General features: G+C 35.9%; 25 protein-coding genes and 1 pseudogene (1 of these 26 running past the window's edge). 9 read left to right on the plus strand and 17 right to left on the minus strand.

The annotated features are described in order from the left end of the window. The 3 genes and pseudogenes from JOC34_RS12410 to JOC34_RS12420 all read right to left on the minus strand — a co-directional run. Positions 1–872 (minus strand): annotated as a pseudogene (locus JOC34_RS12410) (CDP-glycerol glycerophosphotransferase family protein); its annotated part reaches 340 nt to the left of the window's first position; the annotation flags it as partial. Positions 873–979: 107 nt separating this feature from the next. Beyond that, positions 980–3103: a bifunctional glycosyltransferase/CDP-glycerol:glycerophosphate glycerophosphotransferase gene (locus JOC34_RS12415; RefSeq protein WP_205137086.1), complete on the minus strand. Its 2124-nt coding sequence runs from the start codon at positions 3101–3103 to the stop codon at positions 980–982. A 429-nt stretch (positions 3104–3532) separates the two neighbouring features. Then, the gene (locus tag JOC34_RS12420; protein WP_205137087.1) at positions 3533–6772 is read right to left on the minus strand and encodes an N-acetylglucosaminidase; all 3240 of its coding nucleotides are present in this window, start codon (positions 6770–6772) and stop codon (positions 3533–3535) included. A gap of 315 nt (positions 6773–7087) precedes the next feature. Between JOC34_RS12420 and tagD the strand changes: the two genes are divergently transcribed. The 3 genes from tagD to JOC34_RS12435 all read left to right on the plus strand — a co-directional run bounded on the left by tagD (position 7088) and on the right by JOC34_RS12435 (position 9905). Continuing rightward, entirely contained in the window at positions 7088–7483 is a 396-nt protein-coding gene (gene tagD, locus JOC34_RS12425; protein WP_205137088.1) for a glycerol-3-phosphate cytidylyltransferase, read from the plus strand. After that, complete coding sequence (locus JOC34_RS12430; protein WP_205137089.1) at positions 7476–8660, plus strand: CDP-glycerol glycerophosphotransferase family protein; 1185 nt, start codon at positions 7476–7478, stop codon at positions 8658–8660. Before tagD ends, JOC34_RS12430 begins: the two co-directional genes overlap by 8 nt. 120 nt (positions 8661–8780) lie before the next feature. Further along, the gene (locus tag JOC34_RS12435) at positions 8781–9905 is read left to right on the plus strand and encodes an acyltransferase (RefSeq protein WP_205137090.1); all 1125 of its coding nucleotides are present in this window, start codon (positions 8781–8783) and stop codon (positions 9903–9905) included. Positions 9906–10518: 613 nt separating this feature from the next. Here JOC34_RS12435 and tagH read toward each other — a convergent pair. From tagH to JOC34_RS12475, 8 genes are all read right to left on the minus strand, one after another. Next, on the minus strand, positions 10519–12135 hold the full coding sequence (gene tagH, locus JOC34_RS12440; RefSeq protein WP_205137091.1) for a teichoic acids export ABC transporter ATP-binding subunit TagH: 1617 nt from the start codon (positions 12133–12135) through the stop codon (positions 10519–10521). An 815-nt stretch (positions 12136–12950) separates the two neighbouring features. Further along, positions 12951–14105 (minus strand): non-hydrolyzing UDP-N-acetylglucosamine 2-epimerase, encoded by a 1155-nt coding sequence (wecB, locus tag JOC34_RS12445; protein WP_205137128.1) that lies wholly within the window; start codon positions 14103–14105, stop codon positions 12951–12953. Positions 14106–14304: 199 nt separating this feature from the next. Continuing rightward, positions 14305–16329, minus strand: coding sequence for a DUF6270 domain-containing protein (locus tag JOC34_RS12450; RefSeq protein ID WP_205137092.1), 2025 nt, complete (start codon positions 16327–16329; stop codon positions 14305–14307). Between the two features lie 13 nt (positions 16330–16342). Then, positions 16343–18718: a CDP-glycerol glycerophosphotransferase family protein gene (locus tag JOC34_RS12455; protein ID WP_205137093.1), complete on the minus strand. Its 2376-nt coding sequence runs from the start codon at positions 18716–18718 to the stop codon at positions 16343–16345. Between the two features lie 370 nt (positions 18719–19088). Then, positions 19089–20240, minus strand: coding sequence for an acyltransferase (locus tag JOC34_RS12460; protein WP_205137094.1), 1152 nt, complete (start codon positions 20238–20240; stop codon positions 19089–19091). Between the two features lie 248 nt (positions 20241–20488). Then, positions 20489–21391, minus strand: a complete 903-nt coding sequence (locus tag JOC34_RS12465; protein WP_205137095.1) for a glycine betaine ABC transporter substrate-binding protein — start codon at positions 21389–21391, stop codon at positions 20489–20491. Positions 21392–21751: 360 nt separating this feature from the next. Next, positions 21752–22342 (minus strand): CalY family protein, encoded by a 591-nt coding sequence (locus JOC34_RS12470; RefSeq protein WP_205137096.1) that lies wholly within the window; start codon positions 22340–22342, stop codon positions 21752–21754. 103 nt (positions 22343–22445) lie between these two features. Then, positions 22446–25229 carry an FIMAH domain-containing protein gene (locus JOC34_RS12475; RefSeq protein ID WP_205137097.1) on the minus strand — a complete coding sequence of 928 codons (2784 nt, stop codon included), beginning with the start codon at positions 25227–25229 and terminating at the stop codon, positions 22446–22448. Between the two features lie 429 nt (positions 25230–25658). Between JOC34_RS12475 and JOC34_RS12480 the strand changes: the two genes are divergently transcribed. The 5 genes from JOC34_RS12480 (at position 25659) to argH (ending at position 32239) form a co-directional block, all read left to right on the plus strand. Continuing rightward, entirely contained in the window at positions 25659–26822 is a 1164-nt protein-coding gene (locus tag JOC34_RS12480; protein WP_205137098.1) for an ROK family transcriptional regulator, read from the plus strand. A gap of 16 nt (positions 26823–26838) precedes the next feature. After that, positions 26839–27927: an extracellular solute-binding protein gene (locus JOC34_RS12485; RefSeq protein WP_239544343.1), complete on the plus strand. Its 1089-nt coding sequence runs from the start codon at positions 26839–26841 to the stop codon at positions 27925–27927. Positions 27928–28011: 84 nt separating this feature from the next. After that, positions 28012–29109: an ABC transporter ATP-binding protein gene (locus JOC34_RS12490; protein ID WP_205137100.1), complete on the plus strand. Its 1098-nt coding sequence runs from the start codon at positions 28012–28014 to the stop codon at positions 29107–29109. A 7-nt stretch (positions 29110–29116) separates the two neighbouring features. Continuing rightward, positions 29117–30802, plus strand: coding sequence for an ABC transporter permease (locus JOC34_RS12495; RefSeq protein ID WP_205137101.1), 1686 nt, complete (start codon positions 29117–29119; stop codon positions 30800–30802). A 39-nt stretch (positions 30803–30841) separates the two neighbouring features. Then, entirely contained in the window at positions 30842–32239 is a 1398-nt protein-coding gene (argH, locus tag JOC34_RS12500) for an argininosuccinate lyase (protein ID WP_205137102.1), read from the plus strand. 115 nt (positions 32240–32354) lie between these two features. Here the strand turns inward: argH and JOC34_RS12505 are convergent, their stop codons facing one another. From JOC34_RS12505 to JOC34_RS12530, 6 genes are all read right to left on the minus strand, one after another. Next, a complete protein-coding gene (locus JOC34_RS12505) occupies positions 32355–32945 on the minus strand; it encodes a CalY family protein (protein ID WP_205137103.1) in 591 nt (196 codons plus the stop codon). A 34-nt stretch (positions 32946–32979) separates the two neighbouring features. Beyond that, positions 32980–33546 (minus strand): signal peptidase I SipW, encoded by a 567-nt coding sequence (sipW, locus tag JOC34_RS12510; protein WP_205137104.1) that lies wholly within the window; start codon positions 33544–33546, stop codon positions 32980–32982. Positions 33547–33593: 47 nt separating this feature from the next. Beyond that, positions 33594–34106: a SipW-dependent-type signal peptide-containing protein gene (locus JOC34_RS12515; RefSeq protein ID WP_205137105.1), complete on the minus strand. Its 513-nt coding sequence runs from the start codon at positions 34104–34106 to the stop codon at positions 33594–33596. Between the two features lie 76 nt (positions 34107–34182). After that, entirely contained in the window at positions 34183–38115 is a 3933-nt protein-coding gene (locus JOC34_RS12520; protein WP_205137106.1) for a S8 family serine peptidase, read from the minus strand. A 291-nt stretch (positions 38116–38406) separates the two neighbouring features. Further along, positions 38407–39039, minus strand: a complete 633-nt coding sequence (locus JOC34_RS12525) for a Yip1 family protein (RefSeq protein ID WP_205137107.1) — start codon at positions 39037–39039, stop codon at positions 38407–38409. A gap of 25 nt (positions 39040–39064) precedes the next feature. After that, entirely contained in the window at positions 39065–40153 is a 1089-nt protein-coding gene (locus JOC34_RS12530; protein ID WP_205137108.1) for a glycosyltransferase family 4 protein, read from the minus strand. A gap of 658 nt (positions 40154–40811) precedes the next feature. Here JOC34_RS12530 and JOC34_RS12535 point away from each other — a divergent pair. Then, a complete protein-coding gene (locus tag JOC34_RS12535; RefSeq protein ID WP_205137109.1) occupies positions 40812–41219 on the plus strand; it encodes a hypothetical protein in 408 nt (135 codons plus the stop codon). Positions 41220–41360: the final 141 nt, after the last annotated feature.

The raw sequence follows: 41360 nt of genomic DNA on the forward strand, positions 1-41360 counted from the left end.
TCACCAATGTCATTATATGAAGACACATCATATACAAAGTTCTTATAAACACTTAAATCAAATTGCTCTGCCACTAAATAATGCATCCGAAGCAAAATAACAAAATCATCGCCAAATTCGACTTTTAGCTGATTCAGATCTAATTCCAAGCTAAACCTGTAATTTCCCGTACTATAATAATCATCATCACGCCATGTTGGAGCATATAAAATAATTTTTTTATCCGGAAGTATATTTAACTTATTCTTTATTCCCTTTGACTTCAATTCATTATTGTCTGTGTATAGTATGTCATTTCTAGGGTAACCACTTTCAATAATTGTCTGTTTAAAGTCAAATGCTCTTTTAAATATTTCTGTAGAATATGCGTTAGGAGATACTAAGTAATCCCATTTACTAGCTTCATAAATGAAATTCTCCTTATATGAATTCGTATTTGTACCCGGCATATGAACCTCATTTATATCCACCCCTAGTTTCTTTAATGGAGTTCCATGCCATGTCTGAATATAGATTGTATGTTTTGGTTTTGGTATCCATAAAGGCAATCTGCTATTAACCACCCAATACCTTGCCGTCCCCATTTGATATATCCATTTTAAACTAAAGCGAATTAGATAATTATATCCATTTTTTTGGAAATTACTGAGATATTTCCGATCAACACTCCAATATAATTTGTAATCTGGATACTCTTTTTTTATATATTCATATATGCTTTTTGGACTATCACTATATTGCTTTCCTAAAAAGCTTTCGAAAATTATTGTTTTTTTATGGGTGGGTAATTTACCTGCTGCGTAAAAAAGCAGCTTCAACATTTCCTTTACATATTGACTTCTTTTAATTTTCATAAGAAGTGTCTTAATTTTCACTCTAGATTCACCTCATACTATACATCTTTTGAATTCGTTCAACTTCTAATAAATAGATAGAAAAACATGGATCACCTAAGATCCATGTTTTATATTTCACGATATCAATTCATCTTAAAAACAGCTTTGACCGTTTTCTCGGCTGCATGCCCGTCATCCCATTGACAAAACTTATTATAAAATTTTTCATAAGTTTCCTTATAGTTATTTTGAATACCATCAATATTTGCAACAGCATCAGCTACTTCATCTGTCGTCATTAATAATGGACCTGGGACTTCTTTCTCCATATCAAAATAAAAACCTCTTAATTGATCCCGATATTTCTCCAGATCATAAGTGTAAAATAATATTGGTCTCTTCAAATGCGCATAGTCAAAAAACACGGAAGAGTAATCTGTAATTAAAATATCAGATGCTAAATAAAGTTCTGCAATATCATCATATCTACTATAGTCATACACAAACCCCTCATATTCAGATACGTCCAGCTGATTCGCTATATGATAATGTGTTCTTAATAAAATAATATACTCATCACCTAGGTTTTTTTGCATTTTATCTAATTCTAAATTCAATGTAAACTTATAGTTTCCTCTTGAATAAAATTCGTCATCACGCCAGGTTGGTGCGTATAAGATTGTCTTCTTATCAAGTGGTATCCCTAATTTATCTTTAATATGCCGAATATCCTGTTCGGTATTTTTTTGATATAAAATATCATTGCGCGGATAACCAAATTCAAGCATTTCCTTATCAAATTTAAAAGCACTTCTGAAAATATCGGAAGAGTACTGATTTGGCGAACTCAAATAGTCCCATCTGCGTGACTGTATATAAAAGTTCTCTTTATATTTAGGGTCAGCCGAATAAATATCCTTCTGATCAAAGACTAACGTTTTTAATGGTGTTCCGTGCCAAGTTTGTAAGTATATGTTACCTTCTCTTTTATCTAAAGATTTAGGTAATCTGATATTGCTCACCCAATATTTCGACCTAGCTAAATAATAGTAATAACGTAAGCTAAATCTTTTGACTTGTATTGGGTCCCCCGGGATTTCCTTCTTTTCTCTTACACTCCACACGCATTTATAATCCATCTTATTATTCAATATATACTCGTAAATATATTTAGGACTATCAGAATAAGACTTGCCTAGAAAGCTTTCAAAGAAAATCAGGTTTTCCTTCATTTGCGTTTTCATAAAGAGTCTTCTATACATTAGAATATAAAATTTTCTCTTAGTTTTTATACCATTACGTATATCACGTAATAGATGGTGCCTTGAACTTACCTTTTTATATCCATCAAGTTTTCCATCAACTAATTTATTTACTTCACTTTTTAGTATCCGACCATATTTGTTCACTATACTAGGGTCAACGCGCTTCATTGCACTAGATAATTGATTAAAAATATTTTCTACGCCGTCATCCTTTTTAAAATAGGTTACTATGTTTTTTCTGTAGAAATTCAAGAATCGTTTATCCAAAAAGTCATTGGACAACTCATCAAGACTTTCATCCTTCAATTCATTATATATTTCTAAAAAACTTTCAATTTTAATCTTTTCATCATATTGAATTAATGATGGATTTGAAACAGGATCATTTCTCCTTCTTCTGAAATATACAGCTTCTTTAAGGAATGGCACCTGTTCTGTGTGCATTAACGCTGGAATCATAAATGCCAAATCAGAATATACCTCTACACTTTCGGAAAAAGATAAGTTTTTATCAGATATAAACGCTTTGCTAAACAAGAAATTTAATGAAGACATATTCTTTATTAATTTGTATCTGTTATTTTTAAAGATTTTAACTTTAAATAACCCATCTAATACAATTGCAAGGCCGCTACTAAAATTCGTTGTCTTCATCTTTCCCCGTATCATATTATTATCCTTAATATGTTTAACTAGAATTTCCAAAGTTTTCTCAGGAAGATAGTCATCACTGTCAAGAAAATATATAAAATCTCCAGTAGATTTTTCAATACCGAGATTACGGGCCGCGCCAACGCCTCTTCTTTTTGATTGGTTATATAACTTAACATTGTTATTTTGTTCAGATATTTTATTCAGTAATTGCGTACATTCCTCGTTACTATCATCATTTATTAACAGTATTTCAATATCTTTATAGGTTTGTTTCATTAAAGACTTCATACAATCTTCAATATATTCTTCTGTATTATACACTGGTATAATAACTGATATCTTTCCCATAATTGCACTCCTTAAAAAAACATGTAAAAAATAATCCAACTCATTATATCATATATTATTAAAAGCTTCATTATAAACTTGAAAGTAACATTTTATCGCTCTGAAATAGTACATTAATTATAGAACATCCTTGTATACTTATTATTGTCATATTTTGATTAACTTATTCTCTATTACTATTATATTCACTCTTCCTTTATCATCGTCACCTCTCTATTGCAAGTATTCAGCAGTTGAACGGGATAATGCTAATTATTCCGTTCGGTCGTTGCCAGCAACCAACAGAATTTTGCTGATCGGTAGGCTCTTGAACTTGTATTTAGGAGGAATTGGAAAACCTCCCAACAAGCGATTTGCAGCATTTTTTTATAAGAAAAACCTTACACCCATTGTTTTTATGGGTGTAAGGTGCATTTTTTTACTAGTAATCTATTTATATTCTGGAATGTCAAGAACCATATTATAACTATCTAATAGGTTATACAATTCATACATTCTTGTTGTTTGCTTGCTTGCCCACCCAATATCTGTAGCATATTGATGGGTAGCATAGCCATTACTTGCCGCAGAAGATGGATTCCAACGCATTTTATACAGAGTATCTTGCCCTACTCCAAGATAATTTTTACCTACAAATTCAGCTCCGCCTTTAATTGCCAATTCTGGTGTAAACCATCCAGCATCATAGGCATACTTTGAGCCACATTCCAATGGACAACTATCATTGGCTCCTATTCCATACATATTGTATACTGTTTTTCCGTTATATTTCACTCCAGTTGCTAGTTTCGAAGAACCGTTTCCTGTTTCTAGCAAAGCATGTGAAATGAGATATATTTCATTGACACCATACTTATTAGCACCGTCAGCAAAAGATTGAGCTCTGCCTGCTAAAATTCCTTTGCCTTTAAGTATTTTTTCATTAATTTCTACTACATTAATATTGGCGCTCTCCGACAATTTCAAGAATTGTAATGAGTTCTTAAGATTGCTTGTGAAATTTGAAGGATTTATATAATACTTCAAATCATTTGTATCAGGGATTACCCAACCAGATGTATCTCTCACATAATACCATGTGTATCCATCCGATCCTTTACTATTTGCTTTTAAGGTTAGTACTGTTCCATTATTAACCTTTCCTCCAGTTAAATAATTCGTACCAGGGCCTCTCCTTAGATTCCAATTATCTCCATTTACCGTACCTTTTCCATTTTTAATACTCAAAGCATCTTCTCTTATCCAAAGTTCATATCTTTTATCTGTTTGAGGATTAACAGCCATTTGAATATCAGCCATCCTATTTAAAGTTAAATTATAATTTGTATATGTGTTTATAACTTCTTTTAATGGCGACTTAGAAAGATATGATCCATGTATCCACACAGTCTTTCCATTTAATACTCCGCGATACCAAGTGTTGTTTCCTACCTTTTCAGTTAAGTGTATTTTAAAAGTATTACTTTTGTATTGTGAAAGATTATATACTAAATTTTCACTTCCGCCCCAAGCTGTATCATAGGCTTTACCTGTTCCTTTTACATAATACGTTTTAACTTTCTTATCTACACCCACATGAGGATGAGTGGACAAATCCTGGGATTTAACCCAACCTACTACATTCTTCGTACTACTTGGTTCCGTGCTAATTAAATAATATAGTTGACTACCTACATTTGCTTGTTTTTTAATATAATATACTGCATTTAAATATTTAGTAGAATTCATTGACGAGGATTCATCACCAATGTTCTTATAAATTTTTGCCCCGCTACGAATATGACCCAATCTACTCGTTTTACTCTCTTTTACGGTGTTTAGATAACTTGAATGAATCCACACCGTTTTTCCATTCAACGTACCACGATACCAGGTGTTATTTCCTACTTTTTCAGTCAAATGTACATTAAAGACTTGGTTCTTGTATTTCGAAAGGTTATAAACTAGATTTTTATTGCCGCCCCAAGCAGTATTATAGGCATTTCCAGAGCCTTTTACAGTGAAAATCTTTGCTTTTTTATCGACTCCTACATGGGAATGAGACGATAAATCTTGTGATTTTACCCATCCTACTACACCTTTCGTGCTACTTGGTTCAGTACTAATCAGGTAATAACTTTGATTATTTACTTTCGTTTGCTTTTTAATATAATAAACTGCGTTTGTGTACTTACTCCCTGCAGTTAGGACGGTAGATTCATTACCGATATCTTTATAAATCTTAACTTTTGAATTTCGAATATGACCTAGTTTACTCGTTTTACTCTCTTTTACGATGTTTAGATAACTTGAATGAATCCATACCGTTTTCCCATTCAAGGTGCCACGATACCAGGTATTATTTCCTACTTTCTCAGTTAAATGTACATTAAAGACTTGGTTCTTATATTTCGAAAGGTTATAAACCAGATTTTTATTGCCGCCCCAAGCAGTATTATAGGCATTTCCAGAGCCTTTCACAGTGAAAATCTTTGTTTTTTTATCGACTCCTACGTGAGAATGGGACGATAAATCTTGTGATTTCACCCAACCTACTACACCTTTGGTACTACTTGGTTCGGTACTAATCAGGTAATAACTTTGATTATTTACTTTCGCTTGCTTTTTAATATAATAGACTGCATTTATGAACTTATCTCCAGCCTTTTTTGAAGCGGATAAATCATTAATATTTTGATAAATGTCCACATTAGTGCTGCGAATATGACCTAGTTTGCTAGTTTTACTTTCTTGCGCTACAGCAACAGTTGATCGCATGAATAATCTTGCATCAGACTTCACACTATTAGAATTTGTTTCATCTTCTTCTGTTTGCGCATCATCTTGAAACTCTTTCTTAACTTCATCATCTTTAATTTCATTAGATGTTTCTGGTTCATCTACAATGTCATTTGTTTGTGTATCTGACTCCATATTTTCATCATCTGAAGCCGCGGATTTTTGTTGTTCATCATCTTTAATTTCATTAGACTTCTCTGGTTCATCTACACTATCACTGTCATCTGTTTGTGTATCTGACTCCGCATTTTCACCATCTTGTTGGTTCTCTGAATCATCATCTTCTTTTAAGTTACTTGCTTGAATCCATACTGTTTCGTCATTCAATATTCCACGATACCACGTATCGCCCCCAACCTTTTGGGTAATATCAATATTAAACTCCACGTTTTCAAGTTCTGCAAGGTCATATACTATATCTTCTTTGCCGCCCCAAGCATTATTATATGCTTCGCCAGAACCATTAATAAAAAGCGTTTTTTCCTCCTCATCTACTATTACAAAAGACTGTATCTCCAAATCTTGCGACTTTATCCAACCAACTTGACCTTTTTCATCACTTTCTTCATTACTGATCAAATAATAGAGTTGATCGTCTATCTTGGCTTGTTTCGCTATGTAATAGACCTTATCCATATAGTTACTTTCAACTTTTTCTGAAAGAGATAAATCATTGAGGTCTTCGTATACCTTCACGTTTGCATCAGTTATGTGCCCCAATAAGCTCTCTTCACTTTCTTCAATTGAAATTTCCTCTTGATCTTCATCCATCTCTTCCAATTGCGGGTTTAATGTATCAGTTTTTGCTTTTTCATCTTCTGCCAAAGCAACATACGGACTAATTAAACTAAAAGTCAATAAAACGATTAAGAAAATAGCTGTTTTTCTCATTGATAACCTCCGAGTTTATTTGTTTAATACCACATCTTTTAATCTAGTAACTCCTTTCACAATAATATAAATCCAATCATAGGATAGGTAATTCTTATATCGGCTAAGACTAATAAAAATTTAGCTCAATTTATGTTTTTATATAATAAATTTGATAGCCTCTGGGGAAAAATACCTGTATTAATAAATATCCATTTATAGTATACTATAGATAAAAGTATTTTGTATCAAATTGATAACTCGTTGTTACATTCCTGTAACTAATGTATAGTATTATATATAATATAATCGTAATAAAACTCGGAGGTATTATTAATGAAAAAAGTAATCACTTATGGAACATTTGATTTGCTCCATACGGGACATATAAATATTTTACGCCGCGCTAGGGAATATGGTGACTATTTGATTGTTGCTATCTCTTCTGATGAATTTAACGCCATTAAAGGTAAAAAAGCATATTACACTTTTGAACAACGTAAAGCAATTCTGGAGGCCATTCGCTATGTCGACGAAGTTATACCGGAAGACAACTGGGAGCAAAAAGTGCAGGATGTACAGAAGCATGATGTTGACGTTTTTTTAATGGGAGATGACTGGGAAGGTGAATTTGACTTTTTAAAGGAATATTGTGAAGTTGTGTATTTACCACGAACAGTAGGAATTTCAACAACGAAAATTAAAAAAGACTTGAATATGAACAATGGCTAGAGAACTTGCAATTACGTTGTATTTATTTGTTATTCGTATTCTCTTTAATATATTTAAATTATTTCCCCAAAAGAAGAAAACAGTTTTTGTTGCTTCTTTTGGGGTTAATGTTTTATACACCTTAAAGGAATTGGAAAAACAATCAGATGAAAAAGTTGTTATTCTCAAAACTTCCAGTTGTAAAATGACCTTTAAAGGTGCTCCCAATAGAAAACAACTACATTTTAAACCGGTAACCCCCATAAATTGGGGTAAATCCATTTATCATTTAGCAACTTCCAGCACTATATTTGTTGATAATTATTACGGTTTTTTAGCCGTGACTGATTTCAGACCCAATACAAAGTGTATTCAATTATGGCATGCGGCCGGCGCAATCAAACAATTTGGGCTTAAGGACCTCTCTATAGAGAATCGACCAGCAAAAGCTTACAAACGGTTTAAAATGGTATACCAGCGATTTGACTATGTTATTGTAGGTTCGGAGAATATGGCTGATATCTTCCGTGAAGGATTTGGTATATCCAAGAAGCAAATTTTACGAACTGGAATACCAAGAACAGACTTCTTCTTTGATTCATTAGCAAAAGAAGAAGTTGGAGAAACTCTTAGACTGCAGTTTCCGATGATCAAAGAAAAGAAAGTCATACTCTACGCTCCAACCTATCGCGATAATGAAATGAATGTATCGGAACTGAAAATGGATATTGATAAGATGTACAAAGCATTAAAAGATGATTATGTATTGTTTTTACGTCTACATCCAGCGGTATCAGTTACCATAGACAACCATTATCCTGATTTTGTTTTCAACGTTTCTACTAATTATAATATCAATCACTTACTAGTCATCACGGATATACTTATCTCGGATTATTCATCCATTCCGTTTGAGTTTGCTATATTAAATAAACCAATGATATTTTTTGCTTATGATATTGATGAATATGCGGAAACAAGGGGATTCTGGGATAACTACGATAAGCTTGTTCCTGGCCCTATCGTTGAGAACACAAATGATCTAATAACCATCTTAAAAACGAATGATTTTGATATGAAAAAAATAAATGATTTTTCGAATGAATGGAACCAATATTCAGATGGAAAGTCTAGTGAAAATTTAATTAAGTCTATCTATACAAATTTTGAAGAAGAACGAATTGTAGAACATAATTAAAAGCCTGTAATTATTTATGAAGGCTAAATTTATTTTTCAGATTCTACGTCCCCCCTTAAAGTCACTTTAGCTAACTATTATGATAATCAATATAAATAATAGAAAGAGGATTTGTTGAAAATGGATATCCAACAGAGTGAAGTAAAACCTCAAAAGAAATACTTTTATGAAATAAGTTTTATTCGCGCTATAGCCTGTATGTGTATCGTAATGGTGCATGTTACAGCTGGGTTTTACCATGAAAATGATCAAACCTTTTCATGGCTAACTCAATTTTTTAACCAAATTTCTCGTTATGGCACTCCTGCCTTTGCAATAATTAGTGGGTTTTTGCTGTATAATCAGGTCGTTAAAAGGGGATTTAAGTTTAATTATTTCTTTAAGTCAAGAATTAATAAAGTGATCATCCCTTTTTTAGTATGGAGTGTAATATATTTATTATTAAAGTGGAGTTATAATAAATTCGAGTTCCCAAACTTTACTTCTGCTGACGAAGTAAAAGATTTTATTTATTTCTTTTTTACTGGTAAAAGTAATTATCATCTTTACTTTATTGCAATTGTAGTTCAATTTTATCTTCTCTTTCCAGTACTACAATTCTTTAAATCTAAAAAAAATTTAATTCTTTTTACATTAGTAGCATTTTTCATTAACTATTTTTTCGTTACTAATACTATTAATATCGGACATGGGTTTTTCAATAAGTTTATAAATGAAAGAGTATTCTTCTTCCATTGGGCATACTACTTTTTTCTAGGCGGCTTACTCGTTTACTATTGGGAACGAATTATGGTTTGGGTTAAGAATAACACCATTTTCAGCATAACATTAGGCATCGTAGTCATTATTAGTGGTATATTTGAGTACCTTTTTGCTGAGGGGATAGAGTCAAATAGACCAATGAATATGATAAGTCTACCCTTACTATTTATCGCATTCGCAAGCGTATATACTGCGTTAACCTTTTGGCCCAAAACAAGAGATTTTATAGTGAATATAGGAAATTATTCAATGGGAATATACTTGGTTCATCCATTTATTTTATTCTTTTTGCGTAATCATGATTTATTTAAAGTCTTTTATGATAGAACTAGATACTTGCCCTTAGTATACTTGATCACCTTTTTCACATCCATATTAGTAGTTAAAGTAATTCTGAAACTTCCTTTTGGAAATTACATAGTAACTGTCGTAAAATCAAACAAGAAAAAAACTATTAATAAATCACAGGAAATAAGTGCTTAGTATAAAAAAACAACAAATTATGCACAAAACCAATAAATGTTTAAAATGATTACATCCATCTAATTGAACCCATTGCGCCATAATTTTAATCCATATGAAACAGAACTGATCCATTCTCCTATATATTAAAGAAGCACATGCGTGCAATTTTATTATATAGGAGGTTTTTTATGAACTTTTTACTTGAGGGCTACAATACCTTTTTCTGGTTCTCCAATCGATCTTATTATCCGCGATTGCATTAAGAAATAATGATTTATTATTTCTTAAATATTTGATAAAATCAAATTTAATCATTATCAGCATTCCTTTCAAAGTCCTAATTTGATTAGACGCCAATACAGTAGAGTAATTTTGGTAACTAGCAAGCCTTTTGGTGTACAGGGTTCCGTACTTTTACACTGCATTACTATGTATTTTTATTTTGCCATATACACTATCCTCTTTTTAGCTTAAGTGATCATATAACTTCCATGTTATTTTCTATGAAGATTATCGCACAAATAAACCAGATTGAAAATGTGCGAACTATTTAGATTAAGTCAATATATAGAAGATAAGATAAAAGAACGCTCAACTACATAATGCCATGTAGTTGAGCTTTTTTAACACCTCAATTTTTAATGATAGTTAATTTGTTTATCATTTCACCATCCAAGGAAAAAATAAAATCATATGCCGAGCCATGATATAAGGTTTTGTCTGCTTGTTCTATTTGAGGATCACCAAGGTCATCAAATAACTGGTTTGAGGAACCATTCAAGGTAATTGTAAATCCAACCACTCGATCATTAAAATACTTATATTTTGTGGATTCAAATGATTCTACCTCGTCCTCAGTTTTACCTATCATAGGAAACACTTTTTCTAAAGTTGGGTAAGACTCAACCAATTTATCAAACCCATTCTCTAATTCCGGGTCATTTATCTCTCCTGAGACAACGTCCATCACTTGGCTGCTAATCCAGCCTTCTTGATGTGTGTTTTTACCGATAATCTTTAGCCAATCAACGTCTTCAAATGCCTTTCTCTCTGACTCCTCAACAACAAATGCTTGCCCAAAACTAGCAACACTTGACGCTTCACTATCTAAATCTGGTTCAGTTCGTATATATGCACTGTCAACTGTGACGTAACGGATATCCTCTTCTCTTTCTTCTAGCTTGTCCTCTTCTGTTACTGTTTTATTATCACTTATATGAGGGTCAACTTCATCAGAAGCTGATTTCTCTGATTTATCGGCTTCGATATTGAATAGTAATCGCGGATTATCTACAAATATTGCTCCACCTAAAAATAATAATGCAATAATTAGAGACGTTAAAGACCACTTTAATATTCTCATATACTTACGTCGCTTGTTTAGATAAATGCGTGAAGGGTTACTTGATGCTATTTCATCACTTTCCTCTTCGTTCACCTGTAAATTTTCTTTCTCCCTTAATTTACTTCTTTTTTCCAACACTAGCTGCTTGAAGTTCTTTTGTTCTTCTTTCGATAATGCGTTAAATTCCTTTAAAAACTTTTGATACTGCGGAAGAATGTCATCTGTAGTTCCATAGGCCTTTATTTCTCCCGCTTCAAGCCACATTACTTTTTGACAAAACTTCTTCACCTGTCCAATGGAGTGACTAATAAAGAAGATTGTTTTCCCCTTTTTTTTAAACTCATTCATCTTATCCATACATTTGTCTGCAAACGTTTGATCTCCAACAGATAATGCTTCATCAATAACCAAAACATCCGGATCAACATTTACCGAAATGGCAAAACCTAAACGCGACTTCATTCCACTTGAATAATTCTTGACTGGTTGATCAATAAAGTTGTCTATATCCGCAAACTCGATAATATCTGGCATTAATGCATTAATCTCTTTTTTATTAAATCCAAGCATTAAGCATTTTAATTCAATATTATCCCTGCCTGATAGTTGGTTATTTAGTCCCGAAGCTATAGCGATTAGTGCAGCTTCCCCTTTGATTTTAATTTCCCCAGAGGTTGATGGAACAATACCAGTAATAAGATTTGATAATGTTGACTTCCCTGCACCATTAACACCAATTACTCCTATTACATCTCCTTCATCTGCAGTAAAATTAATATGTTGTAAGGCATAGAAGTCCTCTCCATAATGATCAGGGACAAATAAATCCTTAAGTTTTTCAGAAGTGTTACCATACATTTTATATTTTTTTGTTACATTTTTGAAAATAACTGAATGATTCATTGTTTCTCTCCAAGTTTATAGAAGTCATATTTCATCTCATTACTTTGATAGACATTTTACAGTATAACTATACCAAAATTAGTATGCTTAATCGACAAATTATCATGATAATCTTTATTCCAAATAGACACACTATACATTTTTTATGAATCGTTAACATTCATATTAGCTCACTTTTTTTATAATTGATTCCATGTGGTCGCTGTCCAAAATGCATCTATTGATCGAGCTTACATGATGATCTTTCTATCCATTTTTGCTATACTCTTTAAGTAAGTTTTAATCAAATCTACCTTTTACATCATACAACACTCGGTAACAATCTTCTTAAAATATTTTTTTAAAGGAACTTTCATGACATCTAAAAACCTGGAAACTATGTAGAAAACCAGTATCCCTATCTTAAAAAGACAGAGATAGTGTAGAGAGACATGGTATAACTGACTAACAAAAAATCATCAATTATACTAATGTTTAATAATTTAATTAACAATCCTACTAAACAAGCTCTTCTAATTGGATTTAAGTCGAAATTGCTATAACGAAAATAAGCTAGGGTATTCATCTTAGTAAAAGTGGATAGACATCCAGTAAAATCAGGTGATATTTTAATTTAACCTCACTCAAAATAAGGTTAATTAGAGATTAGCCCGCTTCAAGTAATTGAAAGTCTAGTAAACAACAGAATACAACATATAAATATAGGAACCAAATAATCCAGATTTAAACATAGTTGGATTATTTGGTGTCAATTTTAAATCAATACTGCTCTGTGCTTTGTTGATATAGATAAAAGGAATTTAGATATAAACTCTTTAACGAGGTATATATTCAGACGGTTTCTCATTTATTATTCCGTAGCGATATAAGATCGCTTCAGAAATTCTGCGTGAAGCACACCCATCTCCATAAGGGTTTACTGCTTTAGCCATTTTTTCATATACATTATTATCAGTTAAAAGCTCCTTTGCAGTTTGATAGATCATTTCTTCTTCTGTACCAATTAATTTTAGCGTACCAGAATCAACCCCCTCTGGGCGTTCTGTTGTATCTCTTAATACTAATACTGGTACTCCCAAGGAGGGTGCTTCTTCTTGAACCCCCCCCGAATCTGTTAAAATTAAATGCGACTTGTTTGCGAAATTATGAAAATCGATTACATCTAGAGGTTCTATAAGGTGAACTCTTGAATTATCTCCTAATATTTCATTAGCAAGCTCCCTAACAACTGGGTTCATATGGACAGGATAAACTACCTGAATATCTGAATGATCATTAATCAATCTTTTAATAGCCCGAAAAATATTCTTCATCGGCTCTCCGAGGTTTTCACGCCTATGGGCGGTTAAAAGAATTAATTTGTCCTTACCGATCTTCTCAAGAATCTCATGTTTATAGTTTTCTTCAACAGTTGTTTTCAAAGCATCAATTGCAGTGTTTCCCGTTATGAAAATAGTTTCTTCTTCCTTATCCTCAGCAAGCAAATTTTGTGCCGCCTTTTTCGTTGGAGATAAATGTAAATCAGCAAGCACACCTGTTAATTGACGATTCATCTCTTCAGGGTATGGGGAATATTTATCCCACGTACGCAAGCCGGCTTCTATATGCCCAACCGTTATTTGGTTATAAAATGCTGCCAATCCCGCTACAAACGTAGTGGAAGTATCACCATGCACCAAAACAATATCGGGTTTTGTTTCTTTCATGATTCTATCTAGACCTACTAGACCTTTTGTTGTGATATCGATCAAAGTTTGGCGATCTTTCATCATATTTAAGTCATAATCCGGTTCAATGGCAAAAATGTCTAACACTTGATCAAGCATCTCCCTATGCTGACCAGTAACTGTCACAATAGATTCGAAGTGTTCCGGTTGCTTTTCTAATTCCAACACTAACGGGGCCATCTTAATCGCTTCTGGTCTTGTTCCGAAGATCGTCATTACTTTAAGTTTACTTTTTACTGTCATATTTTTTTCAATTGAATTCAATTTGTAATCTCCTTTTTATAATTTCTTAAAAATATATTTATAGAAATTGAAATGCTATCCATACCCAGATTACATAAACAGCCGTACTCTAGAGACAATCGTTTATTCTCATACTTAAAAACTTCAATTAACGTTAAATTGATTCAAGGATGGAGTTCGTTATTTTCATTACAATATTTTAATCCATTAATCTTTTTGATATAAGATCCTTGTATACTAAATCATCGAGTTTGGATAAGTACTCTTTATAATACCCGGTTTGGTAATGATTTGGCGAAAAACCTAAAGGGAAATTTTCATCACTGAAGTATTTATTTTTCGGCAATTGAATTACTCTTGTTTTTGGTAATAACCTTAAAAATTCCGACTCTAAAATAGAAAATATTACATTATACTTTTTGATTTCTTCCAAACGTTTACCCTTAAACTCTATTAAATTTTCCTCTTTATCATAATATTTTTCAGACATCCTGGCCTTAGTTAGGATAATTTTATTTTCCGGAATATATTTTATTACTGATTCTGTGAATTTTTTGATTGCCGGTCTCCACATCTCCATAAAAACTTTAAAATCATTGTGATTAATAATTTCAACTTCGCCTTTATATTTATTTAAAAATAATTTACTGTTAGATAACCTTGGAGTTACTGTAAGTATTGTACCGTTATTAAACCTCATTAAATCTAGTACCGCATCAGCATAAAAATCAATTATTAAGTACTCAGGATTAAGATTTTGCAACTTCCTAAAAAAGTTCTTCTCACTATCGTCCTTAACTACATTTGCCTCGGATTTATTTAAATCACTCAAACTTTCATCTGGGAGTTCTATTGAAGGGGTAAATAAACCAATTGTTGACTTATGAAAGCTTGTTAAAACAACATCATACTTTTCCTTATAATCCGGATTGAAATAATGATTTGAATAAAAAGGCAATCGACTATAACATGAACCGTGTACTGCTATTTTCATTTGGTTAATAGGTCTTTTTTTATTAAAGCGAAATGATAGTGTCCCCTTTTGAGTTTCATAAAAACACATATCGAATTTATCATTTATACTGTATGTATTTGGTTCTACAATACTATCAACATTCAGGTTATTTTTATATACAATTCCTTGATCATCTTTTACATCAAAATAAAAGTCATATATAACATCATCTTGCATATACAGTTCATTTAACTTTTCCTTTGAAATACCTGCACTTATGATGGCATCATACATATTCAAGGAATTCACTCCACCTTTTTCTGTATGTTGAATATCTAAATAAATAAATCCACTCATATAATTTGAATCGAATTTATCCAGTCTCGGAACCATATAAACATTATTCACCGCTATATTTAATGGTAAATCCCGTACTTCTATTTTAATCATTACTTTTCCATCAAAAGTTAATTGTTTTACACCATTAGAAATCTCATTAGTCTTTTTCATTATACAAAGACCATCACTTGGATCCATATCAAATTGAATTTTTTCATAGCCTACAGTAAAAGTCTTACTAATTTGCTTATTCGCCGTTATCGGTAATTTAATATCATGAAATTCTCCTTTAATAGTCATTATTGATTTGAATTTATCAAAATTAAGATATTTTATTAAGTCATTTGATTCAACTAGGAACTGTACACTATAATCATTTTTGGTAACTAATTTAAGTTCTATTGCATTTTGGTTTAAATCCACATCATTAAAAAGAGGTTGTAAATATAACCTGACATCTAAGGTTCGAATGCTCTCTGATACTTCAAAACCTAATAATGCTTTATTATCATTAACTTTTATATTTTCTAGACTCAAATTAATATGGGGTTTAATTCTAATTGATAAATTACCCTTTTGGTTTTTATAAGGTTGAAAATAGAGTACCTTATCTGAACTTATATATTTATCGAACCTAACTTTCGGCCAATTTTCCAAAGACAAATATACTTCATTACCTTCATTGTTAACTAAGTATACATCAAACAAACTGTTTACCTTATTTAGTTTAAAAATCGGCTGTAGATCAATTTCCGAATAAAATTGGTTGCCTTCATGTTCTAAGTTAAATGTATACTCACTTAAAAATTGTACACCAATATGAGTCTTTCTTTGCTTAAAAACAATATTTAATTCTTCATCAAAATAGCCACCAATTATCATTTTACAATTAAGGATATCAAATCTCGCTATAGTCACATCTATCTTCAATTATTGCACTCCTTTATAAAATTTTATCTTTTATCATGTAATTTACAATTCTCTCGGTGTTTTTATTATCATTAAATTGATTAATATCCAAATATTTCTTTGCGTATTCACTCTCTAATAAGTATTCATTACTTATTGCATTTTTCACGTAATTAATTAATTGATCTGTATCGTAAGCTACTGGACCTGGTGCATTATTTTTATTTACTGGAGGAGTAGCGCCATAATTATCTATTAAATATTCCTTATCTTCCCAATAGAAAATTGGATAAGCACCTCTATAGATTGAATCATAAATTGCTGAAGAAAAGTCGGTAATAAAAATCCTTGCTACTTTAAGAGCTTCAGAAGGATTTAAACCAAGTAGATGTCTATATTCAGGTAGACTCTCATATACATACTGGGAAAATTTATTGTGCGAAACAATCAATAATTTATCTAATAAGCCGGCGCCTTCGAACTCTTTTATCACTTTGATTATAGATCTATAGTAGGACGTCTTTTCTATATCACCACTATAAATTAAGCCTTCTTCCCAATATCTGTATGTTGGCATATATACTATTTTATCACTTTTCAAGTCCAAGTTAGCATAATCAAATGTAGCTAATCCAGAGTATATAAGATCGAGATCATCATAACCCATTTTATAAAATTCCTGTGCTTCTAATCTTGAACTAACTACATTTTTAAAGATATTATAGGCAGCATACTCCTTATAGAAAATTTTCCCAAGTGGATTTTCTACAGGTTTAGCAAACATTATACCATGTTGTAAAAATATTAATGGCACTTCTTTAAGTTTATCTGTGATCAAATTATTATAGATCCGGTCATTTATAACATGATTAGATAAATCGCTACTAATATAATAATCGGCATTAAAAATATTTAAGTAATGGCGATATGAGAACCTTGGTATGATGTCTTTTCCATGCTTCAGCTTCATGTTCTTGTACATATCACAATTCTTATCTAAAATAAAATAGTTTTTCGAAGTAGAATAGTTTTTTTCCTTTACCTTTTCAAAAACACGAAATCCAGATTCATCAGCCTTTGATGCCTGTTTCTCAAAGTATAGATTTACATTATAGTTTTTATTTTTATAAAACTTATTCGAAACAAATTTAGCAATTTTAGCTTTTAATTTATTTAACTTTGAATACATCTTTGAATAAGGAACAATTGTATACATAACATTATTGTGAATGCTTGATCTTAAAACATGGATTTTCTTTTTATTTTTTTTAGTCGAATATACCTTTGAAGGCTCTTTTCCATTGTTCATAGGGATATTGTGTAAAATAAATTTCTCATTACCTACAAATAATGGGTAGTGCACTTTTGATTCAAGATCCATTTTTTTTACATTGATTTTAAAATATCCAAACTGTTTTATGAATTTAACTCTACTGAATGGTCTTTTGAATTTCGTAACCCTGTGATAAAAGTCTGAATTATATAAATAATCGTATTCACCATAAGAATTATAAGCATGATGAACAAACCTTCCAAATAAGTAGATGTTTTTTCCGAATGATATTGAACGAAGATAACTTTTATATTGAGTCACTTTTTGGGGAGTGCTTTTGGTTAAATATACTCCATACATTTTTAAATAAATATAATATCTCGTTCTATTAACAATAATAACCCCTAATAAATTGTCATCTTTGAAATGCAAAAATTCAGCTTTTGAAAATAATTGTATTGTTTCACCTTTTTTTAATTTAGATAAGTCAACTATTTTATTTCTTTTATTATATTCTACTAATATTTTTAAATCCTTCTCATTAATTAAATCAAATAAGATCCCTTTTGAATTTGCCACGATATCAAAAATTACCTTATTAAATATCAGTTTCATATTTTTCTTATCATATTTTATTATTAAATAATATTTACCATATTTACATATTGCCAATAATCCATTATTTAACTTATCTGATTTATACTTAATATTGAAATTACTTTTTCGTGAACTTACCAAACCATCATATGTAAACATACTATTCTCAACATATAAATTTAATGTTTGAATATCTACTTGCTCTATATTTATTAATTGTGTTCTTTTATTAACTTCGATTTCAAAGACACTTTTTGTTGTATCTGGCTTATCTGTCAAGAGATAATTTAATAGACAATCTTTTATATATACAAATATTGACATGTCTTTTCCCGTATATTTTAATAAAACTTGATCTTCTAGCTTAATACTATCAAGCATTTCTTCCTTATTATTCGTTTGTTTTTTTAAAAGTACAGTATATGTTTTATTTAGATCTTTTATATAAAAAGTTATTTCATCTTTTGTTAAATCTACAACCTCTATTCCAGTATTATATATCATTAGATTTTTTGTCTCAATTTCTGTAACCAAATTCATTCATTTCACCCCAAGATTTCGATACGTAGTAAATTTGAACTATCTTTTTATAAATAACTTTATTAATTATAGCAGAACTTCGACATTATTTGTACTAGATTTTACTTTTGCATCTAAATCTGTCCTCAGCTTTTCTACAATTTCTATAATTGTACGCCTCCTATTTTTTAGAAACGTTCGATGACGGTGCGCCGTTTAATATTGCTTTCCAGAATTTCGATCCTCAGACTGGCGCAGTATATCTACAAAGATCTATTGTAACTTTTATTTTATAAATCTTTTGGCCTTTACCCTCATTGACTAAACAATCATTTTGATATGATAGATAGAAGGAGCGACTTATACTTTAACATACACTACTCCTATTTTATTAATTATACTCAACCTTCTCTTTATAGATTCGTTTCTCCCTACTATAGAGGTTTGCTATACTTGTTTTACTCCACTGTAAACCAGCATATAAGAGGTACGCTAAGATAAATACCATTGGTGTAAATATGATATTCCATACCAATGTTTCTTGTACATTCGATATTCCTAATCGCTCAAGGATGATTGGAAATGATTTTAACAGAAATACATGTGCCACATATATCCCCACCGCATTTGCGCCAATTTTAGACATCATTGATTTTTTTCCTATTTGACTATATTTTATGACCATCATGAATAGGATAATGGTTAATGGAACCGTAGATAAATAGTAATTTTCAGCATCACCATGAAATACCTTTAATGTAAGATAGCCTTCAGCAATTTGCGATAAGGAAAAAACAGACAATAGTCCAATGTAAAGGAAAATCGGAATTTTATTTGCTGCGGCTTTCACTTCCTCCACATAGTTCCCAAATATTCCACCAAGTGCAGTATAAAACAAGCCAAAGAATAGCGCATCACGCGTATTTATACTTACCTCATGAAACGCTGAATAAGATTGTCCAAACAATCCATAGATATTCAACCCTAGACTTATAACGAGTAAAATTGGCAGTAGCTTTGTTTTGGTAAAGATAAATAGAATGATCATTGACCAAATCAAAGCTAATAGAAACCATAAATGATACTGTGGTGATCCTGCTCCGTAGTAAAAGATATCCCATATATGAAAGCTTGCCACGTATTCTGTAAACATGGCTGTCAGTGCTTTGACTGTCTTTTCTGTTTCAATAAAATTTACTCCTAGTTGAAACAGAAAGTAAAAGATAAACCAGGCAAAATAAAGTTTAGTCAATTTTATGCTGTACTTTTTAAAATAAGCTAACTGTTGCTTCGTAATTTGCTCATTTGAATGACCTTCTATTTTAGACTTAGCTTCGATGCTATTGATTTTTTGAACAAATAAATAGCCGGATGCAACAAAAAAGAACGGCACTGCAAATCGTGCAAATGTATTAATAATAAAGTTGATATCATCACCATCTATCGATCCAACCTCAACACCGCTTACTGTTTTCGAATGAATTGCTACAACAGCAAATATCGCAAAGCATTTTACAAAGTCAATACTATAATTACGTTCCATTGCTTTACCACTTCCCTTGGTTGCCTGGCTAATCAATCATCCACGTTCATTTATCCTATTTAAATATCTTTATGCTCTTGTTGATATTTATTCGGTAAGAATATCATATTTAGTGGGTGGAGGAATGATTCAATTTTTTCCAGAGGAAGGGTTAAGGATACTGGACATCATAAATAAACACCCCAAAAGTTAGATTTAAACGCTAACCTTTGGGGTGCAGTACATTTAGGGCATCCCTTGTCATCCTTTTATTTAGTTGGCAAGTCTTCGATACTATCAATATCCATATATTCTGGTACAACAAAACCTTGTTGGGCACCTTCTAAATTAGGACCCAAATCATCGATCTCGTCTTTATATTGCTCATAGTAGGAAGCTGCACCCACTGGGAGCCAGGCGATTAACATTCCATCTACTTCGCCTTCGGAAAGTGATTCAAATGCGATCCCCATATCGAGTGGGGTCAATTCGACATTGTAGCCCAATTCCTCAAGAACAAGTGCAACAACATTTGTTGATGAAAGTTCTGTATCCCAGTTAACATAGGCCAGTTCGATTGTCTCATTATCGACTGGTTCAATCCCTTCCGTCCATGATTCAATTTTATCTGGATTATCTTCGATCCATTCTTCAGCTGCTTCGCGCGGTTCCACGTCCTCATCTTGTCCGAATTTCGCCATAACCTCATTCATGTCTTCTACTTCCCAGTGGAAGTTGTCTAAAAGCTGATAGGCTGACGGCTGCTCGTCCTTCAGACCTTGCCGAACCATCGTATGTATATTTTCAGATGCACCCAGCGTTTCTTTTGGATCCTCCAAGAATTTCAAATCGTATTCGCTAAACATCCAGTGTGGTTGCCAAAGTGTAACAACGATCGGTTCTTCATTTTCAATCGCATTTTGCAATTCCGTAACCATTGCTGGTTCTGAACTTGGGGTTAGTTCTAGATCCAAATTGTATTCGTCAACTGTGTCTTGTGCGATATTCATTGTTCCAGATCCCGGCTCAATCCCAACGATTTCTGTGATTTTAGCTGCATCATTATTTTCTTTTTTCGCATTTTCATCGTCGGATTCTCCTTGACATCCCACTAAAACCAATAGAATACTTATACCTATAAACGTTATCCATTTCTTCGGTAATGACGTCATTGTGTTTGAAACATCCTTTCTATAATAGAAGATTTACATACACTGCTTTGCTTTGTACTAAATTGCGTGCCGAACTTTGTCGGTCAATAGTTAGTATGGTAATGCAGAACAAATGAAAGCGCAACGCTCATTATAGCCGTTTTCAGCCAATTTAATGGGTTTATGCTAATCAAAGGGTCTCAAGGACATGAATCATCAGAATTCCGCCCGTGTTTGAATATTCAAGTAATATGTTTGTGCGATTTGCATATTCTTTAAAAGAAGGTGCGGTCATAATTAATAACCTGTATATAAGATCAAAGAAGCTACCGCGAGAGATCGTTTCAAATGACCTCCCAGGGTAGCTTCTTATTATTTTATTTACTTATCATTCCCAGCCGCTTGTACCGCTGTAAATGTCCATTCCAATTCTAGTGAATCACCTTGGAATTGGTTTTGATCTTCATCATTGTCAAGGAAGTTAAATTTCACAACCAGGTCATCTGCAGCTTCTCCTGCCGGTAAACCTTTTTCGCCCATCATTGGATAGAACACATGTTCATTCACCGCTTCTGGAGTCATTTCTTTCAACTCTTTCAGCGTGGTCTCGTAAATCACTTCATCCATCTTGTCCGCATTATATAAAAATTCTACCTGAATATGCTTTCCGAAATCATCCGTGTTATCACCATTGGCATCCGTGACATTGTAATTCGTATCCAAGGTTACCTTCTCAATATCCAGCGATCCACCGTTTCCTAATTCAAAGTCGCGTGTGACGGAATCACCTGGTTGCAACTCACCCACATCAATAATGGTTGTGGGATTAACGGAAAGATCCAGCGTTCCCGCAGCAAATGTATTGTTCGTTGTTTCACTGGAACTGAAATAAGCGTACGTTCCTCCACCGATTAATGCTAAGCCTAGTGCCGCTGACATGACGCCCATGCCGATTTGTTTTTTAATACCCATTTTACTCCCCCTTATATATTATTGAAGCCATTGAATCGCGTATTCATTCCAATTAGGAAGGAATCCTCTCCCTGTAACAATCTAGAACAGGGAGAGATTAAATTTACTGCCACTTCTCGATTACAGAATCAGCATTTTTATTTAGCGCATTATACGCCTTTTTTGACACAAGTTTGTTCTCATGCAATTGATCTATTAATTGTTTAAAGCTTGTCATATGTTTAACAACCTTATCTGCTTGCGCTTTATCCTCGTAATGGCTTACAGCAGTTAAATGGGTTGTTAGTAAATGAACATCTGTTTCGCTTTCAAATTCCCCTTCATCCGCTAAACTTTCCACTAGGTTCTTCATTCCAGATGCACTAATGTCCTCGGCATCATCCACTCCATAACTTAATAAGTTTGTGAAGATACGATATCCACCTGGTACCTGATTTGCCATTTGACGGTAGAATACTAAGTTCGTATAAAGATAAGTTCCTTCTCCATAATCAGCCATGAGAATACCACCATCAAACGGGTCTTCATTAGGATCTGCCATACTTACAAAGGTCTCATATCGATCATCCCAGTTCATAGGGAAGTAGAGTCCTCTCTCTTGCACCCAATTATCCCAATCATTATCTGTAATCTTGTTAGGAAAATTAAATAATTTATGATCTGGTTGCGTCATGGTAACATCAGCCGCTTCATCCGTTACACGCCATTCTATCGATGGCATTCCGAGCTCTAATGAATAAGGTGGGGTTTCGTTTGCATCCCATTTGTCACCTGGTTTATGGTATTGGACAACTACATGTCCCCCATTTTCGGCATATTCTAGCAAGCGATCATTATTTTCAATAAGGTCTTCACGTGATAGATTTGCTCTAATGCCCGTTACGATTGTATCGTATTGGTTTAAATCACCAGTGTTTAAATCTTCTTCCGTTAACTTTGTCACATCAAATCCTAAGCCCAATAAATAATCAGCCACATCATCAAAACCACTTTCAATATAGCCTACCTTTAGGGTATCTGGTTTCAACAATTCAAAAGCTACTCCATCCATTGTAGATGGATATTGGAAAAAAGAATCTTTGATATGGTCATAGCTTATTTCCTGAACGGTTGTATCAAACTCTTTGTTATCTGATTCAGCAATCGCATCAATTGAAAAATCGCCTTCCTCCATTTCATCAGGAGGAATGATTTTAAATTCAGCCGTTTGTTCCTCTAAACGCTGTTCGAAGCTCACATCCACTTTTTCTGGAACACTTGTCCATCCTTCAGGAAGATTGAGCGAAACAGATGCTTCTTTTTCACCTTTATCGTAATTTTTCACTTTTACTTTAACAGGATATTCGCTTTCGATATCAGCTGTATTCACTACAATATCTTTTGGTTCCGTTGTTATACCTAACTCTGGTAATACAGCAATTGTTTCATCTAGTTCTAATAGGTTCGTTGTCTTTGTTCCTTCTTCCTTAAATGTGATGCTGGATTGAATCAACGCGTCATCATATGGATGATAGTATTTTGCATCCTTTGGAACATGTACATGAAAAGTTATTTCTTTTGATTCATTTGGTTCCAACTTTTCGATATTAGATTCATCATCAGTATCAACATCCCAGTCTTCTGAAGTAAATAAGGAAGCATCAATTTGATTGATCGTTTGCGTTCCATTGTTGGTGATCGTCATCATGATTTCAGCATTTTCACCTTGCGTTACTACTTCGGATTCAAGTATTGTTTCTACATCCAGTCCGGATGCAACAAGGCTAACTTCCTGTAGTTGCTCTTTCTTTAACTCCAGTTTATGAAGTATCTCGTTTTTAACAGCGTCATCGATATCCATTTCTTTCATTTTGTCACTTAATTGTTGTACATCACTTAAAGCTTGTTGAGAATTGGGTAATATCGCTTCCCGATTTGGATATAGATCAACAATTTCATCTAGATTTTGTTGTAAAGCCTCTAAATCAGCACTGATATCATCTTCAGATACAATGGCTGACCATTCATTGAAGTCATATGGTATATTCGCAAAAATACCATCGTCCCCATCAGCATCATCAATCGTTTTTTTCAATTCCAAATTTGCTTGTCTCGGTTCAACAGGTACATCATTTCCCATGCCCTGACTCTTATGCAGATACCTTGATTCTTCTCCAAGTTGCGGATAGGACATTTCATAAATAGGATCATAATCACCTATTTCAATAGAGGTTGTTGCCGTTTCCGCTGATTCAGCTGGTAAATAGAGTTTTTTAACCTGCCATACGGATAATCCTTCTTCCTCTATTTGTTCGGGAAAAACTGTTGGATCTGCTGCATCTTCAAAAGCCCGTTCACTTAAAATACTCATTGCTCTGTGATGCCCATGTTGATCTTCTACATCTCTAAATGAAGGCATAACGACATCCGGTTGATAACCTCTTATAAAACGAATAAGCCGTTCATATGTTAAATCTTCTCCCCATTTTTCTAATGTTTCCTCAGGGGATTTTGAAAAACCAAAATCATAAATGGGATCTGAAGTAGTCTCACTTAAATGGTATGCTTTTACCCCATTGATTTTAGCAGCTTCAACCATCTCATTAGATCGAATAATACCAAGTGCGTCGCCAAGTTCATTTCCTATTTCGTTTTGTCCACCCTCACCGCGATTTGCAATCAGACTAGAAGTTTTAACTCCTAATCCCCTAGATAAATAAGCTAACAAATCACTGCGTTCGTCATCCGGGTGTGCGCCAGTATTTAAAAAAGTTACTGTGGTACTTAGTGGATTTACTGCGTTCCACAACGCTACATCCGGATCCTCTTTTTCCTTTGCTAATCCTTGAAATGGAAGTAATGTGACAATCAATAGAAAAGATAAAAATAAAGAAAGATGCTTTTTCACCTTGTAACCCCTTTCATTTTTTTATTTCGTTAATAAGTTTTGATCTCTACTCCTTTCTGTTGACTCATTGGTTAGTTAACGTTACTAACTAACTGTAGGCAAGTCTACGATATTACGATAAACTTTATCATTATGACAAAACAATGTAAATAGTACAAAAATACTATTTATTTTGATTAAAATGGAAAAATATATTTTGGGCGATGACGGATAAAGTGAAATTCAATCAGTAGGAACCTTTTTACTACCCGCCGGTATACAAATAATATCGAATCACTTATTACAATCTTTTTAAAATTAAGCCTTTACAAAGACCTCATCTTCATTTATAATAATTTCAACAATCTAATTAGTAAGTAAAGTTTACTAACTACTAGAAGTACAAACACCATGTGTTTAATTAGAATTTAATTTTAAGGGGCCTGTTTAATGCAGAAAGGAAATGCAGCTTACATAAAAACAATGAACAAAAGACTTATTTTAGAGTGTATAAAGGCTGGGGATGCGATATCCCGGGCTGACATATCTAAACGACTTTCGTTAAGCAAACCAACTGTATCAACGCTTGTTAGCCAGTTGCTGGAAGACAATTTAATTTATGAGTCCGGTAGTGGCCAGGCAGCCAGTGTTGGAGGAAGAAAGCCTGTTAATTTAATGTTTAATCCAAAACAATCATACATTATAGGAATAGATATTGGCGGTACCAATGTCAGCCTGGGGATTGCTGATCTGAATGGTGATGTATGTGCTTTCCGTGAATTTCCCACGCAACAGCATCTAGAACATAATCTATTTAAGGAAATTAAGCGCTGTGTAGAATCTATGAAAGATCAACTAGGGATCGATGATTCAATAATACTAGGTGTCGGGGCAGGCGTACCAGGTGTGACAAATGTAGCCGAAGGAATTGTGAGAGAAGCACCTGCTTTGAAATGGAAACGTTTTCCCATAACGGAAAGGTTAAAAGAAATTTTTGACTTGCCCATCCATGTAGATAATGATGTAAACATTAATGTACTGGGAGAACATTGGAAAGGAATTGGGAAGGATAGATCCAATTTAATTTATATTGCAATTGGCACTGGCATCGGCAGCGGTATTATGATAAATGGAAATTTATATCGTGGGAGCAATTATAGTGCAGGTGAAATTGGTTATTTAGTTACCGATCGCGTACATGCGAAGGAATTCTATCCAGTTTATGACGGCTATGGGTTCCTAGAAAGCATTTCAAGTGGATCTTCAATAAGTAACCAGTTATCAAAGAAAATGAATAAAACAGTTACTGCTAAAGAAGCTTTTGATCTATACAACAAAAAAAATAAAGACGCAATCGAAACAATTGATCTTGCGCTTGAGAATCTAGCAATTGGACTTGCAAACTATGTATCTTTATTTGACCCAGAATTAATTATTTTAGGAGGTGGTGTCAGCGGGTCATTTTCTATTATACGTAAGCAGATCGTAGACATCATGAAGCGCTATACGCCTGGAGAATGTGCAGTAGTGCAAACGACGTTTGGCAAAGAAGCAGGAGTCATAGGGGCAGTAGCATTATTTCTAAAAGAGCATGACACGTTATTTAATATTTAAACGGGGGGTAATTTTATTGAAAAAGAATTGGTTCATTTTATCAACGTTAGCATTTATTTTAATTCTTGCTGGTTGTATGGCAGGGGGATCTGATAAAGAAGACGATAAGAGCAGTGCTTCTGGAGAAGATAAAGATTTAGAAGAAAAAGTTGTCGTTTATTCCCCACATGGGACAGATATTTTAGGCGATTTTCAGGAACAATTTGAAGAAGAATATGGGGTTAAGATGGAATTTCTTGATATGGGCTCCCAAGAAATATTAGACAGGGTTCGTTCCGAGGAAAACAATACACAGGCAGATATTTGGTGGGGAGCACCACAAGTTAACTTTAATCAAGCAAAAGAAGACGGTTTGTTAGCCGAATATAAACCATCTTATGCAGATTCACTAGATGAACTGTATCACGATAGCGATTGGATGTGGTCAGGAACATCCATGACACCTCAAGTTATTTTGTACAATACAAAAGAAATATCTGAAGAAGAGGCTCCAAAGGATTGGGATGACCTTTTAGATCCGAAATGGAAAGATGAAATTATTATTAGATATCCATTGGCATCTGGTGGAATGCGTACCATCTTCTCAGGGATAATTTACAACGCTTATAAAGATGCAGAAGATCCTGAAGAAGGATATGAATGGTTGCGTAAATTTGATGCCAATACAAAGGAATATTCCGGTAATCCAGAGATTATGTATAATCAAGTCGCAAAAGGTGTTGGTAACTTATCTGTATGGAATATGCCGGATACAGTTGAACTAGCAGAAGAAAAGGGATACCCATTCGGTTATACCATTCCTGAAAGTGGTACTCCCGTTCTTACTGAAGGTATTGCAGTTATAAAAGATGCACCACATCCAAAAGCAGCAGAAGCATTTTATGAATTCGTTAATACACCAGAGGCTACAAAACTATTGGCGGAAAGATACTATCGCATCCCTACCCGTGATGATATTGAGGACCTTCCAGATTGGATTACGGAAACAGAAATAAAGCCGATGGATATGGATTGGGATTTAGTTGAAGAAAAAGAAGATGAATGGATGGACTATTGGGATAATCAAATTAAAAGTACGGATAAAGATAAAAGCGATGAAGAATAGAACCTAAAAAAGGAATATTATATGCTTGATCGTCATGCTTATGGCGATCAGCTTCCTTTTATAAGAAAGTGGGGTTGTTGTTTTATGTCAACAGTAAACTTATCTAACATTACGAAAGCATTTGGTAGTGTAACAGCAGTCAAGGATTTAGATATACTCATTAAAGAAGGCGAATTTTTTACATTTTTAGGTCCAAGTGGGTGCGGAAAAACAACAACGCTCAGAATGATTGCTGGTTTTTACTTCCCTACCAAAGGAAAAGTTAAATTCAATGACCGGGATATGACTTCCGTGTCTCCTGAAAAAAGAAATACCGGTATGGTTTTCCAAAACTATGCCTTGTTTCCCCATATGACAGTTTTTGAAAACGTTGCCTTTGGGCTTAAGGTGAGAAAAGTTAACAAAGCAGGAATAAAAGAAAAAGTTGGAGAAGTACTAAAAAAAGTACGTTTAGATCAGTATATTGATCGTCAGGTTAGCCAATTAAGTGGTGGTCAACAACAACGTGTAGCTCTAGCCCGCGCACTCGTTATTGAACCAGATATTCTATTATTAGACGAGCCATTAAGTAATTTAGATGCGAAGCTACGGGACGAGATGCGTGCAGAAATCCTACGATTGCAGCGTGAATATGGCATCACCACAATATATGTTACCCATGATCAGGTAGAGGCATTGACAATGAGTGATCGGATCGCTGTGTTTAATGCTGGACAATGTCAACAAATTGGGACACCAACGGAAATTTACAATAAGCCTGTAAATGACTTTGTAGCTAAGTTTATTGGGGAAACGAATCTTTTACCGGTAACCTTTAAGGAGCATATAAATAGCCAATCATTATTTCATGCACCGGATATAGAACAATCCATATTCGTTAATCATACCGAATTAAATATAGCAGATTACAATGAAGACGATCAGCTTTATATGTCGGTCCGTCCAGAAACAGTGAGAATCGACGAAGCTAAAATAAGTGGGAATAACGTATTTACTGGCGAAGTGTCACTTGTACAATTTACTGGAGAGGCTGTTCACACCTTTGTAAAAATAAATGATCAACTAACAATAAAAACAACTGATTTGAATCACGGGCCAAGTACATATTTAAAAGAAGGAACTGAGGTTAATGTCCAACTGCCCGAGGATCAAATAAGAGTAATCCCAGAGGTAAAGGGGTGACGAATACATGTTAAATGCAGAAAAACGAAAAACGATATTGTTGTTGATCCCCATTGTCTTGGTTTTAGCCGGATACGTATTATATCCTACAATAGCAACACTATTTGAAAGTTTTAAGAAGAATGGGATATTCACTTTAGATAATTACCATGATTTCTTTGGTTCAAAAGCACCTGCAAATTTTGAGGCATTATGGAACTCTGTCTATATTTCGGTTTTATCTGTTTTCTTTAGTGCTTTAATTGGTATCCCATTAGCCTATATTTTTAATCGTTATGATTTCCCAGGGCGGCAATTCTTTTCAAACATTGCTATTATGCCGATTGTTCTTCCCTCTCTTGTAGGTGTTATGGCATTTATGTTTCTATACGGGGAAGCTGGATTAGTTCCCAATGCTATCAAAGATTTATTTAACCTTTCAAAGGTTCCTTTTAGTGTAGGCGGAATCTCAGGTATCTTGGTTGTCCATGCTTATACGATGTATCCTTACTTTTATATGACTACATCGTCTGCATTAAATAATATCGATCCTTCACTAGAAGAGGCAGCGTATAACTTAGGATCTAATAAATTTAAAGTGTTTTGGAAAGTAACATTTCCATTGTTAACACCAGGATTGGTAGCTGCCGCCTTGTTAGTATTCATGGTTTCCATGGCTTCTTTTAGTGCTCCATTTTTATTAGCTGGGGGATATAGGGTATTAAGTTTACAAATATATTTTTCTAAAATCAATGGTGATTTAGAAATGGCAGCAACACAATCCGTTATTTTATCCGCCGTTTCGATTTCCTTCTTACTCTTTATGCGTTGGTATCAAAGTAGAAAAGATTATCGTATGGCAAGTAAAGGTATAGGTGCCCACCGAAGTGAAGTGAACAATCCAGTTTTAAAATGGTTTATGGTAACGATCGGTATTGTGGCGATGATTATCTTATTATTACCACATGTCACATTGCTTATGTTGTCGCTTGTACCAGAAGGATCTTGGACATGGCAGACATATCCACAGGCATTTAGCTTTGAAAACTTTAGGTTGTTATTTGATAACCCTAATATTTGGGAACCGGTTAAAAACAGCTTAATTATGACATGTATCGCATGTATTGGTGTGTTTTTCTTCGGCATCATTACTTCGTATGCACTTGTCAAACGTAGCTTTATAGGAAAAAATCTATTGGATATTCTAGTCATGATTCCTTGGGCTTTACCTGCCACAGTTGTCGGTATGAATCTCATATTAGCGTTTAATAAACCAACACCATTTTCATTCGGTCAGGTTCTCGTTGGGACGTTCTGGATTTTACCACTTGCTTACTTTATACGGTTTATTCCATTGGTAGTTCGTTCAACTACCGCTGTATTAGAGCAAATGGATGATTCACTTGAAGAAGCTGCACAAAATCTAGGAGCAAAGTGGTTTTATACGTTTAGACGCGTGGTAATCCCGATCATCATGCCAGGCGTTTTAAGTGGTACATTACTTGCTTTTGTTCAGGCAATTGGAGAATTTCCGACCTCCGTTCTATTATACACACTGAGTAATAGACCGATATCTATTGAGATTATGAACCAGTTGCGCATGTTTAATATGGGGCAAGCCGCCGCATACGGCATGATACAAGTCGGATTAATATCAATTGTTATGTTTATCGCTTACAGATTCTTTGGTGTTAAAACAGAGAATACATTATAGAGGTTCAAGACAATTAATAAACTACTGGGGTGCTATTATATGCGTACATTAAAAGAACAATTCGAGAAAGAAGATGGGGTTACATTTCCAGGTAAAACATTTATAGATGAACTGTTAAAACCTATATTCTATGACCAAAAGGAACATTTATTTGACGCGATGTTTATGATCCATAAAGCGCACACTACTATGTTAGGAGAACAAGGAATTCTAACGGAAGAAGAAACGAGTCAAATACTAGCTGGTGTAGATTATGTGGAAAAACTTGATCGGAAAGACATTGAGTATTCGGCCGCATATGAGGATTTGTTTTTCCTTATAGAATCTCAAATTGGTGATAAAATTGGCGATGATTTGGCTGGAAAAATGCACATCGCTAAAAGTAGAAATGATATGGGAGAGGCAATGTATCGAATTGTCTTGAGAGGGTATTTAAATGACGCAATTAAAAATGCTGAGCAACTGGCCGAAGCTATCCTTTATCAAGCTGAAAATCATGTGCATTCGATCATGCCCGCCCATACCCATACACAACCTGCACAACCAACGACATTCGGGCATTATTTAGTCGCCATCTATGACAATTTACAACGAGATATTCATCGATTAAAGCAGTCTTACCATACCGTCAATCAATCACCCATGGGTGCCGCAGCAATAACAACAACAGGCTTTCCTATTAATCGGGAACGCATGGTAGAATTACTTGGTTTTGATGGATTGATAGAAAACGCTTATGATGCCATCGGGGCTGGAGATTATTTAATAGAATCTGCACAATCCCTCATTAGCTTAATGACAAACATAGGACGTTGGCTTCAGGAGTTTTTGCGAATGACTTCAAAGGAAGTAGGATTAATTAAAGTCTCTGATGCTTACGTTCAAATAAGCAGTATTATGCCCCAAAAAAGGAACCCTGTATCTATCGAGCATTCCCGTGCAATTGCCAGTAGTGCATCAGCCGAAGGGATGGCCGTCATTCACATGATTCATAACACCCCTTATGGGGATATCAATGATACTGAAGACGATTTACAACCCCATTTGTATGCAGGATACAGAAAGGGCATTCGTGTATTGCGGTTAATGCGCGCAGTAATTTTGACAATGAGTTTCAATAAAGAGCGCGCCTACCAGCAAGCAAGAGAAAACATGATTACCATTACTGAACTTGCCGATGTATTAGCACGTGACTACAACATATCATTCAGAAAAGCACATCAAAAAGCAAGTGTTGTCGCCACGAAGGCTGATCAAGAAAACAAGCAACTCTATGAAATAAGTTTACATGAAATAAATGATTGGTTAGGTGATGTAGATTTAACTGCCAAGGACTGGCAGGAAATTATAGATCCCACCTATTTTGTGGAAAGAAGAAGTATTACTGGAGGCCCTAACCCTGAAGTAGTAAAGAAAATGATTCAAAAGAGAAAATGATATGGATGCCTGTGGCTGATAAGCAATTCACAGGCATTCCTTCTGATTAAATAAAAAAGCTATCTCGGAAAGTCACTTCTAATGACCTTACGAGATAGCTCTATTTTATTTTTATTTACTTATCATTCCCTGCCGCTTGTACCGCCGTAAATGTCCATTCCAATTCTAGTGAATCACCTTGGAATTGGTTTTGATCTTCATCATTGTCAAGGAAGTTAAATTTCACAACCAGGTCATCTGCAGCTTCTCCTGCTGGCAAACCTTTTTCACCCATCATTGGATAAAACACATGCTCATTCACCGCTTCTGGAGTCATTTCTTTCAACTCTTTCAGCGTGGTCTCGTAAATCACTTCATCCATCTTGTCTGCATTATATAAAAATTCTACCTGAATATGCTCTCCGAAATCATCCGTGTTATCACCATTGGCATCCGTGACATTGTAATTCGTGTCCAGGGTTACTTTTTCAATATCCAAGGATCCACCGTTCCCTAGCTCGAAATCGCGTGTGATGGAATCACCTGGTTGCAACTCACCCACATCAATAATGGTTGTGGGATTAACGGAAAGATCCAGCGTTCCCGCAGCAAATGTATTGTTCGTTGTTTCACTGGAACTGAAATAAGCGTACGTTCCTCCACCAATTAGTGCTAACCCCAGTGCCGCTGACATGACGCCCATACCGATTTGTTTTTTAATACCCATTTTTAAATTCCTCCTTTAGATTTTAAATGCTTATTTATTTTGTATCCGTATTCACTTCTTTTTTCACAGGATCAATTTTCCGGAGTGCGCGCCAGATCGTAACCCCAGCATAAATAATCAGGAAAACACCTGGGATAACAAGGAGTAATGCAGCACCTTCGCTTGAATTGGCAAAGTTCATCACATAGCCAACATAGGGAATTGTAAACCCTGTATAGGTTCCGATAATATTTGCTGCGTTTACCGGGTCCCGATCTGCTGCGTCATTGGCATCTCCCTTGGTTATATACTGATTTCCTGAATCATTCACTTCGGTGATTCTATGTGTAATCAGGATATCTTCCTCCGTTTGGAATGTAATGACATCGCCTTTTTTAAAGCCGGTTGGATTCTCGACAGCTTTAATCGAGATAATCGAGCCGGTGTGGATGTCTGGCTCCATTGATCCGGACAATACAGTTTTTAATTGATAACCGAATAGACTCGCTTCCCCACCTGAAGCCTTCGTTGAGATGACAAGGAATAAGGTCAGTATCAGCACAATAAATAATACGGTTGTGATGAGATTACTCAATACTTTTAACACATGCTTTCCATTCATCTGTGTCTACCTCCTGTCCATACAAGGCGCTTCCTTCAAGTTGTTTATCATTCTTCTTCTTCTTCTGCGTCATGATCTGCTTCCTCATCGTCACCATCAGACTCTTTCTCCGCTTTCTCTGCTTCTGTCTCTTCCTTTGAATCAGATGTTTCTGATTTTGTCTTTGCTTCCTTCTTGTTTTCGCTGTCTTCTACTGCCTCATCGTCTCCTTGTGATTCAGAAGCTGCTTCGTCCTTTTGTTCCGCTTCTTCTTCTTCTGCTTGATCTTGTTGTTCTTTATCACTGTCCGTGTCACTGTTCTCCGATTTTCCATTGTCTGAATCCTTATCATCTGCTTGATCATCTTGTTCTTCATCGTCTTCCGATTCTGCGTCTTCATCATCAAATGATGCAGCCATTGAAATACTGCCATCTGCCGTGGTTGTGTCTGTAAAATACGCGGTTGTCGGTGTCGCCGCCTGGGAGACAATGAAAAATAGCAGGTAACAGGTGGTGAATATTCGAAACAAGATATGTCTTTTGTTGTTATGGTGCTTTTTTGTTTGGTAGCAACGTCTCAAGTTACCGCTCCTTCCAGTCTTCGTTTGTATGTTTCCTCGGAACAGCACCATGCTGTTTCCGGGAATTTTCAAAGCTTTATTGCCATTCTTCAATCAAATAATCTGCGTATTCATGCAGTGTTTTTGCGGCTTTTTCCGAGATTATTTCTTTATCCTGTTGCACGTCTAGCAACTGTTTAAAGCTGTTCATATGTTTAGCGGCCTTATCGTTTTTCCCGCTGTCCGCATAATGACTGATAGTTGTCAATTGCATGTCCAACATATGCGCTGCCTCTTCATTGGTGACTTCACCATCTTCCGCGTACTGTTTGACCAGCTTTTGCATTTGGCCAATACTTGCCTCCTGCTCGATGGTTACCTTCTCCGTTGTTTCGTGTCCGCCTAGGTCAACCACTTTGAATTCAAATTCATTTTTCCCGAGTTCTAATTCGAGTTCAATGTCGTTGACCGTTTCATTAAATCCGTTCATGCCATACGGCTCAGTTTGTTCGTGTTTATACACCTCGCTATCATCGACATACAGCTTAATTTCGTCAAAATTATCGGTGATGGCTGCATCCACTTTGATCGTATCCGCGTCCGTTTTCTCATCCACTTTTACTTTCAGTGTTGCTTTTTCTGAATCGACAAAGTATCTGCGACCGATTTCTGCCTCGTTACCAGCATTGTCGACTGCTTTGATATGGTGGAAAAAGTACCCATCTTCATCATGTGTCAGTGTATACGTAAAATCGTAACGATCTTTTGCTTCGTTATAAACGAGGTCTGCTTGTTCCCCATCGATCGTTACTTCTTTGACAGCCGATTTGTCGGTTACATAGCCTGAGAATACTACTTCTCTAGCTGATTCAACACCTAAAAATTCTGGTGTTTTCAGGTGCAAATCCGGTGCAGTTTCGTCTGTTGCCTCGGTTGCATCTTCCTCTGTTTTATTTCCGGCATAATCAACCGCTATGACGGTTAATGTTTGGTCTGGCTTTAACTTTTTCGATAATTGGTGTTCGGTTACGTCTTCTGCATAAGGTTCATCAAGAATAGACTTCCCATCGATTTGTACGTCCCAATAAGCGAGCCCGCTTCCACCTTTGTTATCTGCTGCGTCGACTGTAACTTTTTGTTCTTTTTCATCAAAATCCGCTTCTAAATCCGGTGCAGTTGTATCGAGTACAACTGGCATATCAAAGGATTGCCAGTTGGCACCTTCGTAATCAATGACCGATTCAACCTGCAAGTAATATTTTCCTTCCGGTGCTTGTTCCCCTTTGATCTTACCATCCCAGGCACGGGAGGAAGATAGAGAATACATTGGTCCCTGTCCACCATCATAGTAGCTCTTATTGATATGGGATTCAGTTGTAATCGTGCGTACCTTTTCCTTGTTTTCATCTAATACGTTAAATTTCACTTCCTTCGCATTTCTTAAAAAGGAAAGAATCATTAATGCATCATCTTGAACGCCATCCCCGTCTGGTGAGAAGGCAATTTTCTCCGGATCGATTTCTCCTGTTTGGATGTCTTCACCAAGAAAATCATATTGCATGGCACCATCCTCATCTTCCCCTGCAGACGTGACAACACCTGTCATACCATAATAGGTATCTGCATCCCATAAAGGATTATCCAAGATTGGAGCACGATCCCAGTCACCTTTAAATCCAACATAGGGTACATGTAATTCCGGATTCGTGTCTTTTGGATCTGTTAATGTGACAAAACCTTCCAACCAATAGCCATTCGTAAACTGTTCGGTTAGTGCTTCGTCCGCTTCACTGACATCAACCGTAACTGTAACGGTTGTCGTGCCACCTGCAGGTACTTCGACCGTACTTACAGCTTCCCCGTTCACGGTAGCCATCTCGTCCAGATTCATGGCACCGAATTCGTTTGGTGCAACCAATACATCGTCCCCATTTTGTACGGGTTGGTCCGTCTGTGCATTTGCTTTTACATCATAGGTAACTGCTTCATCGGTATAGTTCTCGGCAGTCAGCTCAAAGGTGGCTTCATTGTCTGTGATTTCTTTAAGCGCTACTTTCGCTTCGTTCGTTTCTGCTTCCGTAACGATTACCGGTGTTGATAAGGCTTTATGAAGCTGCATCAAGCCCGCACCTTGTCGACGTGGTGACACAAATGCGTCATCCATTTCCACTAATTTTCCGGTGTTCATCATAATATTTTTCGCCTGGTTAACACGGTCCGCATTTTCCAATCCAAATTCCTCATCAACATACTGGAGAACGAGTGCGCCGCCACCTGCAACGTGTGGTGCTGCCATGGATGTACCGCTCATCAAGCCGTATTCATCATCGTTTAGCGTTGATAAAATTTGTCCGCCCGGTGCTGTGATTTCCGGTTTGAAATCCAAGTTCGGGGTCAGCCCCCAAGAAGAGAAATCACTCATGCTCCCTGCGTCTGGATTATCAATCGTTGCAGATTCACCTGTGAAATCCAATGTGACTTTCTTGCCGTCTTTCAGTGCTTCTGCAAGCTTGTCGCCATCATTTTTCAGCATGAACAGCTGTGGGATTTCGATTTCATCTTCGGTAGCCATGTTGATAATACCATCTTCATTATTGTAAATAATCACACCTTCTGCGCCAGCATCCTGGGCATTGATTGCCTTTTCCGTAAATGCATTTTCTCCCCGCTGTACAAGGGCGTATTTACCTTTTACGTCTTTATCTGCAAAATCCTCCGGTAGGCCAAGCCCTGCTTCAACCACATCAAAGGAAGTTTGTACATAATCGGAAGGATCGGTATTTCCTGCAGACAGGAATGGTGCATTGCCTTTTTCCTCATCGATTGTATATTCCACGGCCTCCACTTCAATGTTCGTATTTTCAAATGAAGCGACCTGTAGAGAGTCATACGCCAGACCCGGGGAACCGCTTACACCATAATCCGGATTGGACGTCAATGGATAATAAAATCCATCTCCAAATAATGCAGAGTTCCCTGCTGAAATCGACATGAGGACACCATTGTCCACTGCACGTGTCACTGCTTGTTGTTCTGGTGACGTCTCATCCACAAATCCAGCTGGAGAGCCTAGACTCATGTTCAATGCATCTACACCAAGTTTAATTGCATCATCGATCGCTTTAATGTAGACATCCCCATAGGTGGATTGCATTTCCGGGTCATTTCCGAAAACTTTTAAAGCGTAAAGCTGTGCTTCCGGTGCAATTCCCATGATACCGCCGTCGTCCTCATCTCCATTGGCACCCACTGTTCCGGCAACATGCATGCCGTGCATCGAAGCGCCTTGAGCAATGTCGCGGATTTCGTCATTTTCATCCATATAGTTATAGCCGTAAGGGACTTTGTCTGAATAGAAATCACCAGGCAAGTCCTGCTCATCAATTGTCTTTTCGATAGAGGACTTGGAATGTGCTGCCTCTGTACCGTCAGAAAGTACCATGTCACGGTGCCCTGCATCGATGCCGGTATCAATAATACCAACTGTCATGCCTTCCCCTTTGTAGCCATAATCACGCCATGTTTTCTGTGCTTCGACCAATTCTTTACTATATTTCATTTCCGGTTTAACCTTCGGCTGTTCGTACTCATTTACGATGTGCACTGTTTTTACATCGGGGTTTTTCCTAATCAGCTCCAGGTCTCCCTGATTTACTTCGGCACTAAAGCCATTGACGACTGCTGTAAATTCTTGTAAGTATGTAGCTTCTATCTTATCCGTTTTCATTTTCTTCTTGACGGATTGCTGTTTTGCTTTTGCTGCCTTTTCCAGTTGCTGCTTTTCGTTTTCTTTCAGACTATGAAACATCACCCCTTTTTTTGTAGCTTTTTCTATCGGTGCTGCTTCTTCCATCTCAACAATGATCCTGACTTCTTTATCGGGATCTTCGGTTTCCCCCAGTTTTTCAGTGGTAGGCTTCTTCTGTACTTCCTTATCAAATGTCTTTCCCGTTGTGCTCGCACTGGCGTATGAGAAGTTACCTACGGCTAGTAAAATTGCGAGCAACAATACTGCAATTCGTTTTAACATTAAAATCCCCCTTATACGATTGTCAGATACCTTCAGCCTCTCTACTCCTCCCTATTAATACATCGAGACTCAATATTCTGTTATATTTTAATAGTATATAAATTTGATAGAATCGACCAGTGCCTATAGACATGGGAATATAGGCATGTTTGATGGAGAAATTTAGGTATTTAAGATCATTTGGTACATAGGTGGTTTTGAGGGTGGAAGGTGATAGAGAGATTCCAATTAAAAAAACTAGACTTCTCCAATGGAGGGTCTAGTTTTTTCAATGCTTGTTTCCTGTTATTGTTACATCATTAATCCTGGAATTAACGCGACGATAATAAGTCCAACCGCAAGGATCATAATAAAACCAGCAATCAGGATGGTTAAAAATCCTTTCCAATTAGATATTTTATGGGCGGCACCAATGGCTTGTGACGCGATAAAAATTGACCAGATCGTTATGAGCAATCCGATCATTGTTGCGAATGCATTCAACAATATCATCGGTGCGGATAATGGCGGTGTTATCGACGTGAATAGATCCCCACCAAAAATGATTGCTGACAACGGCCAGGATATGACCATTCCAACAACGACTGGAATCATGCACCATGCATAGGCACGACTGATGTCCAGCCAACTCCCCTGTCCCCGAAAGAGCTTCCCTATCCAAAAGACGAGTGTACTCATTATGGCCCAGGACGCTGCACCAAAGAGAATTCCACGAATCAAACTCATAACAATAATATGTGAGAGTGAACTGAAATCACCAGCCCCCATATTAAGGGAAAAATTCAATGCCGTATCTAAACCTGCCAAATAAATAAGCAATATGACCATGCCTGTATTTTTTTGCTGAATAGCTGTTTCGATGGTAGCTCTGGGATGTAGCCAGATACTGAGCCACGGACTTTTGTTTGTTCTATTATCTGTCATCAGACTTGTGCTCCTTTGTTGTCTCTTATTGTTTATGCTTTTGTTTTTGTTTCGCTTTTTTGCGTATTCCTCTTAAACGGTCCACAACTGGTCTTTTACCACCCATAACCAATCCCGCTAGCTCCGCAAAAATATGTAGTAGAACGAGCACCAACAGGGTGACGACGAACGACGTGATAAGCGATGCATTGGAAAACACGATCGCCATGATCCCGAATAATGCACTGAATGCATAAATAACAAGTACTGTTTTCCTGTGGCTGTATCCCGCTTCGATTAACCGGTAATGTATGTGTTTATTGTCTGCCATCATGATGCTTTCCTTGTTGGTTGCCCTGCGAAAGATCGCAAGCATGGTATCAAAAATAGGCACCGCTAGGACAATGACCGGGATAATAAAGCTGAATAACGCAATATTTTTAAATAAACCGAGCATCGAGATTGCCGCGATCATAAAGCCGAGAAAATTGGAACCGGTGTCCCCCATATATATTTTCGCTGGGTAAAAGTTATGATACAGGAAGCCAAGATTCGCCCCGATCAAGACGATACATAAATAAGCCGCAATAACTTGCGCGTCAAATAAAGCCATCACGAACATACTCGAAAGCGCGATCGTCGATACTCCTGTCGCCAGTCCGTCCAACCCATCGATCAAGTTGATGGCATTGGTAATACCGACTACCCAGAAAACCGTGATCAGGACACTGAAAAAGCCCAAATCGATCATGCCGATAAAGGGCAAGGTGATCCGTTCAATAATGAGACCGGAAGAGACAAGAAACGATGCAGCAACAAGCTGTCCAGTCAGTTTGATGACTGGTTTTATGCTATAACGGTCATCCAACATTCCTGTAATGATAATCACGATCGCACCCGCTAATATTTCTGGTATGTGTGGGTGACTCGGATGTAGATAAAGGGCGCCCAAAACCGCACCTAAAAATATGGCTAATCCGCCCATTCTTGGTGTTACCTTTGTATGTATTTTACGATGGTTAGGCAAATCAACCACCTTCATTTTTATCGCCAATTTTTTCACTGGATAGGTAAGTACAAAAGCGGATACAAGTGCAATGATAAATGCGATCGCCAAATCGACATAATTAAACATAATATTCTCCTACTTATTCATTGATAGGTTCGTAGCTGAATGTTTTATCGATGCACATTCAATTACCCTAAATTATAGCGAAACTTGGCATGCATTAGCAAATAATATTGCAAATTGCTGGATTTTATATGGGAGATTTGCTAATGGCGGGTGGTTCGGCGGATGCCGGCGTGGGGTTCAGCGGTTGGTGTCGGAGGTTCAGCGTTTATGGGGCAAGGTTCAGCGCCCGGCGCGGGGTTCGGCGTTCCCGATGCCAGGTTCAGCGCTTACGGCCCGGGGTTCAGCGTTTGGGGCACTAGGTCCAGCGCTCACGGCCCAAGGCTCAGCGATCGTGGATGGAGGTTCAGCGTTCCTAGCCCAAGGTCCAGCGCTCAGCGCGGGGTTCGGCGTTCCCAGTGCCAGGTTCAGCGATTACGGCCCGGGGTTCAGCGCTTGGAGCCCAAGGTTCAGCGTTTATGGTGCAAGGTTCGGCGATCGGCGCGTGGTTCGGCGTTCCCGGTGCCAGGTTCAGCGATTACGACCAGTGGTTCAGCGTACAGCGACCGGGGTCCAGCAGATTCAACTTTTCCCAGTTTTTTCACCGTGACAGGTGGGGTGAGCTATGTTAATATATTGGTTGGTAATTATAATTATCTGAAAAGTGAGAGGTTGATTTTATATGGGGAACGCATATATATTTGTCGCTGCCGCGGCCATAGCAGTTATTTCTATTTCATTTATTTTTAAATTAAGCATAGACACGATAAAGGAATATCCGGAAGAAAAGGATTCCGTACAAACTAAGTTTTTCATCTGGCTTGGTGTTAGTGAAGTGATCCCTATCATTTTAATTGTTTTTGGATTTACAAATCTCGATACAGTAGCAACCATTGAAGATTTGTATATTCCTGGACTTTTCATTATTGTCCTGATGGGATTTGCTGCACTTTTCATTATATTACAGCGTTCCGTTGGTGTCCCGAAGGATATAAAGTTGTTCGTAAATACCTTCTCCTACATCGCCCTAGGAATGGCTAATGCTATACCAATTATTGCGCTCGTATCTTTATTATTGATGATACCATGAACCTTTGTGGGGACAGTCCCCGTGAAAAAACCCCCAAAAGGATTGACTGATATGCTCCCCTTAAGGTAGACAGATTAAAAAATAAAATCTGTTTTCCTTAAGGGGAGTTTTTGTATGTCTAAAAGATCTCATTCACGTAAA

Origin of the sequence: Virgibacillus halotolerans, from assembly GCF_016908515.1 — a bacterium.
Taxonomy (GTDB): domain Bacteria; phylum Bacillota; class Bacilli; order Bacillales; family Amphibacillaceae; genus Virgibacillus_M; species Virgibacillus_M halotolerans.

Bases quoted from the DNA above. Each gene is read 5' to 3' on its own strand.
- JOC34_RS12415 (WP_205137086.1), bottom strand. From the start codon at position 3,103: ATGGGAAAGATATCAGTTATTATACCAGTGTATAATACAGAAGAATAT.
- JOC34_RS12420 (WP_205137087.1), bottom strand. From the start codon at position 6,772: ATGAGAAAAACAGCTATTTTCTTAATCGTTTTATTGACTTTTAGTTTA.
- tagD (WP_205137088.1), top strand. From the start codon at position 7,088: ATGAAAAAAGTAATCACTTATGGAACATTTGATTTGCTCCATACGGGA.
- JOC34_RS12430 (WP_205137089.1), top strand. From the start codon at position 7,476: ATGGCTAGAGAACTTGCAATTACGTTGTATTTATTTGTTATTCGTATT.
- JOC34_RS12435 (WP_205137090.1), top strand. From the start codon at position 8,781: ATGGATATCCAACAGAGTGAAGTAAAACCTCAAAAGAAATACTTTTAT.
- tagH (WP_205137091.1), bottom strand. From the start codon at position 12,135: ATGAATCATTCAGTTATTTTCAAAAATGTAACAAAAAAATATAAAATG.
- wecB (WP_205137128.1), bottom strand. From the start codon at position 14,105: ATGACAGTAAAAAGTAAACTTAAAGTAATGACGATCTTCGGAACAAGA.
- JOC34_RS12455 (WP_205137093.1), bottom strand. From the start codon at position 18,718: ATGAATTTGGTTACAGAAATTGAGACAAAAAATCTAATGATATATAAT.
- JOC34_RS12460 (WP_205137094.1), bottom strand. From the start codon at position 20,240: ATGGAACGTAATTATAGTATTGACTTTGTAAAATGCTTTGCGATATTT.
- JOC34_RS12465 (WP_205137095.1), bottom strand. From the start codon at position 21,391: ATGACGTCATTACCGAAGAAATGGATAACGTTTATAGGTATAAGTATT.
- JOC34_RS12470 (WP_205137096.1), bottom strand. From the start codon at position 22,342: ATGGGTATTAAAAAACAAATCGGCATGGGCGTCATGTCAGCGGCACTA.
- JOC34_RS12480 (WP_205137098.1), top strand. From the start codon at position 25,659: ATGCAGAAAGGAAATGCAGCTTACATAAAAACAATGAACAAAAGACTT.
- JOC34_RS12490 (WP_205137100.1), top strand. From the start codon at position 28,012: ATGTCAACAGTAAACTTATCTAACATTACGAAAGCATTTGGTAGTGTA.
- JOC34_RS12495 (WP_205137101.1), top strand. From the start codon at position 29,117: ATGTTAAATGCAGAAAAACGAAAAACGATATTGTTGTTGATCCCCATT.
- argH (WP_205137102.1), top strand. From the start codon at position 30,842: ATGCGTACATTAAAAGAACAATTCGAGAAAGAAGATGGGGTTACATTT.
- JOC34_RS12505 (WP_205137103.1), bottom strand. From the start codon at position 32,945: ATGGGTATTAAAAAACAAATCGGTATGGGCGTCATGTCAGCGGCACTG.
- sipW (WP_205137104.1), bottom strand. From the start codon at position 33,546: ATGAATGGAAAGCATGTGTTAAAAGTATTGAGTAATCTCATCACAACC.
- JOC34_RS12520 (WP_205137106.1), bottom strand. From the start codon at position 38,115: ATGTTAAAACGAATTGCAGTATTGTTGCTCGCAATTTTACTAGCCGTA.
- JOC34_RS12525 (WP_205137107.1), bottom strand. From the start codon at position 39,039: ATGACAGATAATAGAACAAACAAAAGTCCGTGGCTCAGTATCTGGCTA.
- JOC34_RS12530 (WP_205137108.1), bottom strand. From the start codon at position 40,153: ATGTTTAATTATGTCGATTTGGCGATCGCATTTATCATTGCACTTGTA.
- JOC34_RS12535 (WP_205137109.1), top strand. From the start codon at position 40,812: ATGGGGAACGCATATATATTTGTCGCTGCCGCGGCCATAGCAGTTATT.